Annotated in this window: 50 protein-coding genes (1 of these 50 running past the window's edge); 28 read left to right on the top strand and 22 right to left on the bottom strand. The window is 49.5% G+C overall.

What is annotated here, in order from left to right; translation table 11 throughout:
- The 8 genes from KRX19_03140 to KRX19_03175 form a co-directional block, all read left to right on the top strand.
- Positions 1-414, top strand: the 3' portion of a protein-coding gene (locus KRX19_03140) for a polysaccharide deacetylase family protein (GenBank protein MBV7434011.1). Its footprint begins 168 nt before the window's first position; the window shows 414 of its 582 coding nt (coding positions 169-582); its start codon lies beyond the left edge, outside the window; the stop codon is at positions 412-414.
- A gap of 89 nt (positions 415-503) precedes the next feature.
- Complete coding sequence (locus KRX19_03145; GenBank protein ID MBV7434012.1) at positions 504-1,133, top strand: TRAP transporter large permease subunit; 630 nt, start codon at positions 504-506, stop codon at positions 1,131-1,133.
- A gap of 4 nt (positions 1,134-1,137) precedes the next feature.
- A complete protein-coding gene (locus tag KRX19_03150) occupies positions 1,138-1,605 on the top strand; it encodes a MarR family transcriptional regulator (GenBank protein MBV7434013.1) in 468 nt (155 codons plus the stop codon).
- Between the two features lie 15 nt (positions 1,606-1,620).
- Complete coding sequence (ipdC, locus tag KRX19_03155; GenBank protein ID MBV7434014.1) at positions 1,621-3,267, top strand: indolepyruvate/phenylpyruvate decarboxylase; 1,647 nt, start codon at positions 1,621-1,623, stop codon at positions 3,265-3,267.
- Between the two features lie 489 nt (positions 3,268-3,756).
- Positions 3,757-5,250, top strand: coding sequence for a glycerol kinase GlpK (gene glpK, locus KRX19_03160; protein ID MBV7434015.1), 1,494 nt, complete (start codon positions 3,757-3,759; stop codon positions 5,248-5,250).
- Between the two features lie 156 nt (positions 5,251-5,406).
- A complete protein-coding gene (locus KRX19_03165) occupies positions 5,407-6,621 on the top strand; it encodes a glycine betaine/L-proline ABC transporter ATP-binding protein (protein ID MBV7434016.1) in 1,215 nt (404 codons plus the stop codon).
- The gene (locus KRX19_03170) at positions 6,621-7,448 is read left to right on the top strand and encodes a proline/glycine betaine ABC transporter permease (GenBank protein MBV7434017.1); all 828 of its coding nucleotides are present in this window, start codon (positions 6,621-6,623) and stop codon (positions 7,446-7,448) included. The genes KRX19_03165 and KRX19_03170 overlap by 1 nt, the downstream gene beginning before the upstream one ends.
- Positions 7,449-7,515: 67 nt before the next feature.
- A complete protein-coding gene (locus KRX19_03175) occupies positions 7,516-8,364 on the top strand; it encodes a glycine betaine ABC transporter substrate-binding protein (protein MBV7434018.1) in 849 nt (282 codons plus the stop codon).
- Between the two features lie 118 nt (positions 8,365-8,482).
- On the opposite strand, the gene KRX19_03180 is transcribed toward KRX19_03175, so the two are convergent.
- Positions 8,483-8,680, bottom strand: coding sequence for a hypothetical protein (locus KRX19_03180; GenBank protein ID MBV7434019.1), 198 nt, complete (start codon positions 8,678-8,680; stop codon positions 8,483-8,485).
- Positions 8,681-8,766: 86 nt separating this feature from the next.
- Here KRX19_03180 and KRX19_03185 point away from each other — a divergent pair, with 86 nt between their 5' ends.
- From KRX19_03185 to KRX19_03205, 5 genes are all read left to right on the top strand, one after another.
- A complete protein-coding gene (locus KRX19_03185; protein ID MBV7434020.1) occupies positions 8,767-9,363 on the top strand; it encodes a LemA family protein in 597 nt (198 codons plus the stop codon).
- Positions 9,363-10,265 (top strand): TPM domain-containing protein, encoded by a 903-nt coding sequence (locus tag KRX19_03190; protein MBV7434021.1) that lies wholly within the window; start codon positions 9,363-9,365, stop codon positions 10,263-10,265. The genes KRX19_03185 and KRX19_03190 overlap by 1 nt, the downstream gene beginning before the upstream one ends.
- 52 nt (positions 10,266-10,317) lie before the next feature.
- Positions 10,318-10,824 (top strand): TPM domain-containing protein, encoded by a 507-nt coding sequence (locus KRX19_03195; protein ID MBV7434022.1) that lies wholly within the window; start codon positions 10,318-10,320, stop codon positions 10,822-10,824.
- Between the two features lie 78 nt (positions 10,825-10,902).
- Complete coding sequence (gene ald / locus KRX19_03200; GenBank protein ID MBV7434023.1) at positions 10,903-12,024, top strand: alanine dehydrogenase; 1,122 nt, start codon at positions 10,903-10,905, stop codon at positions 12,022-12,024.
- A 340-nt stretch (positions 12,025-12,364) separates the two neighbouring features.
- Positions 12,365-12,721: a hypothetical protein gene (locus KRX19_03205; protein ID MBV7434024.1), complete on the top strand. Its 357-nt coding sequence runs from the start codon at positions 12,365-12,367 to the stop codon at positions 12,719-12,721.
- Between the two features lie 20 nt (positions 12,722-12,741).
- On the opposite strand, the gene mutY is transcribed toward KRX19_03205, so the two are convergent.
- From mutY to KRX19_03235, 6 genes are read right to left on the bottom strand one after another with little or no spacing between them, the layout of a single operon-like run.
- Positions 12,742-13,806, bottom strand: a complete 1,065-nt coding sequence (mutY, locus tag KRX19_03210; GenBank protein MBV7434025.1) for an A/G-specific adenine glycosylase — start codon at positions 13,804-13,806, stop codon at positions 12,742-12,744.
- The gene (locus tag KRX19_03215; protein ID MBV7434026.1) at positions 13,806-14,678 is read right to left on the bottom strand and encodes a polyprenyl synthetase family protein; all 873 of its coding nucleotides are present in this window, start codon (positions 14,676-14,678) and stop codon (positions 13,806-13,808) included. The genes mutY and KRX19_03215 overlap by 1 nt, the downstream gene beginning before the upstream one ends.
- Positions 14,675-14,920 carry an exodeoxyribonuclease VII small subunit gene (locus KRX19_03220; protein ID MBV7434027.1) on the bottom strand — a complete coding sequence of 82 codons (246 nt, stop codon included), beginning with the start codon at positions 14,918-14,920 and terminating at the stop codon, positions 14,675-14,677. Before KRX19_03220 ends, KRX19_03215 begins: the two co-directional genes overlap by 4 nt.
- Positions 14,917-15,870 carry a ribosome small subunit-dependent GTPase A gene (gene rsgA, locus KRX19_03225; GenBank protein MBV7434028.1) on the bottom strand — a complete coding sequence of 318 codons (954 nt, stop codon included), beginning with the start codon at positions 15,868-15,870 and terminating at the stop codon, positions 14,917-14,919. The genes KRX19_03220 and rsgA overlap by 4 nt, the downstream gene beginning before the upstream one ends.
- Before the next feature lie 2 nt (positions 15,871-15,872).
- Positions 15,873-16,619: a VacJ family lipoprotein gene (locus KRX19_03230; protein ID MBV7434029.1), complete on the bottom strand. Its 747-nt coding sequence runs from the start codon at positions 16,617-16,619 to the stop codon at positions 15,873-15,875.
- Between the two features lie 6 nt (positions 16,620-16,625).
- Entirely contained in the window at positions 16,626-17,726 is a 1,101-nt protein-coding gene (locus KRX19_03235; GenBank protein ID MBV7434030.1) for an AI-2E family transporter, read from the bottom strand.
- Positions 17,727-17,924: 198 nt separating this feature from the next.
- On the opposite strand from KRX19_03235, the gene prmB reads away from it, so the two are divergent.
- Positions 17,925-18,827, top strand: coding sequence for a 50S ribosomal protein L3 N(5)-glutamine methyltransferase (gene prmB / locus KRX19_03240; GenBank protein MBV7434031.1), 903 nt, complete (start codon positions 17,925-17,927; stop codon positions 18,825-18,827).
- Positions 18,828-18,937: 110 nt separating this feature from the next.
- Here the strand turns inward: prmB and nirK are convergent, their stop codons facing one another.
- The gene (nirK, locus tag KRX19_03245; GenBank protein ID MBV7434032.1) at positions 18,938-20,164 is read right to left on the bottom strand and encodes a nitrite reductase, copper-containing; all 1,227 of its coding nucleotides are present in this window, start codon (positions 20,162-20,164) and stop codon (positions 18,938-18,940) included.
- A 212-nt stretch (positions 20,165-20,376) separates the two neighbouring features.
- Between nirK and KRX19_03250 the strand changes: the two genes are divergently transcribed.
- Positions 20,377-21,438: an iron-containing alcohol dehydrogenase family protein gene (locus tag KRX19_03250; protein ID MBV7434033.1), complete on the top strand. Its 1,062-nt coding sequence runs from the start codon at positions 20,377-20,379 to the stop codon at positions 21,436-21,438.
- A 19-nt stretch (positions 21,439-21,457) separates the two neighbouring features.
- On the opposite strand, the gene KRX19_03255 is transcribed toward KRX19_03250, so the two are convergent.
- The 4 genes from KRX19_03255 to KRX19_03270 form a co-directional block, all read right to left on the bottom strand.
- Positions 21,458-22,594, bottom strand: a complete 1,137-nt coding sequence (locus KRX19_03255) for a hypothetical protein (protein MBV7434034.1) — start codon at positions 22,592-22,594, stop codon at positions 21,458-21,460.
- A gap of 93 nt (positions 22,595-22,687) precedes the next feature.
- Complete coding sequence (locus KRX19_03260; protein MBV7434035.1) at positions 22,688-23,275, bottom strand: SCO family protein; 588 nt, start codon at positions 23,273-23,275, stop codon at positions 22,688-22,690.
- Between the two features lie 54 nt (positions 23,276-23,329).
- Positions 23,330-25,603: a nitric-oxide reductase large subunit gene (locus tag KRX19_03265; GenBank protein ID MBV7434036.1), complete on the bottom strand. Its 2,274-nt coding sequence runs from the start codon at positions 25,601-25,603 to the stop codon at positions 23,330-23,332.
- A gap of 136 nt (positions 25,604-25,739) precedes the next feature.
- On the bottom strand, positions 25,740-26,408 hold the full coding sequence (locus KRX19_03270) for a Crp/Fnr family transcriptional regulator (GenBank protein MBV7434037.1): 669 nt from the start codon (positions 26,406-26,408) through the stop codon (positions 25,740-25,742).
- A 234-nt stretch (positions 26,409-26,642) separates the two neighbouring features.
- Between KRX19_03270 and KRX19_03275 the strand changes: the two genes are divergently transcribed.
- Positions 26,643-27,695, top strand: coding sequence for a cytochrome-c peroxidase (locus KRX19_03275; GenBank protein ID MBV7434038.1), 1,053 nt, complete (start codon positions 26,643-26,645; stop codon positions 27,693-27,695).
- Positions 27,696-27,843: 148 nt separating this feature from the next.
- Here KRX19_03275 and astB read toward each other — a convergent pair whose 3' ends face one another.
- The 6 genes from astB to KRX19_03305 are packed head-to-tail and all read right to left on the bottom strand — an operon-like array spanning position 27,844 to position 34,537.
- Entirely contained in the window at positions 27,844-29,172 is a 1,329-nt protein-coding gene (gene astB, locus KRX19_03280) for an N-succinylarginine dihydrolase (GenBank protein ID MBV7434039.1), read from the bottom strand.
- A gap of 13 nt (positions 29,173-29,185) precedes the next feature.
- Positions 29,186-29,593, bottom strand: a complete 408-nt coding sequence (locus tag KRX19_03285; GenBank protein ID MBV7434040.1) for a hypothetical protein — start codon at positions 29,591-29,593, stop codon at positions 29,186-29,188.
- A gap of 6 nt (positions 29,594-29,599) precedes the next feature.
- The gene (gene astD / locus KRX19_03290) at positions 29,600-31,072 is read right to left on the bottom strand and encodes a succinylglutamate-semialdehyde dehydrogenase (GenBank protein MBV7434041.1); all 1,473 of its coding nucleotides are present in this window, start codon (positions 31,070-31,072) and stop codon (positions 29,600-29,602) included.
- Between the two features lies 1 nt (position 31,073).
- Positions 31,074-32,099, bottom strand: a complete 1,026-nt coding sequence (locus tag KRX19_03295; GenBank protein MBV7434042.1) for an arginine N-succinyltransferase — start codon at positions 32,097-32,099, stop codon at positions 31,074-31,076.
- A gap of 27 nt (positions 32,100-32,126) precedes the next feature.
- On the bottom strand, positions 32,127-33,365 hold the full coding sequence (locus KRX19_03300) for a hydrolase (protein MBV7434043.1): 1,239 nt from the start codon (positions 33,363-33,365) through the stop codon (positions 32,127-32,129).
- A complete protein-coding gene (locus tag KRX19_03305) occupies positions 33,365-34,537 on the bottom strand; it encodes an aspartate aminotransferase family protein (protein MBV7434044.1) in 1,173 nt (390 codons plus the stop codon). Before KRX19_03305 ends, KRX19_03300 begins: the two co-directional genes overlap by 1 nt.
- A gap of 112 nt (positions 34,538-34,649) precedes the next feature.
- On the opposite strand from KRX19_03305, the gene KRX19_03310 reads away from it, so the two are divergent.
- The 9 genes from KRX19_03310 (at position 34,650) to KRX19_03350 (ending at position 42,197) form a co-directional block, all read left to right on the top strand.
- A complete protein-coding gene (locus tag KRX19_03310; protein MBV7434045.1) occupies positions 34,650-35,549 on the top strand; it encodes a LysR family transcriptional regulator in 900 nt (299 codons plus the stop codon).
- Positions 35,550-35,777: 228 nt separating this feature from the next.
- A complete protein-coding gene (gene cyoA / locus KRX19_03315) occupies positions 35,778-36,656 on the top strand; it encodes a ubiquinol oxidase subunit II (GenBank protein ID MBV7434046.1) in 879 nt (292 codons plus the stop codon).
- Positions 36,628-38,724 (top strand): cytochrome o ubiquinol oxidase subunit I, encoded by a 2,097-nt coding sequence (gene cyoB / locus KRX19_03320; protein MBV7434047.1) that lies wholly within the window; start codon positions 36,628-36,630, stop codon positions 38,722-38,724. The genes cyoA and cyoB overlap by 29 nt, the downstream gene beginning before the upstream one ends.
- Before the next feature lie 15 nt (positions 38,725-38,739).
- Positions 38,740-39,369 (top strand): cytochrome o ubiquinol oxidase subunit III, encoded by a 630-nt coding sequence (gene cyoC, locus KRX19_03325; protein ID MBV7434048.1) that lies wholly within the window; start codon positions 38,740-38,742, stop codon positions 39,367-39,369.
- Entirely contained in the window at positions 39,366-39,704 is a 339-nt protein-coding gene (gene cyoD, locus KRX19_03330; GenBank protein MBV7434049.1) for a cytochrome o ubiquinol oxidase subunit IV, read from the top strand. Before cyoC ends, cyoD begins: the two co-directional genes overlap by 4 nt.
- A 2-nt stretch (positions 39,705-39,706) precedes the next feature.
- Positions 39,707-40,600, top strand: a complete 894-nt coding sequence (gene cyoE / locus KRX19_03335) for a heme o synthase (GenBank protein ID MBV7434050.1) — start codon at positions 39,707-39,709, stop codon at positions 40,598-40,600.
- Positions 40,597-41,247: an SCO family protein gene (locus KRX19_03340; GenBank protein MBV7434051.1), complete on the top strand. Its 651-nt coding sequence runs from the start codon at positions 40,597-40,599 to the stop codon at positions 41,245-41,247. The genes cyoE and KRX19_03340 overlap by 4 nt, the downstream gene beginning before the upstream one ends.
- Positions 41,234-41,683 carry a copper chaperone PCu(A)C gene (locus tag KRX19_03345; protein ID MBV7434052.1) on the top strand — a complete coding sequence of 150 codons (450 nt, stop codon included), beginning with the start codon at positions 41,234-41,236 and terminating at the stop codon, positions 41,681-41,683. Before KRX19_03340 ends, KRX19_03345 begins: the two co-directional genes overlap by 14 nt.
- Before the next feature lie 25 nt (positions 41,684-41,708).
- Positions 41,709-42,197, top strand: a complete 489-nt coding sequence (locus KRX19_03350) for a hypothetical protein (protein ID MBV7434053.1) — start codon at positions 41,709-41,711, stop codon at positions 42,195-42,197.
- Here KRX19_03350 and KRX19_03355 read toward each other — a convergent pair.
- The 3 genes from KRX19_03355 to sucC all read right to left on the bottom strand — a co-directional run bounded on the left by KRX19_03355 (position 42,194) and on the right by sucC (position 44,976).
- The gene (locus tag KRX19_03355; protein MBV7434054.1) at positions 42,194-42,832 is read right to left on the bottom strand and encodes a DUF2459 domain-containing protein; all 639 of its coding nucleotides are present in this window, start codon (positions 42,830-42,832) and stop codon (positions 42,194-42,196) included. The two genes, KRX19_03350 and KRX19_03355, sit on opposite strands and share 4 nt — an antisense overlap.
- Before the next feature lie 99 nt (positions 42,833-42,931).
- A complete protein-coding gene (gene sucD / locus KRX19_03360; protein MBV7434055.1) occupies positions 42,932-43,804 on the bottom strand; it encodes a succinate--CoA ligase subunit alpha in 873 nt (290 codons plus the stop codon).
- Between the two features lie 11 nt (positions 43,805-43,815).
- Positions 43,816-44,976 carry an ADP-forming succinate--CoA ligase subunit beta gene (sucC, locus tag KRX19_03365; protein MBV7434056.1) on the bottom strand — a complete coding sequence of 387 codons (1,161 nt, stop codon included), beginning with the start codon at positions 44,974-44,976 and terminating at the stop codon, positions 43,816-43,818.
- Between the two features lie 225 nt (positions 44,977-45,201).
- Between sucC and KRX19_03370 the strand changes: the two genes are divergently transcribed.
- On the top strand, positions 45,202-45,606 hold the full coding sequence (locus KRX19_03370; protein ID MBV7434057.1) for an acyl-CoA thioesterase: 405 nt from the start codon (positions 45,202-45,204) through the stop codon (positions 45,604-45,606).
- On the opposite strand, the gene rluD is transcribed toward KRX19_03370, so the two are convergent.
- Positions 45,591-46,568 carry a 23S rRNA pseudouridine(1911/1915/1917) synthase RluD gene (rluD, locus tag KRX19_03375; protein MBV7434058.1) on the bottom strand — a complete coding sequence of 326 codons (978 nt, stop codon included), beginning with the start codon at positions 46,566-46,568 and terminating at the stop codon, positions 45,591-45,593. The two genes, KRX19_03370 and rluD, sit on opposite strands and share 16 nt — an antisense overlap.
- A gap of 43 nt (positions 46,569-46,611) precedes the next feature.
- On the opposite strand from rluD, the gene KRX19_03380 reads away from it, so the two are divergent.
- Positions 46,612-47,439 carry an outer membrane protein assembly factor BamD gene (locus tag KRX19_03380; protein MBV7434059.1) on the top strand — a complete coding sequence of 276 codons (828 nt, stop codon included), beginning with the start codon at positions 46,612-46,614 and terminating at the stop codon, positions 47,437-47,439.
- A gap of 126 nt (positions 47,440-47,565) precedes the next feature.
- Complete coding sequence (locus KRX19_03385; GenBank protein ID MBV7434060.1) at positions 47,566-48,906, top strand: TIGR00366 family protein; 1,341 nt, start codon at positions 47,566-47,568, stop codon at positions 48,904-48,906.
- Positions 48,907-49,084 lie beyond the last annotated feature (178 nt).

Consider the following 49,084-nt stretch of genomic DNA (forward strand, 5'->3'; position numbering starts at 1 on the left):
TGGGACGAACAAAAAAATATCCCTTTTAATCCACTGATGAGCACTGATGAAGTACGGCAATGGTTGGCAGCGGGCATGAGTATTGGTGCACACACACGCCATCATGTTGATCTACGTGCAATGGATGATGCTCGGGCAGGTGAGGAAATTGCTGGTTGTAAGGCACAGCTTGAAGCGTTATTTGATGTATCGGTTGATGACTTCTGCTATCCATATGGCTATTACACGCCGCGCGATGTCTCGTTGGTTGAATCAGCCGGGTATCAGACGGCGACAACTACTCGCCGCAGCCGCACTTATGTTGGAGAAGATAAGTTACTCGAATTGCCGCGCGTGACGATCAATAATAATGCGTACTTGCATACATTTTTATTGAAAATCCTGAGCGGTTATGAGGATAAGCGCGGACGTTAGTTCCAACATAAGTATAAAAAAGCCCTACAGCTTTGGCCGTAGGGCTTTTATGTTTACAGGGTGATTACTTGTAAACGTAGAGGGTTTGAATGCTGGTAAATTCCTTCAAGCCGACTTCGCCAAATGCAATGTTGAATTGCTTGATGCTACTAAACGGTACTTTTATCCTAACTCTGCTCGCACTGTGGAATCGCCGCTTGAGCTGGTCGGGGCTGCGTGAGGTATTGCTTGATAGTGCGCGCACCAACTGTATGCTGTTTGCGATCATCATTGCGGCGCTGATTTTCTCCAATTTCGTCAACCGTGCCGGGTTACCTAATGCCTTACTTGGCTTTATTAGCCAGGCTGGATTGTCTCCAACTATGGTTATTTTGCTGATTATTGCGATCTATTTTGTGCTTGGCTGTATGCTGGAAAGCCTGTCGATGCTACTGCTTACCGTGCCATTATTTTTCCCGATTGTTGCAGGATTGGGCTTTGATTTGATATGGTTTGGTATTCTTGTAGTGGTGGCAATAGAAATCAGCTTGATCACCCCGCCGGTGGGGATGAATGTGTTTGTACTGCAAGGGCTGCTGCCGGATGTTCGCGCGGGAACGATCTTCCGCGGTATCGTGCCATTTTTGGTCGCCGACTTGCTACGCATTCTGCTGATTGCCTTGATACCGGCGCTTTCTCTATGGTTGCCAACGCTGCTTAAATCTCTGGATGCAGGATAGCAAAATGACTTCTCAATTTACGCTGGGGCAGTTTCTGCCGTACCGGCTTAATGTACTTGCTATGCGTAGTAGCGAGCAGCTGGCGCGGATCTATGGTGGGCAATACGGCATCACCATTGCGCAGTGGCGGGTGTTGGTATGGCTTAGAGTACGGCCGGGTGCAAGTGCGCAATTTATTGCTGATAAAACCTTCATGGATAAAGCGACAACTTCACGAGCGATCAATGCGCTGGTTGAGCGTGGTTACGTCTCTCGGGAGCAGGACAGCAACGACCAACGGCGCAATATTCTCGCGCTGACTGATGAAGGTGCGACTTTGCTTGGGCATCTCCTGCCGCAAGCGCAAGCGTGGGAAGCGCAATTACTCGACGTACTCAGCAATGAAGAGTGTAAACAACTTAAGACAATTATGGCTAAACTCGAGCAGCGCCTTGGCGATATTATCGTCCGCGAGTCACTTCATTCAGAATAGATATAGGTGAAACACATGAATACTCAATCCAATACTTTGGCCGAACAGTTATTTGCTGCGCTAAAGGCGCGTGGTGTGGCGGAAATTTTTGGGATCCCCGGTGATTTTGCACTACCGATGTTCAAGGCTATCGAGGAAGGTGGCTCACTGCCGTGTTATTACCTAAGCCATGAGCCTGCGGTTGGTTTTGCTGCTGATGCTGCGGCGCGGATGCGCAGTAAGCCATCCGTAGCAGCCGTCACCTATGGTGCGGGTGGTTTTAATATGGTTAACCCAATTGCCGCAGCGTATGCTGAAAAATCACCTGTTATCGTACTATCCGGTGGCCCTGGTGATGCGGATAAGAAGACCGGCTTACTGGTGCATCACCAAGCGAAAGATCTCGATTCACAGCTTGAAGTGTATCGTGAAGTGACTTGTGACCAGGCTATTCTGGATGATCCAAAAACTGCACCTGCATTAATTGCCCGTGTGCTTGATAATTGCCTGCGCTATTCGCGCCCGGTGTATCTTGAAATACCGCGCGACAAAGTATTCGTTGAATGCGAAGCAGTGCCTGAACCCGCTGAAGATTTGTGGCCATATCACGAAGAGGCCTTGCAAGCATGTGCTGAAGCTGTGCTTGAGCGCCTGCAAAAAGCTGATCGCCCATTGCTCATGGCTGGGGTCGAGGTACGCCGTTTTAATTTGGAAAATGAAGTGGCTGAACTTGCCAAGCGCCTTGATATTCCGGTCGCCACTACCTTGATGGCGCGTGGTTTGCTCTCACGCCATCAAGATGTTGCTTTACTCGGTACTTACCTTGGCTCCGGTGGTGATGAAGATTTGCGCCAGCGCGTCGAAGAAGCTGATGCATTGTTCCTGCTTGGCGTTATTTTGACCGACAACAATTTTGGCTTGTCCGGTCAGCGGGTTGATTTTCGCCGTGTGATGCACGCCGTCGATGGGCAATGCTCTATGGGTTATCATCACTACCCACAAATCGGGCTTAAGCCACTGCTCAACAAGCTGCTAGAACTTGTGCCAGAGCGCACTGCACCAAGCAAAGAGCGTAGCTTGCCCGTTTATCCGACCGGCTACAGTGCTGATAATGCGGCTGTCGCGCCAAGTGATGTGGCGAAGCTGATTAACGACCATTTTGCTGCTAATGAAAAAATGCCGATTGCAGCGGATATGGGGGACTGCTTCTTCACTACGCTTGATATTGAATCAACTGATCTGGTCGCGCCGGGCTTTTATGCGACGATGGGCTTTGGTGTGCCGGCGGGTATTGGTGTGCAAGCAGCGGACGGTCGTCGCCCGATCATTATGGTTGGTGATGGTGCTTTCCAGATGACCGGTTGGGAATTGCTCAATGCACCGCGCTATGGCTTCAATCCGATTGTTTTGGTGTTTAACAATGCCAGTTGGGAAATGCTGCGTACCTTCCAGCCAGAGTCGAAGTTCAATGACTTACCAGTACTTAATTTTGCGGCGATTGGCGAAAGCCTCGGCGGTAAAGGGCACAAGGCTGATAACCGCGAGCAGCTCAAAGCGGCATTCGATGCGGCGGTCGCAGATGAAAGCACTTTCCACATGATCGATATCAAAATCGAGAAAGAAACTCTATCCAATACTTTGTCCCGCTTTGTGGCTGGGATCAAGGAAATGCGAGGATCGTAACTGGGGATAACTTGTGGAAAAGGCGGTCGTTTGACCGCCTTTTTAGTTTTTATTCAGCCATGCGGCACTGCTCAAGATTCAAGTTAAAGTCGTTATAAAACAGTTTATTGCTAACATGAGTAGGCTACGCGTAGTGGATGTATCTTGGTCGTCAGATGCTTTAAGCTTATTTCTTGCTTTTGATTTACAGGTGTTGCAGAAAGTGGGGTTCAATGCGGCTCTGTGTTTTGCTATGTTTAACGATACAATACGTATAATTGCTTATTTTAACGTGGTCGTAGGGAATAGCTAAGGACCATCGAGGAATAAAATTGAGCTCAAAAAATATTCTGCTCATGAAATGAGGGCGATGTGGTGTTTATTAGGGGCGATCAGAATCGCTATTGCACTTAATAAACCTGCGGATCAATTGCCTCTGAGCCGTTCATCTGCTTGAGTAAAGGATATTGAGCGAGCATACTTTTGCTAACGACCATATGAGGATCAATCATGGCCAAACAATTCATTCTAGCTGTTGATCAAGGCACCACTTCTTCACGTTCGATTCTGTTCAATCAGGCAGGTGAGCCGGTTGCCATTGCGCAAAAGACATTCGAACAGCACTATCCCAAGCCGGGCTGGATTGAGCATGATGCAAAAGAGATCTGGAGCTCTCAGGTATCTGTAATGACGGAGGTATTGGCAAAAGCAGGTGTGAATTCTGATGCAGTTGCTGCAATTGGCATTACCAATCAGCGTGAGACGACGATCGTGTGGGATCGCGAAAGTGGCGAGCCTGTGCACAATGCAATTGTGTGGCAGGATCGCCGTACCGCTAAATATTGCGATAGCCTCAAGGAAGAAAAAGCAGAATGGATTCGGCAGAAAACAGGCCTTATCGTCGATGCGTATTTTTCTGCGACCAAGATTAAGTGGATTCTCGATAACGTTGATGGCGCTCGTGAACGCGCTGAAAAAGGCGAACTGTGCTTTGGTACGGTTGATAGTTGGTTGATTTGGCAAATGACCAGCGGCAGAACGCACGTTACCGATGTATCAAATGCCAGCCGCACCATGTTGTTTAACATTCACGATATGCAGTGGGATGATGAGCTACTTGAGCTGTTCGATATTCCGAAATCAATGCTGCCGGAAGTGAAGTCATCGAGTGAAATCTATGGGCATACCTCGAAGCGTTATCTATCCGAGGAAATTCCGATTGCCGGTATTGCAGGTGATCAGCAGGCGGCACTATTTGGGCAGATGTGCATCAAGCCGGGCATGGTAAAAAATACTTACGGTACGGGTTGCTTTATTTTGATGAATACCGGCGAAGAAGTGGTAACGTCTGAAAATAACCTGCTTTCTACGGTGGCGTGGCAAATTGATGGCAAAACGACTTATGCGCTGGAAGGTGGCGTATTTGTTGGCGGTGCAGCAGTGCAATGGTTGCGCGATGGGCTGCGCTTGGTGCGTACGTCTGCGGCGGTTAATCCTCTCGCTGAAATGGAAGAAGACAATGGTGGGGTCTATTTTGTCCCCGCATTGACCGGCCTCGGTGCGCCATATTGGGATCAGTATGCGCGCGGACTGATGATCGGCATAACCCGTGGTACAACGGATGGGCATATTGCGCGTGCAACGCTGGAAGGTATAGCGTTCCAGGTCTATGACATTATCAAGGCGATGGAAGCAGATGCTGGGCGTGAGACTAAAGAATTACGCGTCGATGGTGGCGCGAGTGCCAGTGATCTTTTGGTGCAGATTCAGTCTGACTTGTTTGGTGCGCCAATTGTTCGCCCGAAAGTATTGGAAACCACGGCACTTGGTGCAGCATATCTTGCGGGCTTGGCAGTCGGCTATTGGGATAACCTCGAAGATATTGCCGAGCATTGGCATGAAGACAAAACCTTTGAGCCTCAGCTTGAGCGTGAGCGCGTTGAAGAAATGCTGCATTATTGGCATAAAGCGGTCAAGCTGGCGCAAGGTTGGGCAGAAGAATAGTCTTTGTGTCTTCTGTGGATCACTAAAATACGTAATTGACTGATAAGGGTCGGTTTTATTATCACAGAAAGCTCTATTCTTTGAGTGGGTGAATTTGACCTGACGGCTCGCTGCTCTATACTGTTTTGACTCTATTTATTGATTGGACAATTACTTATGCTTAATCATGAACAGAGTCATGAGGCGAAAATCCGTGTCTCGGGCTTAAGTAAGGTGTTTGGGGATAACCCCGATACGGTACTGAAGCTGCGCGATGAAGGAAAAGGGCGCAGTGAAATTCTCAAGCAAACTGGGCAGACACTCGGTTTGACCAATATTAATTTTGAAGCTCATGAAGGCGAATTATTGGTCATCATGGGCTTATCTGGCTCAGGAAAATCAACTTTGATCCGTTGCCTGAACCGCTTGATTGAGCCGACCGAAGGCTCAATTATTATCAATGGTACGGACGTAACCAAGCTTGGGCGCAAGGATTTGCTTGAGTTCCGGCGTACGAACTTCTCAATGGTATTTCAAAACTTTGCCCTATTTCCTAATCGCACAGTCGCTGAGAATGCCGAATTTGGCTTGGAGATTCGCAAGATGGATAAAGCCGAGCGCCGTGAGAAAGCGTATCAGGCCTTGGCGCAAGTTGGGCTTCAAGGCTGGGAAGAATCATATCCCGGGCAACTTTCTGGCGGGATGCAACAGCGTGTTGGTCTGGCAAGGGCGTTGGCCAATGAAGCTGATATTTTATTGATGGACGAGGCATTTTCTGCACTCGATCCGCTGATTCGTGGTGATATGCAGCAAGAGTTGCTCGAACTGCAGCGTAAAATGCGTAAGACGATTATTTTTATTACTCACGACCTCGACGAGGCCATCAATATTGGTGACCGCATCGTACTGCTCAAAGATGGTGCAGTGATGCAGATCGGTACGCCGGAAGAAATTCTTACCCGTCCAGCAAATGATTATGTTGCGCGCTTCGTTGAAGGTGTAAACGTAACTAAGGTACTGACTGCTGAGCACGTTATGCGCGCACCACGTATATTTGCGCGCCCCGGTGACGGCCCACGTACCGCACTGCACAAAATGAACGAATTTGATCATGACTCTATTTATGTCTTCGATGAGGAGCGGCGCTTACGTGGTTTATTGAGTGTTGAGGCGGCAAAACGTGCCATTGATGATGGGGTGACTGATCTCTCAGCATATTTGAGCCAAGACTTTCCACGTACGACAGCTGAAACGCCTTTACAAGATGTATTTGGATTATTCGAAAATCAATCTTACCCGGTGACGGTGCTCGATGATGAGCAAAAGGTGCGTGGTGTGATCACCAAAGGAGCTGTTTTGGCGAAACTGGCAGAAACAGGGGAGGCTGCATAATGGATATCCCACGTATTCCACTTGGTGAGTGGATTGAGTCCGGCATCAATTTTATTACTGACCGCTATTCCTATATCACGCGTGGTATTGCTCGGGTCACGGAAGATGGTATTGACTATCTCAATGACGGTTTACATTGGATTCCAGAATGGGCATTCATTATTGCCATGGCGCTGCTGTGCCTGCGCTTATCCGGTATTCGCCTCGCCATTGGCTCGGCACTTGGGCTGGGGTTGATTTGGAACATGGGGCTATGGTCGCCGATGGTTGAGACGTTGTCGTTGGTGATTATTGCCACGGCGATTGCGGTATTGATTGCTTTACCTTGCGGTATCCTTGCAGCGCTATCAAACCGCGCTAATCGCATGATTATGCCGGTACTTGATTTTATGCAGACGATGCCGGCATTTGTCTATCTGATTCCAGCTATTCCATTCTTCGGCATTGGTGCGGTATCGGGTATTTTCGCCACAGTAATTTTCTCTATGCCGCCGGCAATCCGCTTTACTGCGCTCGGCATTCGTCAAGTACCAACGGAGCTGGTTGAAGCAGCGGATGCATTTGGTGCATCGCGTAGTCAAAAATTGTTCAAAGTTCAGCTGCCTATGGCAATGCCAACCATCATGGCTGGGATTAACCAAACCATCATGTTATCGCTCTCCATGGTCGTGATTGCGGCGATGATCGGAGCAGAAGGTTTAGGTACGGAAGTGTGGCGTGCGATCCAACGTCTACAGCCTGGTCAGGGCTTTGAAGCAGGCATTGCAGTGGTCATTCTTGCCATGCTGCTCGACCGCATTACCCAGAACTTGCGCAAGAAGCGCTGATTTGACCTTTCCAGCCTGAGTTGTTAGGTTGTAAGGGTAAGTTAAGATTTAACTATTGGAGATTGTTATGAAAAAATTACTGACTACAGCAATTTTGGCAGGACTGGCGACCAGTACTGCATTCGCAGCAGACGACAAAGAAATCGAATTGGCTTACGTTGAGTGGTCAACTGAAATTGCTTCAACCAATGTTGTGCGTGCTGTGCTTGAGCAGGCTGGTTATGACGTTAAGGCGACTTCGCTCTCTGCTGCAGCAATGTTCCAAGCTGTTGCTTCTGGTGATGCAGATGCGATGGTTGCAGCGTGGCTGCCATCTACCCATGCAAGCTACTACGAGAAGCTAGGCGATAAGCTTGAAAATCTTGGCCCGAATTTGCACGGTACCAAGTTGGGGTTGGTCGTTCCATCCTACACTTATGACAAAGTACAGAGCATTGACGACATCAAAGCAAATGCAGAGTTGTTCGACGGACAAATCACCGGTATCGATCCGGGTGCGGGGATTATGTCGATGGCTGAGAAGGCTATTGATGAATACGATCTGGATGATGTCCGCTTGCGTTCAGGCAGTGGTGCAACCATGACTGCTGCACTAGATGCTGCGATCCGTAATAATGAAGATATTGTGGTTACTGGCTGGACGCCGCACTGGATGTTTGCTCGTTACGACTTGAACTATCTTGATGATCCAAAAGGTGTATTTGGCGGTGAAGAACAAATCGACACCATCGTACGTAAGGGTCTGAAAGAGGATAAGCCAGAGGCTTATGCAATTCTTGATAACTTTGAATGGACACCTGAGGACATGAATGAAGTGATGCTCATGAATCAGGAGAAAGGCTCTGACCCTTATGAAAATGCTAAGCAGTGGGTCGCTGATCATCCTGAAAAGGTAAATGCTTGGTTAGGTAAGTAATCTAACTGTACGGCTTTCATATTGGCAAATGCCCTAGTTTGATTGATGAAGCTGTTTAAAGTCGTAAAAAGCCGCTCTTGGAGCGGCTTTTTTGGGTTTTGATGATATTGAGCTGTACTTACAATGAGCCGCTAACGCCAACACCGACTGATTGATGCTTTTCATTTAATCCGCTACTGACGCCGACGCTGGCACCAACGCTGCCGTAAACACCGGATTGCTCTGTTGGTTCAGGTTGCTTGGTTGTCGTGGGTACTTGGCAGGCGCTGAGTGCGAGTAATGCCAAGGTGATTAGTGCGATACGTTGCATATTCATGACCTCATATTGCTAAACATCGTGTATCAGTATGGCGAATATTGACCCATGATACAATCAGCGAAAATATTTAACCGGAAGATAAAATGAAAAAAACCGTACTGTGGGTTGTCTTGGGTCTCGTTGTGCTGGTCGTGGCTGTGGTTGGTTATAGCTATAACGATTTACAGCGTGCTGATGAGCAGGTTGAGCAACAGTGGTCTGAGGTTGTTAACCAATATCAGCGCCGTGCCGATTTGATTCCAAACTTGGTCGAGACAGTCAAGCGCTATGCCGAGCATGAAGAAGGCGTGTTTGTTGACGTCGCGAAAGCGCGGCAGCAAGTCAACAATATTCAGGTGACGCCTGATATGCTCAATGATCCGCAGGCCGTAGCGCAATACCAAAATGCTCAGGGCGCATTGACCCAATCGCTTGGTCGCCTGATTGCCGTCGCAGAAAACTATCCTGACCTCAAAGCCAACCAAACCTTTGAAAACCTGATGACTCAGCTTGAAAGTACTGAAAACCGTGTCACTGTTGCGCGTAACCGCTATATCGAAAGCGTTCGTGATTACAACGTACTGGTGCGGACTTTCCCGGGTAACATCGCTGCGATGATCATCGGCATGGATAAGAAACCGAACTTTTCAGTTGCCAATGAAGATGCGATCAGTACAGCGCCAAAGGTGGAGTTTAACTGATGCGTCGCGGGCTGCTTTCACTGCTGTGGATTCTGTGTGCGGGTATTGCATGGGCGCTACCCGCCAAAGATGTACCGACTAACCTTGCCGTGGCTGATATGGCCGGGGTGATGAGTGCAGAGCAAAAAGAGAATCTTGAGTCGCAGCTGCGCCAGATGAATAACAGCGGATATATGCAGGCCGCTGTAGTCATCGTCCCTTCAACTGATGGCGTCGATTTATTTGACTACGGTATGTCCTTGGCTGATCGTTGGCAATTGGGAGACGCTGAAAAAGACAACGGTTTATTACTGATCGTGGCCATCAATGACCGTAAGTTGCGCTTCTTTCAAGGCTATGGCCTTGAAGGTGAGCTGCCTGATATTGCGCTTAAAGGCGTTATTCGCGATGAAATCACTCCCTACTTTAAGCGTGGTGAGTATGCTCAAGGTATTTCTGCGGGCATGAACCGTATTGCTGCGGCACTCAATGGCACTGGCCTACCCTTGCCAAAAGCACCGGAAGGTAGCTTTGATGATGACGTTGGCAATGATTATGGCATCGTGCCTTTTATCTTGGTATTTGCATTTATTTGGGCGAGAGGATTATCCAAGCGCTTTGGCAAACTACCAACTTGGCTGGGCTTGAGCGCTGTTGGTAGTGGGCTCCTTGTCGCTATTATGGGCTTTACGCTATATACGGCTGTACTTGCCCTTTTCCTCTCCACAATACTCTTTGTAATCACTTTGGTTGCGGCTGCAATGCCAATGTCCACATCAAGCGGGCAATCCAGTGGTCGCCACATGCCGGGCGGATTTGGCGGAGGCCATTCATCTGGAAGGCGTTCGTCTGGTGGAGGTCACTCGTCTTATCGCGGTGGCGGTGGTGGATTTGGCGGTGGTGGTGCCGGAGGTTCATGGTAATGCCGTATAGATCAGAAAATTTTTGTCACGATTTCAATCAAGGTGTAGCTGTATGAATGTCCCAACCAGGCTGAAACGCAGTTTGCAAAATGCCACCTTTATGCCGTTTCGTGAGCGTTGGCTCAATCAACGTGTGCTTATGGCCTTAGGCGACGCAAATGCGGCTGCTGAAAAGGGGCACGGTGGCGAGATTCGTCTGGTCATTGAGCGTTCGATGCCACCTATGCTTGCGTGGAAGCAGCGCGTCCGTGAGCGCGCTGAAGATTTATTTGCCCATCTGCGAGTATGGGATACAGAGTTGCGCAGTGGCGTGCTGATTTACCTAAATTTGGCCGAAAAGCGCCTTGAAATTGTCGCAGATCGTGGCATTGATGCGGTGGTTGAGCAAAATACATGGCAACGCCTATGTGATAAAGCTATCCATGATATCCGTGCAGGACAGCAGCAGGTTGCTCTGGAAATACTGTTGGCAAGTGTGGGAGATCTTTTGCGCGAACATTTCGGCATGCCTGATGATCCGTATGGAGATGAATTGCCTAACCGTGTTGTTTTATTATAGGTACTTTACGGCTTCAAGCTGGTAAAGATAAGTTACTTAGGTCATTGAAAGTGCTTTTTGTGCGTAAGGAGAAGAGTGATGCTAATCGGGGTACCCAAAGAAATTAAGGCCAATGAATTTCGTGTCGGCTTGACGCCAGATAGTGTGCGTGAAGTTATTGCGCATGGTCATCAGGTCTTGGTTGAAACCAATGCTGGTGAAGGGATTGGCGCAGATGATGACGCCTACCGCGCGGCAGGTGCAGAAATTGCGGACAGCGCGAGCGAGATCTTTGCCAAAGTTGATATGGTGGTCAAGGTTAAAGAGCCGCAGAAAGTTGAATATGAGCAGTTGCGCAAGGATCAAATTTTATTCACTTATCTGCATCTCTCACCAGACCCGGCGCAGACAAAAGGCTTGATAGATAGCGGCTGTATCGCTGTCGCTTATGAGACGGTGACTTCACCTCAGGGTACTTTGCCTTTACTTGCGCCGATGTCTGAAGTGGCTGGACGTATGGCGACCCAAGTCGGTGCATATCACTTGCAAAAAAACAGCGGTGGTGAGGGTATGTTGCTCGGTGGTGTGCCGGGTGTATCGTCTGGTCATGTAGTTATTTTGGGCGGTGGTGTTGCCGGTACCAATGCCGCAAAAATTGCCATTGGTATGGGCGCAAAAGTCACCATTTTGGATCGTAATATTAACCGCCTGCGTTATCTTGCCGATATTTTTGGGCATCAGGTCGAAACGGTTTACTCTACCACTCAAAGTGTTGAAGATTATGTCAGTAATGCAGATTTGGTTGTTGGGACGGTCTTGATCCCTGGTGCGAATGCACCAAAACTGGTGACGCGTGAGTTGCTTGGCAAAATGAAGAAAGGCGCTGTGATCGTTGATGTTGCCATCGACCAAGGTGGCTGTACGGAAACCAGTAAAGCAACGACGCACCAAGAGCCAACATTTATCGTCGATGATGTTGTGCATTACTGCGTAGCGAATATGCCGGGTGGTGTACCAAAGACTTCAACCAATGCGCTTAATAATGCCACATTGCCATTTGTGCTGGCGATTGCAAATAAAGGTATTAAAAAAGCACTGGAAGAAGATGAGCATCTGCGCAACGGATTGAACGTCAGCCAAGGAAAGCTAACCTTTAAAGCGGTTGCTGAAGCGCAGGACCTGCCTTACCACGATGCTGAAGAAGCTGTTCGTGCTTTGTGATGTAGCGTTCTTATCACGGCATTTTTTGATAAAACCCTGCTGATGCAAGTGCAAGCAGGGTTTTTTGTGTACTGATGTTGCAGCTCCCTATACTTTATGCATATCTAAAATTACTTGGTATCTATTCGGAAGTGGTGATAGAAATATGGGAATTTTGATGCGAAATATGGATCTTCGATTGGTTTAATTGGTGTAAAAAACGCTTTTATTTCAGTAAATAAATAGAAGTGGGTTACGAAAGTATTCAAGAATAAAGGCGGCTCAATTTATTCATTGACAGAAAAGAATGATTATTATTTAATGAATAAACGATATTCATTCCTACATCCTTGGAGTCATCATGCTGGCCGCAATCCCCATTAATTTTCATGCAGCTGTGGCTGCACCCGAGCAATATTTCAATAATGAACTTGATAAGTTGCAAACTCACCTCTCTCAGGCTGAGCAGGCTCTAGCTGCGTGTGAATATGTGCGTGCAGCATGGGCATTCCGCAGTGCGTTTGCATTATTGCTGGAAGATTTTCGCCGCCGTGATGCGGTGTTACCTGTTGCTCAGCGTTGCGAATTATTTGCCCGTGTTTGTCGCGCTTGGCAGGCTACTTATGCGCAATTGCCAACCAGTCAGCGCGATGTTGTGGCAATGTGTCGGTTTATTGAAGGGCAGCGTCGCCGAGTTGAGTTTTTTGCCTGCTCGTGAGCGCTGCGTGGTATTGATGCTCACGCACTCTCGAAGTTGAATTCAGTTTGTGTTTGTTCGCTTAAATGACGTTCAATGATGCTGCGAATAGGTTTGGGTAATCCTTTACTCAGCGCTTCTTGATTAGGGAACCAGCTGATTGTTGGATCAGGGTTGTGGATTGTGATGTGAATCGGCGTGATATGTAGCGCGTAATGGGTGAAGCGGTGGGTAAAGGTCGCTCCGGTATATTGCTGCTCTATTGCGCCATGTTTTTTAGCAAAGGCATTGGCTGCTGCGCTGTCACTAAACTCAGGTAAGCTCCATAAATTCCGCCAAATGCCATGGTCGGGGCGGCGATAGAGGTGAATCCCGCGCTCAGAAGTCAGTAGCAGCAATACAGTGCTTTTTTCGGGCAGAATTTTGCGCTTTTTCTTGGTTGGTAGTATGTCCGTGCAGTTATGTTGTGCGGCGTAGCAGTCGTCTTGCACAGGGCAGGCTGTGCAATCTGGCTTACTACGGGTACAGATGAGACTGCCGAGATCCATCAATCCCTGAGTATAGCTGCGCAGTTCGTCGCTTTCTTTTGGCAATAACTCTTCTGCGGTTTTCCATAGAAGCTCGAGTGTTTTGCTGTCGCTGGTGACGCCGTGTATACCAGCGTGGCGGGCGAGAACCCGCTTAACGTTGCCATCGAGAATGGCTTCGCGTTTGCCATAAGCAAATACGGCGATAGCCGCTGCAGTTGAGCGGCCTACGCCTTTGAGTTTTTCGAGTTCATTGCGTTCTTCAGGAAATTGCGCGTTGTACTCATCGACCACTTGCTGGGCGGCATGATGCAGGTTACGTGCGCGGCTGTAATAGCCTAAGCCACTCCATAGGGCGAGTACGTCATCCAGCTCTGCACTGGCCAAAGACGCGACATCGGGATAATGTTCGATGAAGCGTGGGTAGTAGTTCAGTACCGTGCTGACCTGGGTCTGCTGAAGCATAATTTCTGACAGCCAAATCCGGTAGGGGTCGCTACACTGCCATGGCAGATGATGGCGGCCGTGAGCTCGCTGCCAATCGATTAGGCGCTGTGCAAAGGGCTGCGTGGTCGCCATCAATGCGTGCGTTGAGCAATGGCCTCAATCAGTTCGGCAATCTGCTCGCCGCGATTTGGCAGCATGTGGCATTGCGTAAGGGCTTGCTCAAACAAGCGCTCAGCCTCCAACTGGCTGGCTTCAAGGCCAAGTAACGCTGGGAAGGTACTCTTACCTTGAGTGCTGTCTTTACCCGCTGTTTTACCAATTTCTTCACTGTTGCCTGTGGCGTCGAGAATATCATCTGTAATCTGGTAGGCGAGGCCAATGGCTTTACCTGTAGCATCAAGCACACCGCGGTGTTGCTCATATACGTCAAGCCCGGCGGCCATTGCACTGATGTGCAATGAGGCGCGCAGCAGGTCACCTGTTTTTCGCGCATGAATAATTTTGAGTGTGGCGAGGTCGCATTCACTGTCTGTATGAGCCATGTCGAGCATTTGCCCGGCAATCATGCCGTGATAACCGCTGGCTTTACTGAGTAAGCTGATTTGGCTGAGGCGAATATCCGCAGGCAGTAGGCCACGGCCAAGTATTTCAAAGGCAAGTGTATTGAGGGCATCGCCAGCCAAAATGGCTGTGGCTTCACCAAATGCTTTATGTGTGCTGGGTTGGCCGCGGCGCAGGTCATCGTTGTCCATTGCAGGCAAGTCGTCGTGGATCAGGGAGTATGCGTGAATGCATTCTATAGCGGCCGCCGCTGTATCGAGCTTGCTCCAGTTTACGTCAAAATCTGTTGCGCAGGCATAAACCAATGCGCCTCTGAGGCGCTTGCCACCACCTAAAGTTGCGTAGCGTATTGCTTCGCTGAGGGTTGATTCATCACCAGGCAGGTGCAGGCGTAGTGCGTGTCTGGTTTTCTCTGTAAGCTTACTTAAAAGTGTTTCACTCACTGGCTGGCCTCGTCAAAAGGAATCAAATTTTCTTCTTGCGTATGTGGGTCGCGAGACAGAAGCTGAATTTTCTGTTCTGCGCGATTGAGTGCCTCTTGGCACTGTCTGATCAGGGTAATACCTTGCTCGTACTGCTCAAGTGCCGCTTCAAGGGGAAGCTCGCCACTTTCCATGGCAGATACGATACGCTCGAGTTTCTTCAGCTCGGATTCATAATCAGCGATTGGGTTATCAGTACTCATGTGGAATGCTCCTCAAGTATTTGCATCAGGCTGTGGTAGCGGCTCTCCGCTATTGCCCCAGCTGCAACCGCCTCAAGCACGGCACAGCCGGGTTCATGGCGGTGGCTACAATCGTTAAATCGACAATCACCCGTGTGGCTGGCTATATCTTTAAAGCCAGCAATGATTTCCTCGGTATTTAAGTGGTCAATCGAAAATCCACGCACGCCTGGCGTATCTATCACCGCCCCACCACTTGTGAGCGGATAACGCCGTGAGTTGGTCGTAGTATGGCGGCCGAGATCAGTCGCCTCAGATAGGCTTTGTATCCAAATGTCGCTGTCTGGCACCAGCTTATTGATCATGCTTGATTTCCCAACACCTGATTGGCCACATATGACTGTCTGCTTGCCAGCGAGGATATCCGATATCTCACTAAGGCCTTCTTCATTGGCCACGCTCAAGGCCATAATGCGATAGCCCATAGCCCGATACGGCTGTAGTTCGTCTTGCCACTGTTGATATGCATCATCAGTCAGTAAGTCTATCTTGTTGCAAACGATGGTTAGGTTAATATCGGCTTGCCGAGCCGCAATAATATAGCGATCGAGTAAGCTTGCTTGCCATTGCGGACGTGCGGCAATGACGACAACCAATTGGTCTATATGCGTTGCGATGGCTTTGGCTTTGCGTCCGTGCCATTTATACAGTGTATGCTGCCGTGGGAAGACTGCTTCAATCACGGCTCGCTCACCTTGCATACGGCTGAGTAGTACTCGGTCATTAACGGCTATATCGCCGAGACTTTTGCGCCAATCCGCAGCTAAGAGCTCGCCGTTGTCGTCAACAATGGTTTCATAGCCCATATGTGCGACGACGATAGCTGCGTCTTCTATGGCTTGGCCATCCAGGCGCTCGTTATGTTGGCGCTTGATGCGACGCTGCTGTTGTTTGCTGAGACGGTTAGACAAGCTTACTGCTGCTCCTCAGCAAAGATGGCATCTATCGCTTCTTGCTGTTCCTCACTACGATGGCCTTTATTGAGTTCAGCCCAGCGGTGTTGCAACCAAGTATCGCGGATTAGTGTGTATTTGTCGGTCATCACGCCTTCAAGTGAGCGCTCAACAGAAAGGAGCTTGGCTCTGGTATTAATACCATTGAGGGCGGCTGCACTCCAGGAGAAGCCATCGTCCGTGTAGTAGATAGGGCTGAATGCCAATTTGTCTACAGCAAGGCCAGCACCATCGCGTACGGTACTTGGGCCTAAGAAGGGAAGTACTACATAAGGGCCGGATTCGACGCCGTAATGTGCCAGTGTACCGCCAAAATCCGCACGAATCTTATTGTTACCAAGTGCTGTACCGACATCAAAAATGCCGCCTAGCCCATAAACACTATTATTGATGACACGTGCTGTAATCCTGGCTGCCTGGTCAAATTCAAGCTGGAGGAGGCTGTTGATGACGGCACCCATGTCTTGGATATTACCGAAGAAATTACTGACGCCGGTCTGTACAGGATCGGGTACTACTGTGTCGTAGACCGTGGCAACAGGCTTGAGTAAGCTTGTATCTAGTGCGTCATTGAACGCAAATATTTTACGGTTTACCGGCTCCCATGGATCGTAAGTATAGCCATCAGGACCGATAGCACTGCTGCATGCCGAAAGCGTGATAGCAGCAGCGGTACTCAAGACAATATTTTTGGATAAATTATTCATTACAACTCAAAAGTTAATGTATTGATCGTCAGGTAGTTTACGGCCATTTTCACCATAATCACGGTAGATGTCACTCTGTAGATAAGTGTCTTTGAAATAGCCTAAGAATACATTGATCAGTGCGGCAACCGGCAGTGCCAGGAGGACGCCCATAAAGCCGAATAATTGGCCACCGGCTAAAACGGCAAATAATACCGCAACTGGATGCAGGCCGGTGCGGTCTCCGACAAATTTTGGCGTCAGGAACATGCCTTCAATCATTTGTGCAATGGTGAAAATGGCAATGACACCAAGAGGGTGTGCCCAATCCTGAAATTGAATAATCGCCATAATACCTGCAATGGCAATACCGATGATCAAGCCTAAATATGGTACGAAGCTGACGATGCCGGCGAATAGTCCGATCACGATGGCAAGATCAAGGCCAAGAACGGATAACCCAACTGCATAGATAATACCAAGAGCAAGCATGACCATCAGTTGTCCGCGCAGGAAGCCACCGAGCACGATGTCGCAGCGGCGCGCAAGATCTTTGATTGTGCTGTGTGCTGAGCGAGGAATGAGTTCGTTGATCTTGGCAATCATGATGTCCCAGTCGCGCAGCAAGTAGAAAGCAACGACAGGGATCAGGAATAGATAGGTACCAAAGGTGACGATCATATTTGCCGGCTTTGCCAGCCCTGAAAGTACATTTTGGAAAAAGTTGGTTGCGTCGCCAAGGTTTTCCTTGAGTGCTTCCTGCAGGCCTTTAGGATCAAATGTGCGAGCGTCGATGCTTAAGTATTCTTCCAGCTTTGGCGTCAGGGAATCTTTAAACCAAGCCATATATTGTGGCATCTTCTCTATCAGCGCGCTGACCTGTTCATCCAGCATAGGGATTAAGACCAAAATGACCAATGCCATTCCGATGAAAAAAGAAAGAAAGACAATGACCACAGCCAATGCTCGAGGGACTTTTAACCCTTCCAGCCGATCTGCAATAGGGTCGCCCAGATAGGCAATCAGTGCAGCAAGCAGAAACGGCGTGAGGATTGGGCTGAGTAAATAGATCAGACCGCCGGTGCAACCAAGCACCACGATCCATAAAAATATACGGGAATCTTTCATATTGAGCGCGAAACAATGGGGCGCGTATTGTATCAGAGTTTGTATGCCAAAAAACCAAAAACCTTTCTTAAATCATGGTTTGTTATAAGAAAAGTGATTTGATTATCATGTCTTTTTATCGCCAGTGAAGTTTATCTCTGTGAACCTTGGGGGAATGTGGCTATATAATGCACGATTACGACCATTTTGGATGCTTTTATGCTCAAATTATTTACCATTCTCGACTGGGTGCGCTATAGCGCCAGTGAGCTTGCCCGTCACGACGTTTACTTCGGGCATGGTACAGAAACGGCGCTTGACGAAGCGGCTGCATTGGTACTCGGCCTGCTGCAATTGCCTTATGATCTCAATATGGACTACTTTGCTGCGCGCGTCACTGAGGCTGAGGCTACTGAATTGCAATCGGCATTGATGCGCCGCATCCATGAGCGAGTGCCTGTGCCGTATCTGACTAACCGCACACTTTATGGTGGCTACGATTTTTACGTTGATGAACGGGTATTGATCCCGCGCTCACCAATTGCTGAACTGATTGAGCGTAACCTTGCGCCTTGGTGGCCACAAAGTAACGCACCTGAACGTATTCTCGATTTGTGCTGCGGTAGTGGCTGCATCGGTATTCTCGCCAAAATGGCGCAGCCGGAAGCAGAAGTGGTACTAGCTGACCTTGATGAAGATGCGCTGGAAGTGGCTGAAATAAACCTCGACCGCTTTGGTATGCGCGATTGTGGTATTGAAACCGTACAAAGTGACGGGTTTAACCAGGTTGAAGGTCGATTTGACTGGATTTTGTGTAATCCACCGTATGTCGAAGCGGCAGAAATGGATGAGATCGCTGATGAATTTAAACACGAACCTCTCCACGCACTCGTATCTGGCGAGGATGGGTTGGATTTGACCCGCCAGATTTTGCGTGAAGCGCCTGACTACCTGACTGAAAACGGTGTGCTGATTCTTGAAGTTGGTATGACAGATTATTTACTTGAAGAAGCTTATCCAGAAATTGGCTTTGAGTGGATTGAATTTGAGCGCGGTGGCGCAGGTGTTTTAGCAATTACTGCTGATGAATTGTTGGCTTGTCGTGAAGCAGGCTTGCTATAGAAGTTAGCCACAAATAAGGAGCTTTTACTGGTCAATCAGTAAAAAAGGCCACCCGACAAGAATGGCGGGTGGCAAGCGAGGGTTCTTTTATTGCAACAGAAAATCTATAGTTATTTGGCTTGAGCCTCTTCCTGGGCTGCACCACTTTCAATGTTTTCTTCACCGACATAACTGTCGTCAGTTTTTTCAGCCAGTGCACCATCTTTGACTTCAGCTGCATCTTTAATTGGTGATGGCGGAACAACTTGTTCCATCAGGTCGTTATTCCACTCACCGTCAACGCGGATTTGCGAGATTGCGCCAAGATTGACGGCTTCTATCAGGTTGTGTGACAGGTAGACGTAAGTGCCTGGTTGTTTAAAGGTATACATCGCGGCACCTGCAGAGCCTGCACCGATCACCCAGCTTTCAAGGTTTTGAGCTGGTGTATCAGCGAGATTTCCACGTTCCCAAACATATTCACCGTGCCCACCAATTAAGTGTGGATAAGATGGGCGGTTTGCTTGCGAGTGGTAGAGCATGATGGTATCGCCAACATTGGCTTGCATTGCATTATCACCAGTCAGTTGGCCTTTACTTTCACCAAAAATAACGTGGGTTGGAATCAAGCCATCCATAACTTTCTTGTCGTCAGCAAAAGACTCGGCAGGTGAGTTGTAGCGCTTGTACTTGCCATTTTCATCTTTAGGAATGTAGTAATCCTGCTCACCGATATAGAAAGCTTTATCGTAAGTTAGTGGATTACCATCTTTATCCTTGAGCCCATCTTTTGGCAGAACCACAATCGCGCCGTTCATACCATGGACCACATGCCAAGGAATCATCGCACCACCTGGTGCACAGTGATAGACGAAAATACCGGGCTTAGTCGCTTTCCAGCGCAGTACTGTCTCTTCACCTGGGGCAACGTGAGTCAGCTCACCACCACCAAGAGCGCCGGTTGACGCGTGAAAGTCGATATTGTGAACCAGCTGGTTAGAGGAAGGGTTTTTCAACGTCAGCTCGACGTAATCACCTTCGTGAACCACAATCAATGGGCCGGGTACTGAGCCGTTGAAGGTAAATGCCCACATAAAGACACCAGGCTCAACCTCAATTTCTTTTTCTTGAATCGTCATTTCTACTTGTACGACACGTGGGGCATCAGGCGCAGTCAAGCTATGCTCAGGAACAGCAGGGGGCACAACCAATTTCTGGGTGACGTGTTCGAGTTTGCTCAGATCCTGAGCCTGTGTTCCAACTGAGTAGCCATCAAGGCCACCAGTGTGCTGATCAGCGGCGATTGCACCTGTAGATGCAATAGCAGCAATAGCCAAGCCAAGAAAGATTTTGCGCATGATGATTCTCCATTTTGGAAGTGAAATACCTTGCTTAAAAGTCTATTCTTATACGAAGTAGTTCGCATTGACCTAAGTCAATTTTACTAAATTATTTATATCAATTTAATTATTTTCTGGATTTTATGGTGTTTTAGCAAGCTTGTTACTCAGGTTGTTGCCATAGAGTGCTAGTGCCATAATGGAGACTGTGTAAATTGAGGCTATCAACGATGAATTTTGGACAAATTGTACGTAGTGGACCGGGAATGTATCACGCTGGTCGTGGTGTCTTGAAAGATCTTCAACAACTGATCACGCCATTCAAAAAGCCGGTAATTATCAGTGGTGAAAAATCTTATGCTGCCTTTGAAAAGTACCACGGTGCGCATAATTGGCCGGTGTATCGCTACGACCGTACAGCCAGCCGCGAGAACATGAAGGCATTAGCCGATGAAATTGGCGACGCAGATCTTATTATAGGCATTGGTGGTGGTAAGGTGCTTGATACCACCAAAGGTGTTGCTGAAAATCTCAATGCAGATCTTGCATTCATCCCGACTGTAGCAGGGACATGTGCCTGCGCAACACCGGTTGCCGCCATTTATCACCCCGATCATACCTTCCGCGAAATTGGTTACTTTAACCGCAGCGGTTATTTGTGCCTCGTCGACTACGATTTGTTGCTCGAATCGCCACGCGAATACTTGCTTGGCGGCATCAGCGATACGCTGGCCAAGTGGTATGAAATAGAAGCACTGACGCGCAAATTTGACCGAATGCCAGCGATGGTCGAGCTCGCACGCGCATCTGCCGCCGTCACCCGCGATATTTTGCTTAAGGATACCGATGCAGCGCTCGCTGCACACGAAAGCAATCAGTGGGATGATGCCTTTGCACGCATTATTGATACCGTGTTTGCCATTGCCGCCACCGTTGGCTGCTTCGGCTGCGACAATGGTCGCACAGCAGGCGCACATGCTATCCACAACGCATTGACGATTTACCCTGAAACGCACCACATTCAGCATGGCATCAAAGTCGCTTACGGTATTCTTGTGCAACTCGTTACGACCGGCGACGAAGACGAAATCAAACGCTTACTGCCTTACTACCAGCAAAGTGGCTTTATTTACCGCTTTGATCAGCTCGGCATTCCCGAAGACATCCATACCGCCGCACCCAAAATCGCTGAATTTGCTGCGAGCGACAAGGAATCGTTCCGCCTGATTCGCCCTATTAGTGCCGAAGAAGTGGCTGAAGCAATGCTGCGACTAGAGGCTTTGGTGCAGTAATGACAATTCTGATGACCACTTAATAGCAGACGGTGTTGGTGGTGGTCATGCGGATTTTGCCGACTTCGGCGATACCGGTGAGCGGGATGTCGGGTAGGCGGCGTTGTTGTTGCAGGTCGTAGCGGCCGAGGGCGCTGCTGCGTTCGGTGCCGAATAGCAGCAGTTTACTGTCGCCACTGACCCACATGTCGGCGATGTCTTCTTCGTAGCCGAAGGTGAAGACGGTGCCGTTATCGAGGTCGTCGAAGGGGTAGATGCCGAGGTGTTCGTCGCCGCCGACGATGAGGTATTGATCGAGCCAGCCGCTGCGGAACTGGTTGGGCGGGAAGCCGACGTTGAATTCAACCGGCTCATCGCTTCGGCTGATGTCATATATTTTCAGGTGGCCGCTTTTGTCGCCGAAGATGATGTGGCGGGTGGCGTTGTCGATGTAGGGTTCGACCATGGGTTCGTTGAGCGGGCGCGAGTTATACATCGGGCCGGTGTGGATGGTTTTGCCGCTGTCGTTGAAGTAGATGATGCCTTCGTCGGCGTAGTAGGTGTTAAAGGCGATGACTTTGTCTTCAAAGCTGGGTGCGCCCATGCCGAAGCTGCGTGTATCGCCGATGTCGATTTCCGCCCAGCCGTCTTGTGGTTTGTCGAGGCGGTAGCGGTAGATGATGGGGGTGTTTTCTTGCAGTACCCAGAAGGTTTGGCTGTAGATGCTGAAGATGGTGTTAAAGCGGGTGTAGAGGTCTTGGAAGTCTTTGTCGATGACGGTGAGTTCGCCTTTTTTGTGGTCGAGGTAGGCGATGTTTTTGCGCAGGACGAGGGCAATGCGGTTGGTGTTGGGGACGAAGATGATGCGGAAGACGGTGCTTGGGGTGTTGTAGCGGGTGATTTCGCGGGTTTGCAGGTTGACGACGTATACGGCGTAAGTGAATTTGTCGCTAAAGGCGAGATACGGCGAGTCGGTGCTGGCGGCAAAGATTTTGGCAGCGACGGGGATGGCGATGGTGTCGATTTGTTTGCCTTGCTGTAGGTCGACGACGGCGATGTTGGGGATGGCGCTGCTGGCGACGTAGGCGAGTCTGGTCGGGTCATAGAGGCTTTCGGCGTGGGTGATGCTGCCAAGCAGCAAGGCGATGAGGGTAAGTAGGGTTTTTATTGCGTTCATGATGAGTCTCTGTGCAGGCCATTTTTGGATGATGGTGTCTCCGTTTGTAAATCCTCTTTCGCCCTGTATTTTTTATTGTGTGGTTAGCATCAGTTATTGCTGTTTATTTTCCTGGTCGGCGGCGATGGCTGCTTCAATACTTTGGGTCAGGTTATCCGCGCCGCTTTGGTAGTCGAAGACGTCTACAAGGTTGCCTTGGTCATCGAGCAGGTAAATATAGGTTGAGTGATAGACGATGTAGCCGGTGTCGGGTAGTTCGTCGGGGTCAAGCTTTTTGCCGTCGAGTTGATAGCCGTAGCTGGCGTTAAAGGTATCGACGGTTTGGTCAATGGCTTCGCGGCTGCCGGTTAAGCCGATGATGCGCGGGTCAAAGTAGCCGGTGTATTGGCTGAGTAATTCTGGGGTGTCGCGGTCGGGGTCAATGGTGACGAAGACGGGCTGGATAAGCTCGGGGTTATCGATTTTGGCGAGCATTTGCTTCATGTCGTAGAGCGTAGTAGGGCACACGTCGGGGCAATGGGTGAAGCCGAATGCGAGCAAGGTGTATTTATCGGGAAAGCTGGTCTCGGTGTAGGTGTTGCCGTCTGCGCCTTGGAGCTCAAAGTGGTAGGCGTCGTCGGCATGGGCGAGGTTGAAAGCCAGTGTAATGGGTAGGGCAAGAGTGAGTAGTAGTCGTTTCATGGTTACTCCTTGTGTAAAGGGGCGGCAACGGTGATGCCGTTGCCGCTTGCCATTTTAGCCCTCTTGAGCCGGTTTTGCTTTGCGTTTGAAGTTCAGTTCATCTTTCAGGCCGATGAAGACTTGCGCGGTGACGCAGAATGCACCGATGATAAAGACGACGTCACCAAAGGTACGCAACCAGCGCAGGGTGACGAGGATATCGCTTTGCATGAATGCTTCGCTGCGCGCATACCACAGGCCGTGCTCAATTGCGGCATACGCCTGAATGACGCCGTGTGGCAGCAAGGTGATGAACATCATCATCGCAAGGCCGATGTTGAGGCACCAGAATCCGGTTTTCATCAGCTTGTCGTTAAACACGAGATTGGGGCGGATATAGCGCAGTACCATCAGCACAAAGCCGAGCGACAGGAAACCATAGACGCCGAACAGTGCCGCGTGGCCGTGGTTGGCGGTGGTGTTCAAGCCCTGAATGTAGAACAGCGAGATCGGCGGGTTAATCAGGAAGCCGAAGACGCCTGCGCCCAGCATGTTCCAGAATGCGACGGCAATGAAGCACATCAGCGGCCAGCGCATGGCGCGCATCCAAGGCGCACGCTTCTGCATGCTCCAGTTTTCGTAGGCTTCGTAGCCGAGGATAACCAGCGGTACGACTTCCAGCGCCGAGAACATGGCGCCCATCGCCATTACTGGGGTAGTTGTGCCGGAGAAGTACAGGTGGTGGAAGGTGCCGGGTACGCCGCCAATCATGAACAGGATAGCCGAGAGGATACTCGCGGTGGTGGCACTGCGAATGCCGACCAGCCCAAGGCTGTGGAAGATAAAGGCGATGGCAACGGTAGCGAATACCTCAAAGAATCCTTCAACCCACAGGTGGACAATCCACCAGCGCCAGTATTCCATGATCGAGAGGTTGGTGTGTTCGCCGTAGAACAGGCCGGAGCCGTAGAACAAGCCAATCGCGGCAATCGACAGGGTGAGCAGGATGAGCAGGTTTTTATCGCCGGGGGCTTTGAGCGCCGCCCATACGCCACGCAGCATCAGCACCAGCCAGAAAATCAGGCCGATGTAGAGCGCGAGCTGCCAGAGGCGGCCGAGTTCGACAAATTCATAACCCTGATGACCAATCCAGAAGTTCAGCGCATCCGGCATCCAGCCTTTGATGGCGATGAATTGACCGAGGAATGAACCGCCGACTACGACCAGCAGTGCGGCGAACAGAATATTGACGCCGAGTGCCTGATATTTCGGGTCTTTACCGCCGTTGATGATGGGGACGAGGAACAAACCAGCGGCGAGAAATGCGGTGGCAATCCAGAAAATCGCGCTTTGGATGTGCCAGGTACGGGTCAGTGAGTACGGTAGCCAATCAGAAACGGGGATACCGTAGAAGTTCTGCCCTTCGACGGTGTAGTGCGCGGTGAAGCCGCCGAGCAATACTTGCACGCAGAACAGTGCAACCACGACCAGCAGGTATTTCCACAGCGCTTTTTGCGACGGGGTGAGGTGAACCAATGACAACGGGTCTTGCGCCGGTGCTTCAGGTACTTCGGGGTCGTGCTGCGAATAGAACGCCCAAATCCAGATGACGATACCAATGCCGAAAATCAGCAGTACGACAGAGGCAATCGACCACATGATGTTTTCCGTGGTGGGGACGTTGCCGATGATGGGTTCGTGTGGCCAGTTGTTGGTGTAGGTGACGTCGAGGTCAGGACGGTTGGTTGAAGCAGCCCATGCAGACCAGAAGAAGAATGCCGCCATGTCGTGGCGCTTTGCGGCGCTCGGCATGGTGTTCTCTTTCATCGCGAAGTGTTCGCGGCTTTCGCGGTAGGCTGGGTCGTCGCCGAACAGCTTTTCATAATATGCGGCGGTTTCACGAATGGCTTGCAAGCGCTGCGGTGAGAGGATAACGTCGCCGCTGGCTTGATCGTAAGTGTTCTCGCGGTATTCTTTCTTTGCAAAGAATTGCAGTAATTCCTGCTGATCTTCGCTGAGTTGATCATAAGGCAAGCCGTATTGCTCTTGCGCTTCGATGTTTAGCCAGTTGAGCAGGTCGCGGTGTAGCCAGTCGGCAGTCCAGTCCGGCGCTTGATACGCACCGTGCCCCCAGACTGTGCCGACGGACATACCTCCAATTGACTGCCAAGCACTTTGCCCAGCAAAGATTTGCTCTTGGGTGTAAATGACGTCGCCGCTATCAGTGACGAATGCTTTGGGAATTGGCGGCGCTTCCTGATACACCTCGCGGCCAAAATAGCCGAGCAGGGAAAAGGTAATCACCATGACGGTGATTAGCGTCGCCCATAAATACTTATAGGATTTCATGATTGCCTCATTATTTTGCTTAAGAACGGGATTGCTCCAGCTCCAATCCTATGAGTCAGCTGTTTTAAAAGCCTTGATAATTGTCAATTACATCAATTGAACCCGCGTTAATTGCAGGCAGTGCGCATTTTGGTCGTTAGTCTTTTGGCGGCCAGTTGAGCAGAGTGACGCCATCTTTGCCCCAAATCAAAGTGCCATCTTGCTCAATGCTTTTTAGCGTGCGTGACAGGGTCTCAGGGCGCATGGCAAGGTACTCAGCGAGGTCCTTTTTATTCATTGGCAATGGGTAAGTGGTTTTATTTTGCCAGTTGGGTGGTAGTTTTTGGTCGATGTATTTAAGCAGCCGACCTTTTGTATCCATGACGCTGAGCATTTCCAGCTGTCTGTTGAGTATTTGTATGTGGTGAATGAGGTGACCGATGATCGATGAATACAAAGCAGGCCGTTTTTCGAGCAGGCTGCGGAATGTCGAAATATGGATAACCAGCAATTCGCAGTTGGTAATCGTTGCGGCATTTGCGGGGTAGGCATCGTGGCTCATGAACATCACAGCCTCTGCAAAGCTATCTGGCGCGCTGAAGGTGCGGATGGTTTTTTCTCGGCCGTCAGGAGTGGCGAAGTAAATACGCACTGTGCCTTGCAGAATGAGATAGAAGCGGGTGGCAATTTCCCCCTTTTGGAAAAGAATGCTGTCAGCGCTGAAGTGCTGTCTGGTGCTGTCTTTAATCAAGTCATCGCGCTCGCTGTCGAGCAATGCAGAAAATAAATAATGGTTACTGATGATAGATGCAATATCGGTGTTCATGATGAGGTGTATTGTTTTTATATGCCGCCATTGTGGCATATTCGTGCATGCTTCCGTAGAGGTGTTTTCATGATTAGAACGATTGGATTTGCGAAACGTTAAAATAAATATTAAAAAATTGATAGTTTATCAGGTTGCAGTATATGATTAAAACGCACCGCTGGTGCGTATAACAAATGGAATAACAGCGTTTAATCTGTTGTTTTAAAAATATAAATATCATGAGGTATAACCATGCGTAAACTACTCGTAACTGCGATGGCTTTGGCTATAACCACATCAGGCGCAGAAACGGCACAAGGGCCGGATGCTGCGGCGCTACAAACTCAAGCTAAAGCATTGTTTCAGGTTTTGCCGGAACATGCGCAACTTGCAGATGCCAATCCTGATACCACACCAGCTCTGGTTGAGCTGGGGCGCAAGCTCTATTTTGATCCGCGCCTTTCCGCCAGCGGCAATATTTCCTGCAATACTTGCCACAATCTTGCGACTTACGGGGTCGATAATCTGGCAAAAAGCCCTGGCATGGATGCACAGCTTGGTGGGCGTAACTCGCCGACCGTACTTAATGCCGCACTCAATGCGACTCAGTTCTGGGATGGGCGCGCACAAGACGTAGAAGAGCAGGCCGGTGGCCCGCTGCTGAACCCGGTTGAAATGGCGTTACCTGATGAAGCAACTGCAGTGCAGCGTATTGCTGAAGTGCCGGGTTACCATGAGGCATTTAAGAAAGTCTATGGTGAAGATGCGGATGTTACGTTCAAGGGGATTACCAAAGCGATCGGTGCTTATGAGCGTACGCTGATTACACCATCACCATTTGATGCCTTCCTTGAAGGTGATGTTGATGCGCTGAATGGTCAGCAGTTACGCGGTTTGCAAGCCTTTATCAATAATGGGTGTGTGGCGTGCCACCGCGGCGTTAATCTCGGTGGTGAGCAGTTCCAGAAGTTTGGTCTCGTCGATGGTCCGTACTGGAAGTTTACTGGTGCAGAAGTGCATGACGAAGGGCGCTTTGAGGTTACCCAGTCAGAAAACGACAAGTTCATGTTCCGCGTACCGGGGTTGCGTAATGTCGAGCATACCTACCCGTATTTCCACGATGGCAGCGTCAAGTCGTTACACCGTGCAGTTAGCATTATGGGCATGGCACAGCTTGGCAAGGAATTGCCGGATGAAGAGGTGGATGATATTGTCGCATTCCTCGGTTCTTTGACTGGAGAATTGAGTGACGATGCTCGGGTGATACCGATCCTGCCTAAGTCTGTCTTTGAAAAAGACCAGTAGGCCAAAAGGCAGTAACTAAAGAAAAAGCAGCCGGTTGTCCGGCTGCTTTTTGGGTTTGTGGCAAGTGCAGATTAACTCGCCAAGCAGGCTCAGATATCAGGCACGGTGGCGCTGTAATTGAGCAGTGCAGGCGGTTAATCGATGCTTCTTATGCGCTTTGGAATTCGTAGAGATTGGGTAGCTGCAAAATAGCAGTCAATGCATCAAGGGCACGGTAGGTTTCTTCTAGCAAGGCCGGATCGCCGAGTTCATCAGGGTGTAATTCATCGCGGTAGTGCGTATTGACCCAGTCAACCAGCTGGCCGTAGAGCGCATCGTTAAGCAGTACGTTGCCCGACAGAGCTGCGAGCTCGGCTTCGGTGAGTACCACGCGCAGGCGTAAGCAGGCTGGGCCGCCACCATTTGCCATGGATTGGCGTACATCGTAGTAGTGCACATCGGCAATCGCCGAGTGGTTTTTCAGCGTGTTTTCGAGGTAGTTGTACACACTGGGGTAGTCTTGGCAATTGGTCGGTGCGATGAGTACTGTGCCTTCCGCGGTGCTGACCAGCTGCGAGTTGAACAGGTAACTACCGACGGCATCAGCAACTGGTACGTCGGCAAGTGGGACTTCAATAATAGTCAGCTCGCTGCCGTATTTGTCGTTTAATTCTTTATAGACGTCGTCTTTGTTAACGAAGGCGAGTTCATGGGTGAGCAGTACATCGCGGTTGCCGACGGAAATAACGTCGTTGTGGAATACGCCTGCGTCAATCACATCAGGATTTTGCTGTGCAAAGATGCATTGATCCGCCGCTAGCCCGTGCAGGCGCGCGATGGCTTCGAAGCTTTCGCGGGTTTGTCGTGCCGGGAAGACTTTGGGTGCGCTGCCGCCTTGAAAGATAGATTTTCCGTACACGAAGAAGTGTACGCCACGATCGCCATAATCTCGACAAAAGCGGGTGTGGTTGGCTGCGCCTTCATCGCTGTGGATATTGCCGCGTAGTGCGTCGTGGTGCGCAAAGTAATGGTCGTTGGCAAAGATCGCTTTTAGTGTACGCGCGGTTTGCATGACTTCCATGGCGCGGTGCGGCATGGAAAGCAGGTTGGCTGGGGTGAAATGTACGCGGCCATCAGCCGTATCTGCGGAAGGTGCGATCGTGGCGGCGTTGGCAACCCACATATTTGAGGCGCTGTGTGCGATGTTGCGGTATTCACGGTGTTGGCGTGTTGCAGCGAGGATGTCATTGTCGCTGCCGCTGAATCCGGCGTTGCGTAAGAACGGCAGATATGGGCGTGCGTGCGGCGGCAAAATGCCTTGCTTTAGCCCGCTATCCGCCAGTGCTTTCATTTTTTTCAAGCCCTGTAATGCTGCTTGCTTGGGTGAGGATACCTGGCCTTTATTGGTTGCGGAGGCGACGTTGCCGAAGGACAGCCCAGCGTAGTTGTGGGTATTGCCGACGAGGCCGTCAAAGTTGATTTCGTATGCGGTGGTCATAGGATTCTCTGAATTAATCTTGAAGTGAATGGTCAGTGGTTTTGGGGTAATTGCCTATTTTGTAATAGGTTCTGCCTTGCCATTGTGTATGCCCCGTCTCAAGCCCATCAAGCCAGATGCTGGCAATGGTAAACGGTGTGCCAGTAATTGCGGATGTATTGAGCAGGTAGGTTTTATCTGATGGGTCAATAAAGCGCATCATCCTGACTTCTTCGCCCAGATAGGTCAGCAGGTATTCCTTGCTGGTAACCAAGTACAGCTCAAAAGAGCAGGAAGGCTCGCGGCAATCTGCTTGATAACGACCCGAGTAGTCAGGATGGGCAAAGCCGAGGTAGGTAAAGAAAGCGACAGTAATCACGGCGATAATGGTTAGCAGTGCGAAGGTATAGCGCCGAAATTTTGTCGCTTTCTGGTTTTGCATGTCTACTTACAAGCCCGGGCTTTTTTGATCAGGGACGCTGAGTGTATTGCTGATCACACTGGCAACCGGATAGGCGCAGTAGTCAGCAGCGTAGTATGCGCCGGGGCGATGGTTGCCCGAGCAGCCGGTGCCGCCAAACGGGGCGCTACCGCTGGCACCGGTAAGTGGAGTGTTGCGGTTGACGATGCCGGCATGTGACAGGGTGTAGAAACGCTGCCATGCGTCGTCGTCTTCGGTGAAGATGCCCGCCGAGAGACCGTACTGAGTGTCGTTGGCGAGTTCGATAGCCGCATCGAGGTCGGCAACGCGGTAGACTTTGAGTAGCGGCCCGAAGTGTTCTTCATCAGGGACATCTTGCGCATGGGTCAGATCAATAATGCCGGGGCTGACGTATGGTTTGCCGTCTTCAAGGCGTTGCATAGCAAGCAGTGATTTGCCGCCGAGGTCGAGCAGCTGTTGCTGTGCCTCGAGCAGTTTATCTGCAGTATCGTTATTGATGACGGTCGCGTAGAACGGCTGTTCTTCAGCGTCCGGTGCCGCAATGTGGATGGCTTTGGCAGCTTCGACCAGCGCTGCGAGGTAGCGGTCACCCGCTTCACCGTGTGGCACAATCAGGCGGCGTGCGCAGGTGCAGCGCTGACCGGCAGTGATGAATGCGGACTGGATGGTGTTGTATACCGCAGCATCGACCGGTGCATCGTCGAGGACGATCAATGGGTTGTTGCCGCCCATTTCAAGGGCAAGAATTTTTTCTGGTTGACCGGCAAATTGCTGGTGAATAATCTTCCCGACTTGTGAGCTGCCGGTGAAGAAAAAGCCGCGCAGCAAAGGATTGCTGGTGATGGCCTTGGCGGTATCGAGTTCGCCGGGGACGAAGTTGATCACGCCACTTGGGACGCCGGCTTGCGCAAGCAGCATTACCATGCGCGCGCCAGTGCGTGGGGTTTGGTCACTGGGCTTGAATACGATGGTGTTGCCGGCGATCAGTGCAGGCACGATGTGGCCGTTGGGCAGATGGCCGGGGAAGTTATATGGGCCAAATACAGCACAGACGCCATGCGGACGGTGGCTGAGGCGGGTTTGCAGGCTGCCGTTGCTGCCATCTTTATCGCCGGTACGCTCGTGATAAGCATTGATAGAGATGTCGATTTTGCCGATCATCGCGCCTGCTTCGGTGCGCGTTTCCCACAGTGGTTTGCCGGTATCGAGCATGATGTCACGGGCGATGGTTTCTTTGTGTTCTTCGAGCAGGGTTTTGTATTTTTTCAGGATTTCTATGCGCTCATCAAGCGAACGTAGTGCCCACTCGGGGAAGGCGTCGTGTGCGGCTTGGAAAGCCCGCTCGACGTCATCGGCTGTGGCACAGTGGCCACGCCATACGATTTCACTGGTAGCGGGGTCGGTAGCAGCGAGTTCATTGCCGCGGCCATCCGTCCATTGGCCATTGATAAAGCATTGTTGCATAACGGATGTGGTCATTTTATTTCTCCTGCATTTGGATAGATTGCACGCTGTCGCCTTCTTTGACATTGAGTACGTCAGCAGTGGCTTGTGGCAGGGTGATGCTATTGCCGTCTAATTGTGCGTGACTGACGGTGACGCGGTAGTTTTGTAGGTCACCGTTACTAATGATGTGTCGGGCAGCGTCAGCGACCGTTCCAATTCGAACAGTACGTGGCTCTGCTTCTTCGACGGACTTGATCAGCGGGCGGTGGCATTGCACGGTTGGGCCACCGTCAAATACGTCGACATAGCCGTCGTGGCGGAAGCCTTCTTTTTCGAGCATGTGAATGGCTTTGGCTGAGACGGCGTGTGGCTTGCCGATACATTCGACCGCGTCGTCAGGCAAGAGGTTGACGTAAACCGGGTATTTGGGCATCAGATCCTGAATGAACTGGCTGCCACGGGTTGCCGAGATGAGGTCGGCATTTTTAAATTTGAGGTTGAAGAATTTTCGCCCCAGAGCCTGCCAGAAAGGTGATTCACCATCTTCGCTTTGCCAACCACGCATTTCGGCAATAACCATTTCTGCAAAGCGCTCAGGAAAATCTGCAAACATCAGGTAGCGCGCGCGGGAGAGGAATTGCCCGTTGTTGTTTTCACGGTGGCTTTCGCTCAAAAACAGTGAGCCAATTTCCGTGGCGCGGGTGAAATCGTTGACCAAATTCAATACGCGGATTTCGATGCTTTTACCAAGTGTTTCCGAGAATTTGACCAATAGCGACTGCTTATAAGAATAAAATGGAGTCGTGGTGCCAACCCCAACGTATATTGCGGTTGTGCCAACGACTTCGCCACTGTCGCTGTCTTCTGCGACGAGGAAATAGACGCCGTGTTCGTCAAAAGAGTTTGCTGTGTTTTTGGCAAAAGTTCGCTGTGATAATGCAACTCGCTCGATCCATGTGTCGAGGTCATTGGGCATTGAGGTCATGCCGTGGCCGGCTTCGACCGACATGCGCAGTAGCGCATCAATATCGCGTTCTTCTACGGGACGCAGGTATAACATGGGTTCTCCTGAACTGAGCTGAATAATTTATTTTAAGGTTGTATCGAGTTCGCCATCGGCAAAAGCCAGTAGCAGTAATGCTGATACTTTGGCGCGCTCAGTGAGTGAATCAAGCAGGGCAAACTCTTGTGCTGAGTGGATATTACCACCACGAACACCGAGGGTATCGATATTTGCCATGCCAAGTGCTTTTAGGTTGTTACCATCGCAGCAGCCACCGGTGGCGATGATTTTGGTTGGTAAATTAAGCTCGCCATTGATCCGTTCGAGGATGGCAAAGAGGTTTTGCTGTTGTGCGTCGAGTGGCTTTGGCGGTCGAGTTAGGTTGCCGTGACGTTCAATGATGTAGCCATCCTCGCGGTGCTTGGCAAGCACGTCATCTACAGCTTGTAGTATATCTTGCGCATCTTTGTTGCTGGCGACGCGGATATTAAAGCGCATGATGGCGAGATCAGGCACGACGTTGAGAGCTTGTCCGCCTAGTGTGGTGGCGATGTTCAGCGTGGTTAGCTTCTCTGGATCATTGAGTGGATAGAGGTCACTGATGATGTGCGCCATTTTGACGATGGCGTTGCGTCCTTTATAGAACTCGCGCCCGGCATGTGCAGCCTGCCCACGCACGACAACGCTAAAATTGCCTGAACCTTTGCGCTCACCGACGAACTCCCCATCCGGCAAGCTCGGTTCGTAGATCATGCCAAAGGCATTGTCGGCAAATTGTGTGAATACTGGCGCCGATGATTGTGAACCAATTTCCTCGTCTGGGCTTAAATAAACGTCCCAGCCGATATTGTGCGCACATGCTGTCTGCTCAAGTGCTTCAAGTGCAGTACGCATGACGAGAATGCCGCCTTTCATGTCGGCAACGCCAGGGCCATTTAAGGTGTTGTCGTCGAGAAAGGTGCACTGCTGGAATGGATGTGCTTTGGGGTAGACCGTATCGAGGTGGCCGCAGAGAAAGACGCGCTTGCTACATTCTGGGCGCTTGCGAATAATCAACCCGTCTGCGACGGGTTGTTCAATCACATTGCCTTCATCATTAACCACGCTGAATGGCTTGAGTGACACGGTTTCAATTTGGTCGTGCTCATCGAGCAGTTCAGCAAAAGACTGGCGCAGTACGTCGCGGTAACGCGCTACACCTTCAAGATGATAGCTGCCCGAGTTGATATTCGCCCAGTCAACCAAAGTATTGACGAGGCGCTCGTGCTGCGCATCAATCCATGCGAGAGGCGCAGCGAAACGGGTCGTTAATGGCGTACTCATTATTTGTATTGGTCTGCGACTTCACTCAGCGCTTTGATCAGGTCGTTGATTTCCGCTTTGCCAACGATCAGTGGCGGCAGTAAGCGCAATGAGTTACCGCCTGCCTTGACCACAAGGACGTGATAACGGTCACGCAGTTCAACCAGAAGTTTGGTGTTTTCCGGTTTGACGGCGATGCCGAGCATTAAGCCCATGCCGCTGACTTCACCATAAACTTCTGGATGCTTTTGTGCCAGTTTTTTCAATTCGCTTTGCAAGTACTCACCGGTTTCTTCAACGTGCTGCAAGAAAGATGGCTCGCTGATGGTATCGATCATGACGTTGCCGATTGCCGTGGCAAGCGGGTTACCACCGAAGGTAGAGCCGTGGGTGCCGATAACCATGTGCTTACCAATTTTTTCGCTGGTTAAGCATGCGCCAAGCGGGAAGCCGCCGCCGATGCCTTTAGCCGTTGAAAGAACATCTGGCTCGACGCCCAGCGCTTGATAGGCGTAAAGATGCCCACTGCGGCCTACGCCACACTGTACTTCGTCGAACATCAGCACGAGGTCGTGCTCGTCACATAGTGCACGAACTTGCTTGAGGTACCCTTTATCTGCGACTTTGATACCGCCTTCGCCTTGAATGGGCTCGAGAATGATGCCCGCGGTGTTCTCGTTGATGGCGCTTTTCAAGGCTTCGATATCGCCGAATGGTACTTGATCAAAGCCGTAATCGCTGGGGATAAAGCCTTCCGTATAAGTAGGGTTGCCAGATGCTCCAACCGTCGCAATGGTACGGCCGTGGAATGATCCACTCATGCCGATAATGCGTGAACGTTCGGGCTTGCCATTGTCATATTGATAGCGACGAATTGCCTTGAGGCCGCATTCGTTGGCTTCTGCACCAGAGTTGGCAAAGAAAACGCGGTCAGCAAAGGTTAGCTTGGTCAGCTTGTCGGCCAGCTCTTCAGCGGCTTTAATACGGAACATGTTGGACAAGTGCCAAATACCGCCAGCTGCTTCACGCAGTGCTTCGACCAGTCTTGGATTCTCATGACCAAGTGCATTAACGGCAATGCCGGAAGTGAAATCGAGGTAGCGATCACCATTATCAGCAATCAAGTGGCAGCCTTCGCCACTGGTGAACAAAACGGCTGGTGGTGCATAACAAGGCATGATTGATTCGCGCATGGATAATCCTTAAATCGGTATTAACTAGAGTGTGATCAAAGGATACCAGTGACGCAGCTAAAATCAATCAATATATTGTCTCTACTTTATGATTTTTTGTTATCATCACACGATGGATCAAGAACTATTTTTACGTTTGCCAAGTACCACAGCGCTGCGCTATTTCGTCGCTGCTGCGCGTTTGCTTAGCGTCACTGCTGCGGCACAAGAATTACACGTCTCACAGGCTGCGGTGAGTAAGCAGATTCGCCAACTTGAAATGCAACTTGGCAAGCCACTGTTTGTGCGCGACAAGCAGCGTATTACTTTGACGGCTCTTGGCGAATGGTACTATCAGGAAGCGGTAAGCGTCTTGCGGCATATGCAGAAAATGTCAGTCTCGATGCAAGATGATCACGTTGAGATTCGTGAGCTGCATGTCGGGGTATTACCAACGTTTGCCGCGCAGTTTTTGATCCCACTGTTGCCGGATTTTTATGCCGCACATCCAGATGTGCGCTTGCAGCTATACAGTGAGTCCGGCAAAGTTGATTTTGCCTCCCGGCCATACGATTTGATGATTTCCTTTAATATTGAAAGTTCGCCAGATGTATCGGTTTACAACATTATTAATGAGAGGTTGATCGTCGTTGCATCGCCGCTTTTGCTCGATACTATGGTTGATGCCCAGCGGATTGCAGCACTGCCCCAGCTGATGTTTACGCCTCGCCCCGGGATGTGGCATGACTGGTTTGCAGATACTCAGCATCATGCTTTGCCGCCACAGATGGGGTTGATGTTTGAGACGTTTCAGATGCTGATTCAGGCGGCAATTGCCGGGCTCGGTGTGGCATTGATCCCAGAGTTTTTAATCTTGCGTGAATTGGCGGCTGGTACGCTGCTACGCGTTCACGAGCACAGCATTGAATCTGCATCATCTTATTTTATGGCCGTCCCGAACATAAAGGCGCAAGATCGCGCCGTGGTCGCATTTCGCCATTGGCTGAAAGAGGCGATGGATAACGGTTCGTGAAAGATTAAGTAAACTTAAATATAAAAAAGCCAAATTGCTATAGATAACAGTTGTTTTTTGGATTTTTAGCTGTAATGTGCAATGTGGTCAAGAAAGGGGTGCGCTCGAGAACGGCTTTTGCTATCATGCGTCACCGTTCCACCTGATAAAAGTGATTCATAATCATTTGCAATAAGCAAGGCTTTGCAGGTTGAGGAAGTTATATCATTAAAATGCGGGGGCATTTCCATGAAACTACGATGTCGCCATTGGGCAGCGCTGATCGCTGTCTTGGCGCTATTTCTGTCTGGCTGTAGTGATAACTATGTATTGATGTCACCAAAAGGGCCGGTCGGCGAAAATATTCGCAACACTATCCTACTGACTACCGGCGCTATGCTGCTGGTTGTTATTCCTACCATGATCATGACCGTGGTATTTGCACGCAAATATCGCCACGGGGTTGATGACGACAAGATCGTCTATCATCCTGATTGGGATCACTCTAGCAAAATTGAGTGGTTCGCATGGGGGATTCCAATTCTGATTATTGCTGTACTCGCTACTGCGACTTACATCACGACTCACAGTATGGATCCACGCCAACCGCTCAGCGATGAAAAGCCGATGAAAATCCAGGTGGTTGCATTGAACTGGAAGTGGCTGTTTATCTACCCTGAAGAGCAGATCGCCGTAGTTAATGAAGTGGCGTTTCCGGTCAATAAGCCGGTTGAGTTTTTGATTACCTCCGACTCGACCATGAACTCATTCTTTATACCTCAGCTGGGCTCGCAGCTTTATGCAATGAGCGGTATGGAAAATCGCCTCAATCTGATGGCCGATGAAGTGGGCGAATACCGCGGTATCTCGTCAAATTACAGCGGCTACGGTTTTGCCGGTATGAAATTCAAGGCATTGGCGATGCCAGAAGGCGAGTACGAAGCTTGGCTGAACAAAGTGCGTGCTGAAGGGACGCCGTTAACCGATAGCGGCTATGAGCAGCTTGCTGAGGACAGCCGTAATAATCCAGTAACTTATTACAACGACGTCAATCCGTTGCTGTTTAAAAACATTATCGACAAATACGTGGGAGTAGAAGATGGCTACACATCACACCATAGTGACTGATCCCGATCCGATTTTCGGACGCCTGACATGGGATAGCGTGCCATGGCACGAACCAATCGTTATGGTTGTGACCGTAGCGATTTTCCTCGGTGCAATTGGCGTTGTTGGCTTCACGACCTATAAAAAGGCATGGGGCTGGCTGTGGCGAGACTGGTTTACCAGTGTTGACCACAAGAAAATTGGTACTATGTACATCATTTTCTCAGTCATCATGCTGATACGCGGATTCTCCGATGCACTAATGATGACTTCACAGCAAGCTGCGGCTGCATCCGGTTATTTCGGTGATGGCTATTTGCCACCAGAACACTTTGACCAGATCTTTACCGCGCATGGCGTGATCATGATTTTCTTCGTCGCTACGCCTATGGTCATCGGCTTGATGAACTGGGTATTGCCACTGCAACTTGGTGCGCGCGACGTTGCGTTCCCATTCTTGAACTCGCTGAGTTTCTGGCTTGCGGTATCCGGCGGTATCTTGATCAACTTGTCGCTGTTCATCGGTGAATTTGCGGCAACCGGTTGGTTGGCATATACGCCGTTATCGGGGATTACCTATAATCCGTGGGTCGGGGTCGATTACTGGATATGGGCACTGCAGATATCCGGGGTCGGAACGACGCTTACCGCAGTTAACTTTATCGCGACCATCATCAAGATGCGTGCTCCAGGCATGACGCTGATGAAAATGCCGGTATTCGTGTGGACGTCTCTGTGTACCAGTGGTTTGGCGTTAATCATCTTCCCGATCCTGACCATGACCATCGCGATGTTGACGCTTGACCGCTACCTCGGGTTCAACTTCTTTACCGCGGAAAATGGCGGTAACCAGATGATGTACGTCAACCTGATTTGGGCTTGGGGTCACCCGGAAGTGTACTTCCTCGTTCTTCCTGCATTCGGTATCATTTCCGAAGTGGTTGCGACTTTCTCGCGCAAGCGCCTGTTTGGCTACGCAACGCTTGTCTATGCAACTGTTGCAATTATGTTGTTGTCGTTCCTCGTTTGGCTGCACCACTTCTTCACCATGGGCTCGGGCGCGAGTGTTAACTCGTTCTTCGGCATTGCAACCATGATTATCGCGATACCCACCGGCGTGAAGCTCTATAACTGGATCTTTACCATGTATCAAGGGCGAGTCTATTTCTCAGCCGCGATGTGGTGGACGATGGCATTTTTGCTGACCTTTACGATTGGTGGTATGACAGGCGTCATGCTGTCTATCCCGGCTAACGATTTCGTATTACACAACAGTGCGTTCCTCGTTGCCCACTTCCACAACACAATCGTTGGTGGTGCGGTATACGGCTACTTTGCCGGCTTGCACTATTGGTGGCCAAAACTCACCGGCTTCAAGCTCAATGAGAAGCTCGGTAAGTGGTCATGTGCTCTGTGGAGTATTGGATTTGTCGTTGCGTGGTTCCCGAAATACCTCACTGGCTTTATGGGCATGACGCGTCGTCTGTATGTGGTGGATCAGCCGGAAGCCGCACCTTATCTCTACGTTTCATTCTGTGGTGCGTTGATTATCTTGTCTGGCATTGGCGTGCAGTTGTTCAACTTCTGGTACAGCTACCGTCACCGCAACAGCCCAGAGCTGCGTGACGTGACTGGTGATCCTTGGAACGGTCGCACCCTTGAATGGGCGACTTCTTCACCGCCGCCGTTCTACAACTTCTACGCAATTCCAAATATCGAAGGGCGTGATGCATTCACCATGCTCAAGCAGAAAGAAGCTGCATTCCAGCGTCCGGTTAAATTTGAGCGTATTCATATGCCGAAAAATACTTGGGCTGGCGTGGTGATAAGCTTGTTTGCCACGATCATGGGCTTTGGCTTGATCTGGTATATCTGGTGGATGGCCGCATTGGGCGTGATCGGTATTCTCGTCTCGTGGATTGTGCGCAGCTTCGAACGCAGTAAGGATTACTACGTTGAAGTAGATGAAGTGAAGAAAATCACTTATGCGCATTATGACCAGCTTGATGAAGCGATGAAAGATGAAGCGTTTATCTATCGTCCTGCGCGTAGCCCGATGCTTGGTAAAGCATCGCTGGGCAAGGCATAAAAGAGGATACAAATTATGAGTGATACAACTTTACACGGTGCTGACCTTGCTCAGCACCATGATGATCATCATGACCATGATCACCACGATGATGGCAAGCTGACGTTCGGCTTTTGGGTTTATATCCTCAGCGACAGTATGCTGTTCGCGACGATGTTTGCGACTTTTGCCGTACTCAGTAGTAGCTTTGCTTCCGGCGTACGGCCATTTGAGTTGTTCTCAATGGGTTTTGTTCTGGTTGAAACAGCCTTACTTCTTGTCAGTAGCTTTACCTTTGGTATGGCAATGATTGGCATGAATGAGAACAACATGCGCAAAATGGCAACATGGTTGGTCATTACGTTCTTGCTTGGCGCAGGCTTCCTGAGTTTGGAAATTTATGAGTTTTCACACTTGGCGCATGAAGGTGCGACACCACAAACCAGTGGCTATTGGTCTGCATTCTTCACCCTCGTCGGTATGCACGGTATGCACGTCTTTGGCGGCTTAGTATGGATGGCATTGATGATCATTCCGTTACGCCGTGATGGTTTGAGTGAGGAAAATAAAGGGCGCATCTCTTGCTTGAGTTTGTTCTGGCACTTCCTCGACGTGATCTGGATCTGTGTATTCAGCTTTGTTTATCTGATTGGAGGCATGTCATGAGTGACGAGTCATTACAACACGGCAGCGGTGAAGCCGTTGGTCATGCAAAAGATTATATTATTGGCCTGATTCTTTCTATCATATTGACTGCATTGCCTTTTGCGATGGTTATGGGTGACCTTGGTTCACAAAGCCTACAAGTGGCCGTGATTTTAGTTTGTTGTATCGCCCAGATTCTGGTGCAAATGGTATTCTTCCTGCACATGAATATGTCTTCATCGCAAATATGGAACTCAGCCAGTGCGATCTATACCGTGGTGATCTTGCTCGCCATTGTTATTGGTAGTATGTGGATATTTGAGCACCTCAATCACAATATGATGATGGGGCACTGATCGTGTTGCGCGATTATTTGGTGCTGTCCAAGCCGGGCATCATCATGGGCAACTTGATCGCGGCAGGGGCGGGGTATTTCCTCGCCGCTCAAGGTCACGTTCAGTTTGCTGTTTTGTCCTCGGTACTGCTTGGTACGGCGCTGGTCATCGCTTCGGGCTGTGTGCTTAATAACTATATTGACCGCGATATCGATAGCAAAATGCGTCGTACACAATACCGCTTGCGCACCTTTGCGCGGGTTGGTACGCGTCCGGCGTTAGTCTTTGGCGCAACCATTGGTTCATTGGGGTTGATGGTACTGGCCTGGGGAACAAACGTGCTTGCAGTTGGCTTCGCTGCGCTTGGCTTTTGGGTCTATGTTGTACTTTATAGCCTTGTGTATAAGCGCAGCAGTATCCATGGTACTTTGATCGGCTCATTGTCAGGCGCATGTCCACCAATTATTGGTTATGTGGCTGCACGTGGTCAGTTTGATACTGGCGCAGCCATTTTGCTCGCTACCTTCTGTTTTTGGCAAATTCCGCATTCTTATGCGATTGCCATTTACCGCTTCGATGACTACAAAGCAGCTAATATTCCAGTGTTGCCAGTCGCTGTTGGCGTACAGAAAGCGCGTAAGCACATGATTGCCTACATCATTGCTTTTGCAGCTGCGGTATTGATGCTGTCGTTGTTTGGCTATACTGGCGCGTTCTACTCGTTAATCATGGGTAGTATCAGCCTTTATTGGCTATATCTCGCTAAAGTCGGTTATCAAGTTGAAGCAGAGCAGCAGCTTTGGGCAAAGCGCCAGTTTATGCTGTCGATTATCGCCATTACGGCCTTTTCTATTCTCATTTCGCTGGACTATGTGCTCAGTGGTCCGGCGCAAAGCCTGATCCTACTGCAGTCATGAATGATAAAAACATTAAACTAGCCAAAATGATCATCGCTGTTTGCCTTGTCTCATTGGTAGCGATGGTCAGTTTGTATGTTGTTAATCGCGATCGACCACTTGGTGATCGCGCCCGTGCTGTTTATGAGTACGGTGGTGATTTTACGCTTGAGACGAGCCAAGGCGAGATTTCGCTGAATGATTTTGCTGGCAAAGTGTTGGTCATCTACTTTGGGTTTATGAATTGTACCGAAGCGTGTCCGGAGTCAATGGCAACGCTACAAACGGCTTTTAACCGGCTGTCAGATGAAGAGTTGGCACAAAGTGCGGGGTTATTCATCAGTGTTGACCCAGAGCGCGATAATGTCTCAGACCTTGAAGAATTTACCCAATATTTTCATCCCGCGATACTCGGTGCGACCTCGGATAAAAAGACCATTGATGCCATCACAGAAAAATATGGGGTTTTCTTCTCCTTTTCTGATCTTGATGGTTCGAACCTTAATTACACAGTGGATCACGCTTCGCGATTCTATATGGTAGATCCTAGAGGGCGCTTGCGTACTACGATGAGCCACAGTACTACGCCTAATGAGCTGGCGGCAAAAATTCGTGAATTAATCAATGAGTACAATAGTTCTACGGAGCAATCTAATGGTAGTGCGTAAGCTGATACTTTTGACTGGCTTGGGCATAATCAGCTTTGCACAAGCGGCAGTACGCACCGAGCAGGCTTTCGTTGCTACACCGATACCAGGCACGCATCTTACCGCCGTGTATGGTAATTTCATCAACGATAGTGAAGAGGCTCTCTATATCACTCATCTCAGTAGTGACAGCAGCGAGGCCGCCGAGATTCATGAACAGACGATAGATAGCAATGATATTGCCCGGATGCGGCCTATCGAGAAAATTGCCATCCCAGCTCATGACACTTTGGTTCTCAGTAAGGGTGGGGAGCACCTGATGCTGATCAATCTCAACAAAAAACTACGTGATCATGATGAGGTTACTCTTACTCTTTATTTTGAGCAGGGGGAGCCACAGCAAATTACGTTGCCTGTTCTCCGTTCTGCGAGTCAGCTTAATGATGAAAACCAGTAAATATATTTTCACTTTGGCTACAGCAATGATGGTAGCTTCTGTCCATGCTGAAACCAGCATGGCAACTGTATTGGATGAAGCAAATATCAGCCAATGTCGCAGCGAATTAATTGCAGCTGCGGATGCTGTTATTGGTAAAAATATTCATCGTCTTTATTTGCCACCATTGCAAGTTGGGCAGGATATGCCAGCCATTGCTGGCATCATTGCCTATCACGATCGCCATGCTCAAGTGCGCTTTCAGGCACAAATGGCTGATGGGCTATGTCGGATTAATGTGCGAGAAAGTTATACGTTTAGCGACGCTTGCCCGACCATCCGTACTGAAGTGTTTAAGCGTTGGGATTTGCTTGGCAAGCTTGATGAATATACTTGGGTGTTGCAAAAAGCAAAGCGCGTGCGCTACCCTCAAACGGCATATTTGAGTGATGCTATCCGCAGCCATACAAGCTGTTTGGTGACCGTTGATAGTGACATCACCGCAGCAGATTTAGCCAAAGCTGAAGAGCATTAATATTCATTGAGATACCACAATAAAGGCCGATCAAATGGTGACCATAAGGGCATGGAAATACCCAGTGCTGATATGCGCTGGCGCATCCATTCGTTACAGGTCAAAAAGGGCTGATAGTGGCCGTGGGCTGGATAAAGTAGCGGATAAGTGCCTGATGGCGTAATTGGCTCGAAAGATAAAAATTGCGCATAAATATCTTCATTCAAGCGCTGTAATTGCTTCGCGCTAAGGTAGATTGTGCGAGTATCTTGTTGCTTAAATGGTGGTGCATAGGCTGGCATGACTGCAATAACGCTGTCATCAAACCCAATTGCCCGCAATGCCTTACTGAGCGTAAGCTCGCCCCATGTGGGTACATCCTGATAAAAAGTGCGGCTGCCCCAGCCTATATAAAGATAGGGATCGTTTATGCCAAGTATTGCGGACCAGTCCATTGCAGGGCTAGCGGTCGGCAGAACCAGGTTTGCATGTACACCATTACTAACTAAATAAACCGGAAATGGATGCTCAGCATCGAAGGTATTGTCGTGGCGGTCAAAGGACGCTGGCAGTAGTGCACCAATTAATGCAGCAAATAGATATAGAGCAGGAATGGCGAGGAGCAGCAAGGTTAATTTGCGTATCAGTCTAAACACTTGGGCCTCGTATGGTCGTTTTATCAGGTTTATGGTGTCTGATCGTTATCCATAAAAAACCCGGCTGAAACAGCCGGGTTTTGCAAACAAAAGGATTGCTTATGCTTCCATTAGTTTTTTCAGGGTTTCGCCAATGTCTGCAGGTGAGCGGACAGTTGCGACACCAGCGGCTTCAAGTGCCTTGAACTTGTCATCAGCTGTACCTTTACCGCCAGCGATGATCGCACCAGCGTGGCCCATACGCTTGCCCGGAGGTGCGGTAACACCTGCGATATAAGCGACGACAGGCTTGCTGACGTTGTTCTTGATGAACTCGGCTGCTTCTTCTTCCGCGCTACCACCGATTTCGCCGACCATGACGATACCTTTGGTCTGCTCGTCTGCTTCAAAAGCAGCGAGTACGTCGATGAAGTTGGTGCCGTTAATTGGGTCACCACCGATACCGACGCAAGTAGATTGGCCAAGGCCGATCTGAGTGGTCTGGTGGACGGCTTCATAAGTCAGTGTACCTGAGCGTGAAACGATACCGACAGAACCTGGCAAGTGGATGTGACCAGGCATGATACCCATTTTGCACTCACCTGGAGTAATGACGCCAGGGCAGTTCGGGCCAATCAAGCGTACGTTAGTGCCAGAAATAGCAGCTTTGACGCGCATCATATCAAGCACAGGGATGCCCTCGGTGATACAGGCGATCACTTCGATGCCTGCATCAACGGCTTCAAGGATTGAGTCAGCCGCAAACGGAGGTGGAACGAAGATCATTGATGCGTTAGCACCTGTTTCCTTGACAGCTTCGTGGCAAGTATTGAATACAGGACGATCAAGATGGGTTTGACCACCTTTACCTGGGGTAACACCGCCGACCAGTTGTGTACCGTATGCAATAGCTTGCTCAGAGTGGAAAGTGCCCTGTGAGCCAGTGAAGCCCTGACAGATAACTTTGGTGTTCTTGTTAATGTAAATACTCATGGAATTTCCTCTTATTTCGCAGCAGCAACGGCGCGCTTGGCCGCGTCGGTGAGGTCATCGGCAGACTCGATATTCAAGCCGCTTTCGTCGAGCATTTTGCGGCCGAGTTCAACGTTGGTGCCTTGTAGGCGTGCGACGACAGGTACTTTTAAGTCGATTTCTTTGGCTGCGTTAATGATGCCTTCGGCAATCAGGTCGCAACGTACGATGCCGCCGAAGATGTTGACGAGAATGGATTTAACGTCATCAGAGCTGAGGATCAGCTTAAACGCTTCTTTAACGCGTTCAGAAGTTGCACCACCACCAACATCGAGGAAGTTTGCAGGCTCACCGCCGTGCAGTTTGACGATATCCATCGTTGCCATGGCAAGGCCGGCACCATTGACCATACAGCCGATGTTACCATCGAGTGCGACATAGTTAAGCTCTAGCTCATTTGCCTTGTTCTCACGCTCATCTTCTTGTGTTGAGTCACGCATTTCAGCGAGGTCTTTGTGGCGGTAGAGTGCATTGTCGTCGAGGCCAATTTTGGCATCAAGTGGTAACAAATCACCTGAATCAGTGACGATCAATGGGTTGATTTCGAGCATGGCAAGGTCTTTTTCAACGAACATTTTGTACAGTCCGTCGAGCAGCTTGACCAGTTGACCAGTTTGTTGCTTGTCCAAGCCCATTTCAAAGCCGAGGTAACGGCCGATATATGGTTGGTAGCCAGCAGCTGGGTCAACACCGATGCTGAGAATCTTTTCAGGAGAAGTCTCTGCGACTTCTTCGATATCCATACCACCTTCAGCAGAAGCAATGAACGATACGCGGCGTGTAGCACGGTCAACGACTGCTGAGACGTAGAGCTCGTCTACGATATTGAGCCCTTCCTCAATCAGTACCATGTTGATTGGCAAGCCGACATCGCCAGTTTGCTTGGTCTTCAAGGTATTACCAATCATGCCATCGGCATATTCACGTACTTCGTCAAGTGATTTAGCGACTTTAACGCCACCTGCTTTACCACGGCCACCTGCGTGTACTTGTGCTTTGACAACCCAAACGCTGCCGCCGAGCTCTTCAGCTGCAGTGACGGCTTCGTCTGCTGATTTGGCCAAAATACTGCGCGGAGTGTTGACGCCATATTGGCGGAACAGCGCTTTGGCTTGATATTCATGTAAATTCATATGGTCTTCTCATTGTGTTTGAAGGTTAAAACCGCCGACAATGCTATCAAAAAAGCTAACATCAGGCTATATTTGCGTGTGTTGTTGCTGTTGTAACAGCGTATAGATAAAGTCGAAAGACTGGATAAAAAGACTTGACGATGCGCATACAAACGCTACGTTATGGTGTATGGTTATATTCTTATTTGTTGATTTTATAAATGAATTTATTACTGGGTGACGGTGATGGCTAAATTTCACGCGACTAAAATGACAATCCGATGGGGCGATATGGATGCTTACGGGCATGTCAACAACACATTGTTTTTCCGCTATCTGGAAAGTGCTCGTTTTGATTTCTTTGAGCAAGTTTGTATGCCGGTGCTTGAATCAGCTCCTATGATTATTCTTGCGAAGATTGATTGTCAATTTAAAGCAGAATTGCAGTATCCAGCTGATATTGTCGTCCAAACCAGTATTTCACGCTTTGGAAATAGCAGTTTTGATGTGCATGCTGAAATTCATCAAGGTGACAAATTATGCGCTGTGTCTGAAGCGACAATGGTCTGGATCGACCGCAAAACGCGCCGGCCGGATAAAATTCCCGGCCCAGTTTGTGAGGCTATAGAGCAATATCAAGCGGGTGAGTGAGTACGCAGCACACTCAGTAATTCAGCCATGTCGGTAGGTAGTTCGGCCTCGAAAGACATGGCTTCATTAGTACCTGGGTGGGTTAGCCTTAGCTCGCAGGCATGCAGTGCTTGACGAGGGAAGTCGGCGATGGCTTTACGTTGTTCTTCATCAACGTTTTTAGGTAGCTGTGGCTTGCCTCCATAAACGGTGTCACCGACTAAAGGATGGTGTAAGTGTGCCATATGGACACGGATTTGGTGTGTACGGCCTGTTTCTAAGTTGACGCGTAGTAGTGTCAGGTCATCAAAGCGTTCTTCAATACGGTAGTGGGTGATGGCTGCTTTGCCGTCCGAGCGTACAGCCATTTTTACCCGTTCGCGATGATGGCGTCCAATAGGTTCATCAATGTCTCCACCAGCAGTGACATAGCGATGCACTAAGGCTAGATAAGTACGCCCCATACTGCGAGTCTGGAGTTGCTCAACCAAAGATGTATGCGCACGCAGACTGTGTGCAACGACCATTAATCCTGAAGTGTCTTTATCTAATCTATGAACGATGCCCGCCCGTGGCAATTCAGCGGTGGATGGGAAGTGATGTAATAAGGCATTTAACAGTGTACCGTCGCGATTGCCTGCCGCAGGGTGTACGACTAAGCCAGCTGGCTTATTGATGATGATAATGTCGTCATCCTGGTAGCGAATATCAAGCTCAATTGCCTGTGGTTGGTGTATATCATCATTTTGTAATGCGATATTTCCACTGACGACATCACCAGCAACCATGCTGTATTTTGCTTTGACTTTTTCACCGTTACAGCGAACGTCGCCACGCTTGATGCTGTCTTGCCAGCGGCTACGGGAGGCTTCTGGATAAAGTGCGGCCAATAGCATATCAAGGCGGGTGCCATGATCACTTTCGGAAGCGGTATAATCGACATGGATATGGTTTTTTTGTTCGGAGCTTTTGTCTGTAGGCATAGTTTTGCGTTTATAATGTGGCTTTGTTTTTTAAGGATGGCTTATGCAACGCGCTAGTATTGTACTCGGTCTCGCTGCTTTTGGCATGCTCGCGGGCTGCTCATTGGGTGTTCAGGATCGCACAGTCAGTTGGAGCGCCGATCAGCTTTACCGTGAAGCGAAGTCGGAGATGAACTCAGGCAACTATACGACTGCAGCAAATTATCAAACTAAATTGTTGGCTCGCTATCCTTATGGACAGCTTGCACAACAAGCATTACTCGATCTCGCTTATACCTATTATCGTGATGGCGAAAATGATAAAGCAGAAGCAACGTATGATACATTCATCCGCACCTATCCGTCTCATCCTTATATCGACTATGCCTACTACATGAAAGGCGTTGTCACTTATGAGAAGGACGTTAATCTACTAGCGCGTCTTAATCCTACTAACTTGGCTCAGACGGATCCGAAAGTTCTGCAACAAGCTTTTGAGGATTTCCGGCTCGTCGTTGATAAATTCCCAGACAGTGAATACGCAGAAGATGCACGCCTGCGTATGTTGTTTTTGAAAAACTTACTTGCACAGCATCAGCTCGAAGTTGCCGATTACTACATGCGCCGTGGCGCATATCTCGCGGCTGCCAACCGTGGTCGCAACGTGATTACCCAATTTGATGGTGCGCCAAGTGTTCCTTATGCACTAGCCTTGATGACTAGAGCATATAAGGAGCTGGGGGAAATGCAACTGTCGAATGATAGTGAGCGTATACTCAAGCTAAACTTTGCACGAAAAATTAATGACCCTGAAATTCAGCATTATCTCAATGGAGATATTTCGAAGAAGAAGAACCTATGGGAAATTATCGCATCTGAGCCCAAGATTTAACGTCTTAATCTATTTAAGACTTAATTTTAAAATAAAGCACATTTGTAAATGTGCTTTATTTTTTGCCATTTTTATAAGTTGAGTAGATAATAAGCATCCAAAATAAATAAAAAAGGAAGGTATCAGATGTTGTCAGCTCTTTCTCGCGGCTGCGTTGTTTTTGTACAGCGCTATCTACCGTCTCCGTTTGTTTTGGTGTTGGTACTGACGTTTATTGCATTTATTCTTGCAATGACGTGGACAGGCCAAAGCTTTATGGATGTGACCAATACCTGGGGTGATGGGCTTTGGTCGCTGTTGAAATTCTCTATGCAAATGGCGCTTATCCTTGTGACAGGTTCAGCCCTGGCAACAGCACCACCATTACGGCGCTTTTTAGACAAGGTGGCTGCTAAAGTACGGACGCCGGGTCAGGCAATCGTAGTTGTGACATTGGTAGCCTTGGCGGCTTGCTGGATTAACTGGGGTTTCGGCTTGGTTATTGGCGCTATTATGGCAAAAACACTAGCGAGAAATGTACGCGGTGTTGACTATCCACTGTTGGTAGCAGCGGCTTACTCTGGTTTCTTGGTTTGGCATGGTGGTTTGTCTGGGTCAATACCATTGGCTGTTGCAACAGGTGGCGAAGCACTGGAAAAAGTCTCATCAGGTGTACTTACCCAGCCAATTCCTGTTAGTGAGACGCTATTCGCGCCACTGAATCTAATTATCTTGGCATTCATGTTGGTTGGTTTGCCACTCTTGAATCGCGCCATGCAACCTAAAGTTCCGACAACAGTGGATCCGGCACTGTTTGGTGCAAATGAGGAAGAGGTGCTTCCTGCAGAGACGCCGGCACAAAAATTAGATGACAACATCATTTTGTCATTAATGCTGGTTGTTGTCGGTGCAGTTTTCTTGGGAACGTATTTCTTTAACAATGGATTTGCCCTGACGCTTAATGTGGTCATTATGCTCTTCCTGTTCTTGGGGCTTTTAGCACATAAAACTCCTAAGCGTTACATGCGTTCAGTAGTGAACAGTATGGAAGGGGTTGCAGGTATTTTGCTGCTCTTCCCATTCTATGCCGGCATTATGGCTGTCATGAATGGCGCTGGTGCGGATGGAGTATCTTTATCAGGGCAGATATCTCATGCCTTTGCAGATAGCGCAAATGCAGATAGCTTCCCTATTTTGGCATTCTTAAGTGCAGGGCTGGTCAACGTCTTTGTACCATCAGGTGGTGGGCAATGGGCTGTACAAGGTCCTATTATGATGCCTGCGGGTGATGCGTTGAACGTTGCACCACAAGTCACGGCAATGGCTATCGCATGGGGCGATGCGTGGACGAATATGATCCAGCCATTCTGGGCGCTTCCATTGCTAGGTATTGCTGGGTTGGATGCGCGAGCAATCATGGGTTATTGCCTGGTAGCATTGCTTTATTCGGGCGTTGTGATCTCAGCTTGCTTCTATTTCTTCGTATAATCCTAGTAAAAACAGCGCCAAAAGAAATAATATAATTTTTTTTGGCGCTGAGGCTTGCGTAGGCATGAGAAATGTCTATAATACGCCTCTCGCTTCACGGGGCGGCCACTAAGGCGGCACTAATGAAGCAGATCTTTAACAACAAAATAAGATAGTTTGTGCGGGTGTTTTGTGACCT

It is taken from the genome of Cardiobacteriaceae bacterium TAE3-ERU3 (assembly GCA_019218315.1).
Classification (GTDB): domain Bacteria; phylum Pseudomonadota; class Gammaproteobacteria; order Cardiobacteriales; family Cardiobacteriaceae; genus JAHUUI01.

Excerpts from the sequence above, each read along its gene's own strand:
- KRX19_03145 (MBV7434012.1), top strand. The coding sequence starts at position 504 with ATGCTGGTAAATTCCTTCAAGCCGACTTCGCCAAATGCAATGTTGAAT.
- KRX19_03150 (MBV7434013.1), top strand. The coding sequence starts at position 1,138 with ATGACTTCTCAATTTACGCTGGGGCAGTTTCTGCCGTACCGGCTTAAT.
- ipdC (MBV7434014.1), top strand. The coding sequence starts at position 1,621 with ATGAATACTCAATCCAATACTTTGGCCGAACAGTTATTTGCTGCGCTA.
- glpK (MBV7434015.1), top strand. The coding sequence starts at position 3,757 with ATGGCCAAACAATTCATTCTAGCTGTTGATCAAGGCACCACTTCTTCA.
- KRX19_03165 (MBV7434016.1), top strand. The coding sequence starts at position 5,407 with ATGCTTAATCATGAACAGAGTCATGAGGCGAAAATCCGTGTCTCGGGC.
- KRX19_03170 (MBV7434017.1), top strand. The coding sequence starts at position 6,621 with ATGGATATCCCACGTATTCCACTTGGTGAGTGGATTGAGTCCGGCATC.
- KRX19_03175 (MBV7434018.1), top strand. The coding sequence starts at position 7,516 with ATGAAAAAATTACTGACTACAGCAATTTTGGCAGGACTGGCGACCAGT.
- KRX19_03180 (MBV7434019.1), bottom strand. The coding sequence starts at position 8,680 with ATGAATATGCAACGTATCGCACTAATCACCTTGGCATTACTCGCACTC.
- KRX19_03185 (MBV7434020.1), top strand. The coding sequence starts at position 8,767 with ATGAAAAAAACCGTACTGTGGGTTGTCTTGGGTCTCGTTGTGCTGGTC.
- KRX19_03190 (MBV7434021.1), top strand. The coding sequence starts at position 9,363 with ATGCGTCGCGGGCTGCTTTCACTGCTGTGGATTCTGTGTGCGGGTATT.
- KRX19_03195 (MBV7434022.1), top strand. The coding sequence starts at position 10,318 with ATGAATGTCCCAACCAGGCTGAAACGCAGTTTGCAAAATGCCACCTTT.
- ald (MBV7434023.1), top strand. The coding sequence starts at position 10,903 with ATGCTAATCGGGGTACCCAAAGAAATTAAGGCCAATGAATTTCGTGTC.
- KRX19_03205 (MBV7434024.1), top strand. The coding sequence starts at position 12,365 with ATGCTGGCCGCAATCCCCATTAATTTTCATGCAGCTGTGGCTGCACCC.
- mutY (MBV7434025.1), bottom strand. The coding sequence starts at position 13,806 with ATGGCGACCACGCAGCCCTTTGCACAGCGCCTAATCGATTGGCAGCGA.
- KRX19_03220 (MBV7434027.1), bottom strand. The coding sequence starts at position 14,920 with ATGAGTACTGATAACCCAATCGCTGATTATGAATCCGAGCTGAAGAAA.
- KRX19_03230 (MBV7434029.1), bottom strand. The coding sequence starts at position 16,619 with ATGAATAATTTATCCAAAAATATTGTCTTGAGTACCGCTGCTGCTATC.
- KRX19_03235 (MBV7434030.1), bottom strand. The coding sequence starts at position 17,726 with ATGAAAGATTCCCGTATATTTTTATGGATCGTGGTGCTTGGTTGCACC.
- prmB (MBV7434031.1), top strand. The coding sequence starts at position 17,925 with ATGCTCAAATTATTTACCATTCTCGACTGGGTGCGCTATAGCGCCAGT.
- nirK (MBV7434032.1), bottom strand. The coding sequence starts at position 20,164 with ATGCGCAAAATCTTTCTTGGCTTGGCTATTGCTGCTATTGCATCTACA.
- KRX19_03250 (MBV7434033.1), top strand. The coding sequence starts at position 20,377 with ATGAATTTTGGACAAATTGTACGTAGTGGACCGGGAATGTATCACGCT.
- KRX19_03255 (MBV7434034.1), bottom strand. The coding sequence starts at position 22,594 with ATGAACGCAATAAAAACCCTACTTACCCTCATCGCCTTGCTGCTTGGC.
- KRX19_03260 (MBV7434035.1), bottom strand. The coding sequence starts at position 23,275 with ATGAAACGACTACTACTCACTCTTGCCCTACCCATTACACTGGCTTTC.
- KRX19_03265 (MBV7434036.1), bottom strand. The coding sequence starts at position 25,603 with ATGAAATCCTATAAGTATTTATGGGCGACGCTAATCACCGTCATGGTG.
- KRX19_03270 (MBV7434037.1), bottom strand. The coding sequence starts at position 26,408 with ATGAACACCGATATTGCATCTATCATCAGTAACCATTATTTATTTTCT.
- KRX19_03275 (MBV7434038.1), top strand. The coding sequence starts at position 26,643 with ATGCGTAAACTACTCGTAACTGCGATGGCTTTGGCTATAACCACATCA.
- astB (MBV7434039.1), bottom strand. The coding sequence starts at position 29,172 with ATGACCACCGCATACGAAATCAACTTTGACGGCCTCGTCGGCAATACC.
- KRX19_03285 (MBV7434040.1), bottom strand. The coding sequence starts at position 29,593 with ATGCAAAACCAGAAAGCGACAAAATTTCGGCGCTATACCTTCGCACTG.
- astD (MBV7434041.1), bottom strand. The coding sequence starts at position 31,072 with ATGACCACATCCGTTATGCAACAATGCTTTATCAATGGCCAATGGACG.
- KRX19_03295 (MBV7434042.1), bottom strand. The coding sequence starts at position 32,099 with ATGTTATACCTGCGTCCCGTAGAAGAACGCGATATTGATGCGCTACTG.
- KRX19_03300 (MBV7434043.1), bottom strand. The coding sequence starts at position 33,365 with ATGAGTACGCCATTAACGACCCGTTTCGCTGCGCCTCTCGCATGGATT.
- KRX19_03305 (MBV7434044.1), bottom strand. The coding sequence starts at position 34,537 with ATGCGCGAATCAATCATGCCTTGTTATGCACCACCAGCCGTTTTGTTC.
- KRX19_03310 (MBV7434045.1), top strand. The coding sequence starts at position 34,650 with ATGGATCAAGAACTATTTTTACGTTTGCCAAGTACCACAGCGCTGCGC.
- cyoA (MBV7434046.1), top strand. The coding sequence starts at position 35,778 with ATGAAACTACGATGTCGCCATTGGGCAGCGCTGATCGCTGTCTTGGCG.
- cyoB (MBV7434047.1), top strand. The coding sequence starts at position 36,628 with ATGGCTACACATCACACCATAGTGACTGATCCCGATCCGATTTTCGGA.
- cyoC (MBV7434048.1), top strand. The coding sequence starts at position 38,740 with ATGAGTGATACAACTTTACACGGTGCTGACCTTGCTCAGCACCATGAT.
- cyoD (MBV7434049.1), top strand. The coding sequence starts at position 39,366 with ATGAGTGACGAGTCATTACAACACGGCAGCGGTGAAGCCGTTGGTCAT.
- KRX19_03340 (MBV7434051.1), top strand. The coding sequence starts at position 40,597 with ATGAATGATAAAAACATTAAACTAGCCAAAATGATCATCGCTGTTTGC.
- KRX19_03345 (MBV7434052.1), top strand. The coding sequence starts at position 41,234 with ATGGTAGTGCGTAAGCTGATACTTTTGACTGGCTTGGGCATAATCAGC.
- KRX19_03350 (MBV7434053.1), top strand. The coding sequence starts at position 41,709 with ATGATGGTAGCTTCTGTCCATGCTGAAACCAGCATGGCAACTGTATTG.
- sucD (MBV7434055.1), bottom strand. The coding sequence starts at position 43,804 with ATGAGTATTTACATTAACAAGAACACCAAAGTTATCTGTCAGGGCTTC.
- sucC (MBV7434056.1), bottom strand. The coding sequence starts at position 44,976 with ATGAATTTACATGAATATCAAGCCAAAGCGCTGTTCCGCCAATATGGC.
- KRX19_03370 (MBV7434057.1), top strand. The coding sequence starts at position 45,202 with ATGGCTAAATTTCACGCGACTAAAATGACAATCCGATGGGGCGATATG.
- rluD (MBV7434058.1), bottom strand. The coding sequence starts at position 46,568 with ATGCCTACAGACAAAAGCTCCGAACAAAAAAACCATATCCATGTCGAT.
- KRX19_03380 (MBV7434059.1), top strand. The coding sequence starts at position 46,612 with ATGCAACGCGCTAGTATTGTACTCGGTCTCGCTGCTTTTGGCATGCTC.
- KRX19_03385 (MBV7434060.1), top strand. The coding sequence starts at position 47,566 with ATGTTGTCAGCTCTTTCTCGCGGCTGCGTTGTTTTTGTACAGCGCTAT.